Annotated in this window: 53 protein-coding genes, 7 tRNA genes and 1 pseudogene (2 of these 61 only partly in view); 19 read left to right on the top strand and 42 right to left on the bottom strand. The window is 71.1% G+C overall.

All coding sequences use genetic code 11. The features are described from left to right. The 6 genes from alaS to LZ604_RS22705 all read right to left on the bottom strand — a co-directional run. Positions 1-214, bottom strand: the 5' end (the start) of a protein-coding gene (gene alaS, locus LZ604_RS22730; RefSeq protein ID WP_234517276.1) for an alanine--tRNA ligase. The gene continues 2459 nt to the left of window position 1, outside the view; the window shows 214 of its 2673 coding nt (coding positions 1-214); it begins with the start codon at positions 212-214; its stop codon lies beyond the left edge, outside the window. Beyond that, a complete protein-coding gene (locus LZ604_RS22725; protein ID WP_234517275.1) occupies positions 214-561 on the bottom strand; it encodes a hypothetical protein in 348 nt (115 codons plus the stop codon). The genes alaS and LZ604_RS22725 overlap by 1 nt, the downstream gene beginning before the upstream one ends. Positions 562-568: 7 nt before the next feature. Beyond that, complete coding sequence (locus LZ604_RS22720) at positions 569-1036, bottom strand: DUF948 domain-containing protein (protein WP_234517274.1); 468 nt, start codon at positions 1034-1036, stop codon at positions 569-571. 188 nt (positions 1037-1224) lie between these two features. Next, the gene (rpsD, locus tag LZ604_RS22715; protein ID WP_234517273.1) at positions 1225-1839 is read right to left on the bottom strand and encodes a 30S ribosomal protein S4; all 615 of its coding nucleotides are present in this window, start codon (positions 1837-1839) and stop codon (positions 1225-1227) included. 346 nt (positions 1840-2185) lie between these two features. Continuing rightward, on the bottom strand, positions 2186-3541 hold the full coding sequence (locus LZ604_RS22710; RefSeq protein WP_234517272.1) for a replication-associated recombination protein A: 1356 nt from the start codon (positions 3539-3541) through the stop codon (positions 2186-2188). A 103-nt stretch (positions 3542-3644) separates the two neighbouring features. Next, positions 3645-4301, bottom strand: a complete 657-nt coding sequence (locus LZ604_RS22705; RefSeq protein WP_234517271.1) for a vitamin K epoxide reductase family protein — start codon at positions 4299-4301, stop codon at positions 3645-3647. A 141-nt stretch (positions 4302-4442) separates the two neighbouring features. Between LZ604_RS22705 and LZ604_RS22700 the strand changes: the two genes are divergently transcribed. The 4 genes from LZ604_RS22700 to LZ604_RS22685 are packed head-to-tail and all read left to right on the top strand — an operon-like array spanning position 4443 to position 7970. Next, the gene (locus LZ604_RS22700; RefSeq protein WP_234517270.1) at positions 4443-5306 is read left to right on the top strand and encodes an ABC transporter ATP-binding protein; all 864 of its coding nucleotides are present in this window, start codon (positions 4443-4445) and stop codon (positions 5304-5306) included. Further along, positions 5303-6148 carry an ABC transporter permease gene (locus LZ604_RS22695; protein ID WP_234517269.1) on the top strand — a complete coding sequence of 282 codons (846 nt, stop codon included), beginning with the start codon at positions 5303-5305 and terminating at the stop codon, positions 6146-6148. The genes LZ604_RS22700 and LZ604_RS22695 overlap by 4 nt, the downstream gene beginning before the upstream one ends. Then, positions 6145-7347, top strand: coding sequence for a sensor histidine kinase (locus LZ604_RS22690; RefSeq protein WP_234517268.1), 1203 nt, complete (start codon positions 6145-6147; stop codon positions 7345-7347). Before LZ604_RS22695 ends, LZ604_RS22690 begins: the two co-directional genes overlap by 4 nt. Continuing rightward, on the top strand, positions 7344-7970 hold the full coding sequence (locus LZ604_RS22685) for a response regulator (protein WP_234517267.1): 627 nt from the start codon (positions 7344-7346) through the stop codon (positions 7968-7970). The genes LZ604_RS22690 and LZ604_RS22685 overlap by 4 nt, the downstream gene beginning before the upstream one ends. Positions 7971-8025: 55 nt before the next feature. Here LZ604_RS22685 and hisS read toward each other — a convergent pair whose 3' ends face one another. Together hisS and LZ604_RS22675 are read right to left on the bottom strand one after the other, a co-directional pair. Further along, the gene (gene hisS / locus LZ604_RS22680; RefSeq protein WP_234517266.1) at positions 8026-9288 is read right to left on the bottom strand and encodes a histidine--tRNA ligase; all 1263 of its coding nucleotides are present in this window, start codon (positions 9286-9288) and stop codon (positions 8026-8028) included. Between the two features lie 10 nt (positions 9289-9298). Next, entirely contained in the window at positions 9299-10009 is a 711-nt protein-coding gene (locus LZ604_RS22675; protein WP_234517265.1) for an MBL fold metallo-hydrolase, read from the bottom strand. Between the two features lie 168 nt (positions 10010-10177). Here LZ604_RS22675 and LZ604_RS22670 point away from each other — a divergent pair, with 168 nt between their 5' ends. The 3 genes from LZ604_RS22670 (at position 10178) to LZ604_RS22660 (ending at position 13235) form a co-directional block, all read left to right on the top strand. Beyond that, positions 10178-11026, top strand: coding sequence for a peptidylprolyl isomerase (locus tag LZ604_RS22670; protein WP_234517264.1), 849 nt, complete (start codon positions 10178-10180; stop codon positions 11024-11026). Positions 11027-11181: 155 nt separating this feature from the next. After that, positions 11182-12411, top strand: coding sequence for a DUF349 domain-containing protein (locus LZ604_RS22665; protein WP_234517263.1), 1230 nt, complete (start codon positions 11182-11184; stop codon positions 12409-12411). 338 nt (positions 12412-12749) lie between these two features. Then, on the top strand, positions 12750-13235 hold the full coding sequence (locus LZ604_RS22660; protein ID WP_234517262.1) for a hypothetical protein: 486 nt from the start codon (positions 12750-12752) through the stop codon (positions 13233-13235). A gap of 332 nt (positions 13236-13567) precedes the next feature. Here the strand turns inward: LZ604_RS22660 and LZ604_RS22655 are convergent, their stop codons facing one another. From LZ604_RS22655 to pgsA, 15 genes and pseudogenes are all read right to left on the bottom strand, one after another. After that, a complete protein-coding gene (locus LZ604_RS22655) occupies positions 13568-16084 on the bottom strand; it encodes a RelA/SpoT family protein (protein ID WP_234517261.1) in 2517 nt (838 codons plus the stop codon). 237 nt (positions 16085-16321) lie between these two features. After that, a complete protein-coding gene (locus LZ604_RS22650) occupies positions 16322-16870 on the bottom strand; it encodes an adenine phosphoribosyltransferase (protein ID WP_234517260.1) in 549 nt (182 codons plus the stop codon). Then, positions 16867-17967: a protein translocase subunit SecF gene (gene secF / locus LZ604_RS22645; protein WP_234517259.1), complete on the bottom strand. Its 1101-nt coding sequence runs from the start codon at positions 17965-17967 to the stop codon at positions 16867-16869. Before secF ends, LZ604_RS22650 begins: the two co-directional genes overlap by 4 nt. Positions 17968-17970: 3 nt before the next feature. Then, positions 17971-19761 (bottom strand): protein translocase subunit SecD, encoded by a 1791-nt coding sequence (gene secD, locus LZ604_RS22640; RefSeq protein WP_234517258.1) that lies wholly within the window; start codon positions 19759-19761, stop codon positions 17971-17973. Between the two features lie 141 nt (positions 19762-19902). Next, positions 19903-20391 carry a preprotein translocase subunit YajC gene (gene yajC, locus LZ604_RS22635; protein ID WP_234517257.1) on the bottom strand — a complete coding sequence of 163 codons (489 nt, stop codon included), beginning with the start codon at positions 20389-20391 and terminating at the stop codon, positions 19903-19905. Positions 20392-20554: 163 nt separating this feature from the next. Further along, the gene (ruvB, locus tag LZ604_RS22630; RefSeq protein ID WP_234517256.1) at positions 20555-21661 is read right to left on the bottom strand and encodes a Holliday junction branch migration DNA helicase RuvB; all 1107 of its coding nucleotides are present in this window, start codon (positions 21659-21661) and stop codon (positions 20555-20557) included. A 37-nt stretch (positions 21662-21698) separates the two neighbouring features. Continuing rightward, positions 21699-22304 (bottom strand): Holliday junction branch migration protein RuvA, encoded by a 606-nt coding sequence (gene ruvA, locus LZ604_RS22625; protein WP_234517255.1) that lies wholly within the window; start codon positions 22302-22304, stop codon positions 21699-21701. Then, positions 22301-22831 (bottom strand): crossover junction endodeoxyribonuclease RuvC, encoded by a 531-nt coding sequence (gene ruvC / locus LZ604_RS22620; RefSeq protein ID WP_234517254.1) that lies wholly within the window; start codon positions 22829-22831, stop codon positions 22301-22303. Before ruvC ends, ruvA begins: the two co-directional genes overlap by 4 nt. A gap of 143 nt (positions 22832-22974) precedes the next feature. Beyond that, a complete protein-coding gene (locus LZ604_RS22615) occupies positions 22975-23727 on the bottom strand; it encodes a YebC/PmpR family DNA-binding transcriptional regulator (RefSeq protein ID WP_234517253.1) in 753 nt (250 codons plus the stop codon). Between the two features lie 75 nt (positions 23728-23802). Continuing rightward, positions 23803-24408, bottom strand: coding sequence for a pyridoxal 5'-phosphate synthase glutaminase subunit PdxT (gene pdxT, locus LZ604_RS22610; protein WP_234517252.1), 606 nt, complete (start codon positions 24406-24408; stop codon positions 23803-23805). Between the two features lie 13 nt (positions 24409-24421). Beyond that, positions 24422-25333: a pyridoxal 5'-phosphate synthase lyase subunit PdxS gene (gene pdxS / locus LZ604_RS22605; protein WP_234517251.1), complete on the bottom strand. Its 912-nt coding sequence runs from the start codon at positions 25331-25333 to the stop codon at positions 24422-24424. A gap of 133 nt (positions 25334-25466) precedes the next feature. After that, positions 25467-26012 (bottom strand): LemA family protein, encoded by a 546-nt coding sequence (locus tag LZ604_RS22600; RefSeq protein ID WP_234517250.1) that lies wholly within the window; start codon positions 26010-26012, stop codon positions 25467-25469. Between the two features lie 28 nt (positions 26013-26040). After that, positions 26041-27201 (bottom strand): glycosyltransferase family 4 protein, encoded by a 1161-nt coding sequence (locus LZ604_RS22595; protein WP_234517249.1) that lies wholly within the window; start codon positions 27199-27201, stop codon positions 26041-26043. Further along, the gene (locus LZ604_RS22590) at positions 27198-28121 is read right to left on the bottom strand and encodes a phosphatidylinositol mannoside acyltransferase (RefSeq protein ID WP_234517248.1); all 924 of its coding nucleotides are present in this window, start codon (positions 28119-28121) and stop codon (positions 27198-27200) included. Before LZ604_RS22590 ends, LZ604_RS22595 begins: the two co-directional genes overlap by 4 nt. A 28-nt stretch (positions 28122-28149) precedes the next feature. Beyond that, positions 28150-28891: pseudogene (gene pgsA / locus LZ604_RS22585) on the bottom strand (phosphatidylinositol phosphate synthase). A gap of 286 nt (positions 28892-29177) precedes the next feature. Here pgsA and LZ604_RS22580 point away from each other — a divergent pair. Both LZ604_RS22580 and LZ604_RS22575 read left to right on the top strand, forming a co-directional pair. Next, the gene (locus LZ604_RS22580) at positions 29178-31376 is read left to right on the top strand and encodes an elongation factor G-like protein EF-G2 (RefSeq protein WP_234517247.1); all 2199 of its coding nucleotides are present in this window, start codon (positions 29178-29180) and stop codon (positions 31374-31376) included. Between the two features lie 191 nt (positions 31377-31567). Next, entirely contained in the window at positions 31568-33226 is a 1659-nt protein-coding gene (locus LZ604_RS22575; RefSeq protein ID WP_234517246.1) for an AbeC-like domain-containing protein, read from the top strand. Positions 33227-33268: 42 nt separating this feature from the next. Here LZ604_RS22575 and LZ604_RS22570 read toward each other — a convergent pair whose 3' ends face one another. The 4 genes from LZ604_RS22570 to LZ604_RS22555 all read right to left on the bottom strand — a co-directional run bounded on the left by LZ604_RS22570 (position 33269) and on the right by LZ604_RS22555 (position 37800). Continuing rightward, positions 33269-33829 carry an HIT family protein gene (locus tag LZ604_RS22570; RefSeq protein ID WP_234517245.1) on the bottom strand — a complete coding sequence of 187 codons (561 nt, stop codon included), beginning with the start codon at positions 33827-33829 and terminating at the stop codon, positions 33269-33271. 76 nt (positions 33830-33905) lie between these two features. Then, on the bottom strand, positions 33906-35882 hold the full coding sequence (gene thrS / locus LZ604_RS22565) for a threonine--tRNA ligase (RefSeq protein ID WP_234517244.1): 1977 nt from the start codon (positions 35880-35882) through the stop codon (positions 33906-33908). Between the two features lie 128 nt (positions 35883-36010). Further along, entirely contained in the window at positions 36011-37237 is a 1227-nt protein-coding gene (locus tag LZ604_RS22560) for a hypothetical protein (RefSeq protein ID WP_234517243.1), read from the bottom strand. After that, positions 37234-37800 carry a DUF4365 domain-containing protein gene (locus tag LZ604_RS22555; RefSeq protein ID WP_234517242.1) on the bottom strand — a complete coding sequence of 189 codons (567 nt, stop codon included), beginning with the start codon at positions 37798-37800 and terminating at the stop codon, positions 37234-37236. The genes LZ604_RS22560 and LZ604_RS22555 overlap by 4 nt, the downstream gene beginning before the upstream one ends. A gap of 168 nt (positions 37801-37968) precedes the next feature. On the opposite strand from LZ604_RS22555, the gene LZ604_RS22550 reads away from it, so the two are divergent. Then, entirely contained in the window at positions 37969-38694 is a 726-nt protein-coding gene (locus LZ604_RS22550) for a 3'-5' exonuclease (protein ID WP_234517241.1), read from the top strand. A gap of 81 nt (positions 38695-38775) precedes the next feature. On the opposite strand, the gene LZ604_RS22545 is transcribed toward LZ604_RS22550, so the two are convergent. The 4 genes from LZ604_RS22545 to LZ604_RS22530 form a co-directional block, all read right to left on the bottom strand. Next, positions 38776-38847 (bottom strand) — tRNA-Val (locus tag LZ604_RS22545). Positions 38848-38886: 39 nt separating this feature from the next. Further along, the gene (locus LZ604_RS22540; RefSeq protein ID WP_234517240.1) at positions 38887-39333 is read right to left on the bottom strand and encodes an SRPBCC family protein; all 447 of its coding nucleotides are present in this window, start codon (positions 39331-39333) and stop codon (positions 38887-38889) included. Between the two features lie 511 nt (positions 39334-39844). Further along, positions 39845-39916 (bottom strand) — tRNA-Val (locus LZ604_RS22535). Positions 39917-39970: 54 nt separating this feature from the next. Next, the gene (locus LZ604_RS22530) at positions 39971-40405 is read right to left on the bottom strand and encodes a TIGR02611 family protein (protein ID WP_234517239.1); all 435 of its coding nucleotides are present in this window, start codon (positions 40403-40405) and stop codon (positions 39971-39973) included. 191 nt (positions 40406-40596) lie between these two features. Between LZ604_RS22530 and LZ604_RS22525 the strand changes: the two genes are divergently transcribed. Both LZ604_RS22525 and LZ604_RS22520 read left to right on the top strand, forming a co-directional pair. Continuing rightward, positions 40597-41010: an SsgA family sporulation/cell division regulator gene (locus tag LZ604_RS22525; protein ID WP_003959770.1), complete on the top strand. Its 414-nt coding sequence runs from the start codon at positions 40597-40599 to the stop codon at positions 41008-41010. A 294-nt stretch (positions 41011-41304) separates the two neighbouring features. Continuing rightward, positions 41305-41862, top strand: a complete 558-nt coding sequence (locus LZ604_RS22520; RefSeq protein ID WP_234517238.1) for a CGNR zinc finger domain-containing protein — start codon at positions 41305-41307, stop codon at positions 41860-41862. Between the two features lie 208 nt (positions 41863-42070). Here the strand turns inward: LZ604_RS22520 and LZ604_RS22515 are convergent, their stop codons facing one another. Next, positions 42071-42223: a hypothetical protein gene (locus tag LZ604_RS22515; protein ID WP_234517237.1), complete on the bottom strand. Its 153-nt coding sequence runs from the start codon at positions 42221-42223 to the stop codon at positions 42071-42073. Between the two features lie 224 nt (positions 42224-42447). Continuing rightward, positions 42448-42897 carry a hypothetical protein gene (locus LZ604_RS22510; protein WP_234517236.1) on the bottom strand — a complete coding sequence of 150 codons (450 nt, stop codon included), beginning with the start codon at positions 42895-42897 and terminating at the stop codon, positions 42448-42450. A 247-nt stretch (positions 42898-43144) separates the two neighbouring features. On the opposite strand from LZ604_RS22510, the gene LZ604_RS22505 reads away from it, so the two are divergent. Then, the gene (locus LZ604_RS22505; RefSeq protein WP_234517235.1) at positions 43145-43666 is read left to right on the top strand and encodes a DsbA family protein; all 522 of its coding nucleotides are present in this window, start codon (positions 43145-43147) and stop codon (positions 43664-43666) included. 19 nt (positions 43667-43685) lie between these two features. Here the strand turns inward: LZ604_RS22505 and LZ604_RS22500 are convergent, their stop codons facing one another. Genes LZ604_RS22500 through LZ604_RS22490 form a run of 3 tightly spaced genes read right to left on the bottom strand, consistent with a single transcriptional unit; the run spans position 43686 to position 46446 of the window. Continuing rightward, positions 43686-44510, bottom strand: a complete 825-nt coding sequence (locus LZ604_RS22500; RefSeq protein ID WP_234517234.1) for a GNAT family N-acetyltransferase — start codon at positions 44508-44510, stop codon at positions 43686-43688. Between the two features lie 54 nt (positions 44511-44564). Then, entirely contained in the window at positions 44565-45386 is an 822-nt protein-coding gene (locus tag LZ604_RS22495; protein ID WP_234517233.1) for an aminotransferase class IV, read from the bottom strand. 13 nt (positions 45387-45399) lie between these two features. After that, entirely contained in the window at positions 45400-46446 is a 1047-nt protein-coding gene (locus tag LZ604_RS22490) for a chorismate-binding protein (protein WP_234517232.1), read from the bottom strand. 177 nt (positions 46447-46623) lie between these two features. Here LZ604_RS22490 and LZ604_RS22485 point away from each other — a divergent pair. From LZ604_RS22485 to LZ604_RS22465, 5 genes are all read left to right on the top strand, one after another. Continuing rightward, positions 46624-46696, top strand: a tRNA-Gly gene (locus LZ604_RS22485). Between the two features lie 39 nt (positions 46697-46735). Continuing rightward, positions 46736-46809: transfer RNA gene (locus LZ604_RS22480), tRNA-Cys, on the top strand. Between the two features lies 1 nt (position 46810). Then, positions 46811-46882 (top strand) — tRNA-Val (locus tag LZ604_RS22475). A 29-nt stretch (positions 46883-46911) separates the two neighbouring features. Further along, a tRNA-Val gene (locus LZ604_RS22470) sits at positions 46912-46983 on the top strand. 43 nt (positions 46984-47026) lie between these two features. Beyond that, positions 47027-47098 (top strand) — tRNA-Val (locus LZ604_RS22465). 45 nt (positions 47099-47143) lie between these two features. On the opposite strand, the gene LZ604_RS22460 is transcribed toward LZ604_RS22465, so the two are convergent. The 3 genes from LZ604_RS22460 to LZ604_RS22450 form a co-directional block, all read right to left on the bottom strand. Continuing rightward, entirely contained in the window at positions 47144-47431 is a 288-nt protein-coding gene (locus LZ604_RS22460; protein ID WP_234517231.1) for a TFIIB-type zinc ribbon-containing protein, read from the bottom strand. Between the two features lie 89 nt (positions 47432-47520). Next, positions 47521-48684 carry a phosphotransferase family protein gene (locus LZ604_RS35780; RefSeq protein ID WP_267971675.1) on the bottom strand — a complete coding sequence of 388 codons (1164 nt, stop codon included), beginning with the start codon at positions 48682-48684 and terminating at the stop codon, positions 47521-47523. Between the two features lie 47 nt (positions 48685-48731). Continuing rightward, positions 48732-48938, bottom strand: a complete 207-nt coding sequence (locus tag LZ604_RS22450; RefSeq protein ID WP_234517230.1) for a hypothetical protein — start codon at positions 48936-48938, stop codon at positions 48732-48734. Positions 48939-49576: 638 nt separating this feature from the next. Between LZ604_RS22450 and LZ604_RS22445 the strand changes: the two genes are divergently transcribed. Beyond that, positions 49577-50887, top strand: coding sequence for a serine/threonine-protein kinase (locus LZ604_RS22445; RefSeq protein WP_234517287.1), 1311 nt, complete (start codon positions 49577-49579; stop codon positions 50885-50887). A 135-nt stretch (positions 50888-51022) separates the two neighbouring features. On the opposite strand, the gene LZ604_RS22440 is transcribed toward LZ604_RS22445, so the two are convergent. The 3 genes from LZ604_RS22440 to cobT form a co-directional block, all read right to left on the bottom strand. Then, positions 51023-51841 carry a TrmH family RNA methyltransferase gene (locus LZ604_RS22440; protein WP_234517229.1) on the bottom strand — a complete coding sequence of 273 codons (819 nt, stop codon included), beginning with the start codon at positions 51839-51841 and terminating at the stop codon, positions 51023-51025. Positions 51842-51939: 98 nt separating this feature from the next. After that, on the bottom strand, positions 51940-53172 hold the full coding sequence (gene cobA / locus LZ604_RS22435) for a uroporphyrinogen-III C-methyltransferase (protein ID WP_234517228.1): 1233 nt from the start codon (positions 53170-53172) through the stop codon (positions 51940-51942). A gap of 173 nt (positions 53173-53345) precedes the next feature. After that, on the bottom strand, positions 53346-56539 hold the 3' portion of the coding sequence (gene cobT, locus LZ604_RS22430) for a nicotinate-nucleotide--dimethylbenzimidazole phosphoribosyltransferase (RefSeq protein WP_234517227.1). The gene runs 466 nt beyond the window's last position; 3194 of the gene's 3660 nt are visible here — the last part of the coding sequence; its start codon lies beyond the right edge, outside the window; the stop codon is at positions 53346-53348.

The raw sequence follows: 56539 nt of genomic DNA, 5'->3' as shown, positions 1-56539 counted from the left end.
CGATGTCGGGGGTGCGCACGCACTTCTGCACGCTGGTGGCGCGCGGGAAGGGCGGCTTGACCTCGCCCAGGAAGTAGGGCTTGAAGGGCACCATGCCGGCGGGGACGAGGAGCAGAGTCGGGTCGTCCGCGATAAGCGACGCCGAAGGGACGACGGTGTGACCGCGCTCCTCGAAGAAGCTCAACCAGCGGCGGCGGATTTCAGCCGACTCCATCAGTGGTCCTCATTCCGGTTGTACGAGTACGTCGTGGTCTCGACGTGCTTCGGGCTGTTGCGGTTCTCGATGACGGCGTACCGCCGGGGTCCCGGGAGCTGGTCGACGGGTGCGTTCAGGCCGAGCGCGTCGCCGAGTTCCGCCTCCCGCTGGGCCATGCCGGCGCGGACGTCGAGCGCGAAGTCCCGTGCGCGGTCTTTGAGCCGGTGGCCCACGTCGATCGCCTTGTTCGCCGCCTGCGCGGCCAGGCTCTCGGGGGTCAGCTGCCTCAGCTTGCGGTTGACCTTGGTGGTGGCCCACACACCGGCGGCGACACCCGTGGTGAACCAGAACGTACGGCGGAACATCGCTCGGTCAGAGCCCCTCTTCCCGGTTGTTTCCCCGGTTGTTCCGCTTCCCCCGTCGCTGAGACGGGACGGTGCGGCCCACGATCACGGTACGCCGGGGCGCCTTGGCAGGCACGTTCTCGCGACGGCCGGCGATCGCCCGGCGCACGCCGTAGCCGAACGCCGCGACCTTGACCAGGGGCCCCCCGAAGGTGGAGGCGACGGTCGTCGACAGCGCCGAGGCGTTCGACGTGACCTCCTGGACGTCCGACGCGATCGCGTCGACCCGATCGATCTGGGTCTGCGCGGAGCGCACCGCCGCGGAGGCGTCGGACAGCAGCGGGACGGCCTGGTCGGTCACGTCCGCCACCAGCTTGGTGGTCGCCTTGAGCGTCTGGGCCAGCCTCGCCAGCGCGACGGCGAGGAAGGAGACCAGAATCGCCCAGAAGACAGCCACCAGGATCCCGGCCACCTCTCCACCGGACACCGTGTGCACCCGCTCCCTGGTACGTGCCTGAACATCGAAAACTCGTCCCCCGAGCCTATCGCGCCGGGGCGGCCGGTCCGTACCGGATTAGGAGGGCCGGGCGCACCGGGACATGCGTCGGCCCGCCGTCCCGACCGCCCGGAGGGGCGGGGGACGACGGGCCGATGCGCTGGGGTGCTACGTCCGCCGGAAAGGGATCAACGGGCGTAGTACTCGACGACGAGCTGCTCGTCGCAGATCACCGGGATCTCCTTGCGGTTCGGCTCACGGTCCAGGCGGAACGCCAGGGCCTTGAGGTTCACCTGGAGGTAGCGCGGGGTCTCGCCGTCGGGGGCGAAGCCACCCTCGCGGGCGATCTGGAAGAGCGACTTCTCACGGCTGCGCTCGCGGACCATCACGACGTCGTCGGGACGGACGCGGAACGACGGCTTGTCGACCTTCTGGCCGTTGACCTCGATGTGGCCGTGGACGACCATCTGGCGGGCCTGGTAGATCGTGCGGGCGATGCCCGAACGCAGGACCAGCGCGTCGAGACGGCGCTCCAGCTCGACGATCAGGGCCTCACCGGTCTTGCCCTGGACCTTGGACGCACGCTCGTAGGCGCGCACCAGCTGGCGCTCGGAGATGTCGTACTGAGCGCGCAGACGCTGCTTCTCCAGCAGACGGACCTTGTAGTCCGAGTTCTGCTTGCGGCCACGGCCGTGCTCGCCCGGCGGGTAGGGGCGGGCCTCGAAGTACTTGACGGCCTTCGGGGTCAGCGCGATGCCGAGGGCACGCGACTTCTTGACCTTGGGGCGGGACTGGTTCGCCATGAACCAAACACCTCGTGTTTCTGTATGGAATCGGCTTCACCAGGGTTAGGGGAGGTCGCATCCGCAGCCGGGGAATCCCTGCGGGTCCGCGTGGGACCTGCCGGGCAGCCGCTCCCCTGGTCTGGGCACATACGTGCAGCACGCGAGTGGCCCACCGACCTGTCACCGGGTGCACCGGGAGGTGGTGGGCTGCCCGCGACACCGTTCGACGGTGCGCGACGCTCCTGGATCCCCGTGCCGTCAGGCGACGGGGTTCCGGCTGGGTGTCCCGCTCTGGTGGTGCCGGCCTCTCATTCCTGAGGTGCCGGACACGGGACTCAGCACTTCGAGCAAGTCTACAGGGCGGCTACGGCTGCTTTCGACGCAAGTGCTTGCGGGTCCATTCCACCGCGTCCGCGTAACGCGCCTCCGCGCCGTGCCGGGTCGGGGTGTAGTACTCGCGGCCCTTGAGCGCGTCCGGGGCGTACTGCTGCGCGGCGATGCCCTCGGGCAGGTCGTGCGGATACACATATCCCTGGGCGTGGCCGAGTTTGGCTGCGCCCTTGTAGTGCCCGTCGCGCAGGTGCGGGGGCACGGGTCCGGCGAGGCCCGCCCGGACGTCGGCCATGGCCGCGCCGATCGCCGTGGTCGCCGAGTTGGACTTGGGGGCGAGCGCGAGGGCGATGGTGGCGTGGCTGAGGGTGAGGGCCGCCTCCGGGAAGCCGATCATGGCGACGGCCTGGGCGGCGGCCACGGCGATCGGCAGCGCGTTCGGATCGGCGAGGCCGATGTCCTCGCTCGCGGAGATCATGAGGCGGCGGGCGATGAAGCGGGGGTCCTCACCGGCTTCGATCATGCGGGCCAGGTAGTGCAGGGCCGCGTCGACGTCCGAGCCGCGGATCGACTTGATGAGGGCGCTCGCCACGTCGTAGTGCTGGTCGCCGTCGCGGTCGTACTTCACCGCGGCACGGTCCACCGTCTCCTCGAGTGTCGTGAGGCCGATCTCCGTCTCGCCCTTGTCGAGGGCGGCGCCGGCCGCCGCCTCCAGAGCGGTCAGGGCGCGGCGGGCGTCGCCGCCGGCGATCCGCAGCAGATGGGACTCGGTGTCCTCGGGCAGCGTGACGGCGCCGGCCAGGCCCCGCTCGTCGGCGAGGGCCCGGCGCAGCAGGCCGCGCACGTCGTCGTCGGTGAGCGGTTCGAGGGTGAGCAGCAGGGAGCGGGACAGCAGCGGGGAGATCACCGAGAAGTACGGGTTCTCCGTGGTCGCCGCGATCAGGGTGACCCAGCGGTTCTCGACGGCCGGCAGCAGGGAGTCCTGCTGGGCCTTGCTGAAGCGGTGGATCTCGTCCAGGAAGAGGACGGTCTCCTTGCCGAAGCCGCCGGTGGCGCGGCGGGCGCCGTCGATGACCGCACGGACCTCCTTCACGCCCGCGGTGATCGCCGACAGCTCCACGAAGCGCTTGTCGGTCGCCTTCGAGACCACGTACGCCAACGTCGTCTTGCCGGTGCCGGGCGGGCCCCAGAGGATCACCGAGGAGGGGCCGGCCGGCCCGCCGTTGCCCTCGCCGACCAGTCTGCGCAGCGGGGATCCCGGCTTGAGCAGGTGCTGCTGGCCCACCACCTCGTCGAGGGTGCGCGGGCGCATGCGGACCGCCAGGGGGCTTGCGGCCGGGTCCTTCTCCTGGCGTTCTTCTGCGGCGGCGGTGAACAGGTCGGGCTCCACGCTGAAACCCTATGCCACGCCACTGACAACGCCGCCGGGCCCGGCGCGGAAGCCGTGCGGCCCTCGGTCAGGCCCTCCGGGTCAGCCCCTCACGCCCGGCGGATCAGGCCCAGAGCTGGCTGCCCCAGCGGGTCAGGATGAGCATCGCGATGATGCCGACGTGCGTGACGGGGAGCACCCAGGTGAACTCGCCGAGGAAGTTCTTCACGGGGCGCGGCGCGGGCAGGAAGTCGTTGCGGACGTTGAACGAGGTCACGTACCAGAACATGGTGATCGTGGCGACCCAGGCCAGCGAGCACCACAGGCACAGCGCGTTGATCCGGTACAGCGACTGGAACTGCAGCCAGGTGCAGAAGGCCACACCGAAGAGCGTGCCGAAGTTGAAGGTCAGCCAGTACCAGCGGGGGAAGCGGACCCGGGTGAGCAGGCTCATGCCGACGCAGATGACGATGCCGTAGCAGACGAGGCCGAGCATCGGGTTGGGGAAACCGAACACCCCGGCCTGCTTGCTCTCCATGACACTGCCGCAGGAGACGATCGGGTTGAGGCTGCAGCTGGGGGTGAACGTCTTGCCGCTCACCTTGCCCTCGAGGATCTTGAACTTGTCGATCGTGATGACCCACGCGGCGAGCAGACCGGCCGCGCCGGTGATCACGAGCAGCAGGGCGAACGCACGACTGCCACCGACCGTCCGGGGCGCGTCCGTGCGTTCCGTCTCGATGGGTCCGGTGGAGACGTCCTTCACTGTCGTCTTCGTCATCACGCCGATTCCGATGCTCGGGGTTGGATCTGCGGGCTCAGGTCATTGTGCCGCACACGGGCCCGTGTCCACCGTTCGATGGACATGAGAAGGTACGCACGGTCGTCGCGGAACGTTCGGTTCAGGCCGAGGCTCGTGGCCATGACCACAGATGCGAACGGACTCGCGGTGGACGTGCGAGGGCTGCGCAAGCAGTACGGGGACGTCACCGCGGTCGACGGGATCGATCTCGAAATCCGCCGCGGCGAGGTGTTCGGCCTGCTCGGGCCCAACGGAGCGGGCAAGACCACCACCGTGGAGATCCTCCAGGGCAACCGTGACCGGGACGGCGGCGAGGTGTCCGTCCTCGGGGCGGACCCGGCGAGCGCCACACGCGCGTGGCGCTCGAAAGTAGGCATCGTCTGGCAGGACGAATCGGCGCCCGCGGAGTTGACGGTCCGCGAGACCGTGCGGCACTTCGCCCGCTACTACCCCCGGCCGCGCGATCCCGAGCAGGTCATCGGGCTGGTGGGCCTCGGGGCGAAGGCGGACAGCCGGATCAAGGGGCTTTCGGGTGGGCAGCGCCGCCGTCTCGACGTGGCGCTCGGCGTGATCGGCGACCCGGAGCTGCTGCTCCTGGACGAACCGACGACCGGATTCGACCCGGCGGCCCGGCGCCGGTTCTGGGAGCTGATCCGCACGCTCGCCGACGAGGGCACCACCATCCTGCTCACCACCCACTATCTGGAGGAGGCCGAGGAGCTGGCCGACCGGCTGGCGGTGGTGGCCAAGGGCCGGGTGGTGGCCGAGGGCACCGCGGCGGCGCTGCGGGACCGCTTCGGCAGCGAGGCGATCGTCGAGTGGACGGAGGCGGACGGAAGGCCTCGCCGGGAGCGCACGGGAACGCCGACGCGGACGGTCACCGAGCTGGCCGGGCGTTTCGACGAGATCCCGGGGCTGCGGATCAGCCGCCCCACCTTGGAGGACGTGTATCTGCGGCTGACCGGACAGGAGAACGCGCGATGACCACGACTGCCGTACGGGCCCGGACCGAGGCCACCGCCGGGCGGCTGCCCGGGGCATGGGTGCTCGGGCTGCACAGGGGCGCCCTGGAGATCAGGCAGTTCTTCCGGCAGCGCGATCAGGTGGTGTTCACCTTCGCCTTCCCGGTCGTGTTCCTGTTCCTGTTCGCGTCGATCTTCCACGACGCCGTGCGCGGCGCCGGCGTCACCGCCTCGCAGCTGTACGTGCCCGCGATGATGGCCTCGGGCATCATGTCGACGAGTTTCCAGTCCCTGGGGATCTCCATCGCGGTGGAACGCGACGAGAAGGTCCTGCGCCGGCTGCGCGGCACCCCCATGCCGCCGACGGCGTACTTCCTGGGGAAGATCTGGCTGGTCCTGTTCACCGGTGTCCTGGAGACGGCGATCCTGCTGCTCGCAGGGACCACCGTGTACGGCGTCGATCTGCCCTCGGACGCCGGGAGGTGGTTCGACTTCGGCTGGATCTTCGTGCTCGGGCTGACCGCGTGCGCGCTGCTCGGCATCGCGATCAGCTCCGTGCCCAGGTCCGCCAAGAGCGCCAGCTCGGTGGTCGTCCTGCCCTTCCTGGTGCTGCAGTTCGTCTCCGGGGTGTACATCTCCGTCAACAGCATCCCCGACTGGATGCTGAACCTCGGCGCCCTGTTCCCGTTGAAATGGCTGTGCCAGGGACTGCGGGGCGTGTTCCTGCCCGACTCGGCGAAGGTGCTGGAGCAGGCGGGAAGCTGGGAGTTCGGAAGGATCGCCCTGGTACTGGCGGCCTGGTGCGTCGGAGGATTGGCGCTGTGTCTGCTGACATTCCGCTGGAAGGACCGGCGCCAGGGATGAGCGGGCCCGGCACTGCGCGCGCCGCGCACGCCTGGGACCGTTCGATGCGGCTGTGGGACGGGTACTTCACGGTCGCCTGGGCGGCCACCCTGGCCGGCGTGCTCGACGCCGCGCACTCGGCGTGGCCCCTGCGCGCGGTGGCGGCCGGGCTGCTCGTGCCGCTGGTGCCCTGGTACGTGTCGGTGGGGCGCGCGCTGCTCAGGGAAGACCCGCCCGGGGAGCGCCGGGCGCTGTGCTACCTGGGCGGGGTTATGGCGTTGTTCCTGCCGTCGGCGGTCCTGGTCGGCGAGACACGGCTGATGTCGTTCGCGCTCATCCCGCAGTGCTTCATGGCCCTCCAGACTCGGCGGGCCTTCGCCGTCGTGGCGCTCATCAACCTGCTCCCCGTGGCGGGCTGGGCGCTGCTGTGGCGCCCGGCCGCCGAGGACTTCGTATTCAACGCCCTCTTCGCCCTGGTGACCCTCGTCTTCTCGGTGGTCATCGGCGGCTGGATCATCCGCATCATCGAACAGAGCGGGGAGCGGGCCGAGCTGATCGCACAGCTCGACGCCAGCCGGCACGAGATCTCCCGGCTCTCGGCCGCGCACGGTGCGCTCAGGGAACGCGAACGGCTCTCTCGCGAGATCCATGACACGCTCGCCCAGGGCTTCACCAGCCTGCTGATGCTCGTCCAGGCGGTGGAGGCCGAACTGGAGCACGACGTCCCCCGGGCCCGCCGGCATCTGGCCCTGATGGCGGAGACGGCCCGGCAGAACCTCGCCGAGGCGCGCGCCCTGGTGGCGGGGGGTGCGCCCGCCGACCTGGCCGGGGCGTCGCTTCCGGACGCCTTGCGGCGGCTGGCGGCACGCTACGACGCGCTGGTGGAGGTCACGGGCCCGGTGCGCACCCTGCCCGCCGCACCGGAGGTCGTCGCGCTGCGCTCGTGCCAGGAGGCACTGGCCAACGCACACAAGCACGCCGGGAGTTCGGTGTCCCTCAGCATCGCGCTCGTGTACGCCGACGATGCGCTGACCGTCACGGTGCGGGACGACGGCTGCGGCTTCGACCCGGCCGCGCCCGCCGCGGGCTACGGTCTGAACGGGCTGCGGGCGCGTGCCGCCGAGGTGGGCGGTGCGGCGCAGATCCGCAGCGCGCCGGGCGAGGGCACCACCGTCACCGTCCGGCTGCCCGTCCTGTCTGCTCTCGGGAGTGCCACGTGATCCGGATCGTCCTCGCCGACGACCACCCCGTCGTACGAGAGGGGCTGCGCGCGATGCTGAACGCGGAGCCCGACCTGGAGGTCGTCGCCGACGCGGCGAGCGGGCCGCGGGCCGAGGCCCTGGCTGCCGAGCTCCGGCCGGACATCGTGCTGATGGATCTGCGGATGCCGGGCGGCGGGGGCGTCGACTCCATCGCGCGGATGACGGAGGCGGGGCTGCCGTGCCGGGTTGTCGTCCTGACCACGTACGAGACGGACCGGGACATCCTGCGGGCGGTGGAGGCCGGGGCGGCGGGCTATCTGCTCAAGGACCTGCCGCGCGCCGAACTGGCCGACGCGGTACGGGCGGCGGCACGGAGCGAGACGGTGCTGGCCCCCTCGGTGGCGGCCCGCCTGGTCGACCGGCTCCGCACCAGGCCGGAGCGCCCGCGCCTGTCGGACCGGGAGACGGCGGTCCTGCGCCTGGTGGCCGAGGGCTGCACCAACGCCGAGATCGGGCGACGGTTGTTCATCGGGGAGTCGACGGTGAAGACCCATCTGTTGCGGATCTTCGCCAAGCTCGGGGTGGACGACAGAACGGCGGCGGTGACCAGCGCGATGCGGCACGGGCTGCTCGACCGATGACGACGGGGCCCCTGGCATCGTGTGCCAGGGGCCCTTGCGTGCCGGTCGTACCCGGTCAGCCCAGCCGGGACTCCAGCTCCGCCACGATCTCGTTCACGCCGACCGCCGTCTGCTCCCCGGACTCCATGTCCTTGAGCTGGACGACGCCCTCGGCGAGGTCGCGTTCGCCGGCGACGATCGTGTAGCGGGCGCCGCTGCGGTTGGCGTTCTTCATCGCGCCCTTCAGGCCCTTGCCGCCGTACGCGAAGTCCGCCGCGACACCGAGCTTGCGCAGTTCCATGATCTTGCCGAACAGGATCCGGCGGGCCTCCTCGCCCAGCGGCACCGCGAACACACTGGTGGACGCGGGCAGTTGGAGCTCGATGCCCTCGGCCTCCAGCGCGAGCACCGTGCGGTCGACGCCCAGCGCCCAGCCCACGGACGGCAGCGCGGGGCCGCCGATCATCTCCGAGAGGCCGTCGTAGCGTCCGCCGCCGCCCACCGCGGACTGGGAGCCCAGACCGTCGTGGACGAACTCGAAGGTGGTCCGGGTGTAGTAGTCCAGGCCGCGCACCAGCTTCGGGTCGTCCTCGAAGGACACGCCCGCCGCCGTGATCAGCTCGCGGACCTCCTCGTGGTAGGCCTTGCACGCGTCGCACAGGTAGTCGCGCAGCAGCGGGGCACCCGTCAGCTGCTTCTGGACCGACTCGCGCTTGTCGTCGAGCACCCGCAGCGGGTTGATGTCGACGCGCCGGCGCGTGTCCTCGTCCAGGTCCAGGTTGCGCAGGAAGTCCTGGAGCGCGGCGCGGTAGACCGGGCGGCACTCCTTGTCGCCCAGACTGTTGAGCAGGATGCGGAAGTCGCGCAGGCCGAGCGAGCGGTAGGCCTGGTCGGCCAGGATGATCAGCTCGGCGTCCAGGGCCGGGTCCTCGGCGCCGATCGCCTCGGCGCCCACCTGCGAGAAGTGGCGGTAGCGGCCCTTCTGCGGGCGCTCGTAGCGGTAGTACGAGCCCGAGTACCAGAGCTTGACCGGCAGGTTGCCGGTCTTGTGCAGGTTGGCCTCCAGGGCTGCGCGCAGCACGGAGGCCGTGCCCTCGGGACGCAGGGCGAGCCTGTCGCCGCCCTTGGTCTCGAAGGCGTACATCTCCTTCGTCACGATGTCCGTGGACTCGCCGACGCCGCGCGCGAACAGCTCCACGTTCTCGAAGCCGGGGGTCTCGACATAGCCGTAGCCGGAGTTGCGCAGCGGGGCCGCGATCGCCTCGCGCACCGCGAGGTACTTGGCGGAGTCCGGCGGGATCAGGTCGTACGTGCCCTTGGGGGCCTTGAAGGTGCTCACGGAGGTCTCGTCACATTCCTCGTCGGGGAGCGTCCACATCCGCTCCCAGGCCGGCGGCCACCTGCCGCAGATACGGGTTGGTGGCGCGCTCCCGGCCGATGGTCGTCTGGGGGCCGTGGCCGGACAGCACCACGGTCGAGTCCTCGAGCGGCAGGCACACGCGGGCCAGCGAGTCGAGCATCTCGGCCATGTCACCGCCGGGCAGGTCGGTGCGTCCGATGGAGCCGGCGAACAGCAGGTCGCCCGAGAAGAGGATCGGCGGGATGTCCGCCGCCTCGGGCATGCCGAAGGTCACCGACCCCTTGGTATGGCCGGGCGCGTGCGCGACGGACAGCTCCAGACCGGCCAGTTCGAGCCTCGCACCGTCGGTCAGCTCCTTGACGTCGCCGGGCTCGCCGACGGTCAGCTCACCCATCAGCGGCATCCCGATGGACCGTCCGAGCGCCTTCTCCGGGTCGCTCATCATGTACCGGTCCTCGGGGTGGATCCAGGCGGGCACGTCGTGTGCGCCGCAGACCGGGACGACCGAGGCCACGTGATCGATGTGGCCGTGGGTGAGGACGACGGCGACGGGCTTGAGCCGATGCTTCTCGAGTGCTTCCTCGACGCCTGCGGCGGCCTGGTGGCCGGGGTCGATGATCACGCACTCCTCACCGGCGGCGGGGGCGACGAGATAACAGTTCGTCCCCCAGGCCCCGGCGGGGAACCCGGCAATGAGCACGATCGTCCTTCGTTGTGTCGATACGGGTGGCCACAAGCTGTGGTCCAGAGCCTACCGGCGCTGCCGTTTCCTCAGCGAACCCATATACGGTACGGGGCTAAACGCAGCGGTCGGCACACAAGGACGCACGCGTACCGGTCGACACGACACGCATGAGGAGAGAACCCGGTGGTCAGCCAGGAGCAGCGGCGGCGTCAGCTCGCCCGGGAGAAGTTCTTGCGGCAGCAGCAGCGACGCACCCAGGCACGCCGCAAGTCCCGCGTGCGCACCTCCGTGACCGCGTCGGTACTGGGCGTGATGGTGATCGGCGGCGTCACGCTCTACACGACCGGAGTACTGAAGAACGGCGGCGACCACAAGAACACCGCCTCCGACACCACGCCCGGCGCCACGCCGTCCGGCAAGGCCCCGGACCCGTGCGCGAAGCCGGCGGCCGGCTCGGTGAAGAAGCTGAGCTGGAAGAAGGAGCCGTCGATGACGATCGACACGTCGGCGAAGTACACGATGAAGCTGGCCACGACGTGCGGCGACATCGACATCGACCTGAAGACGGCGGCGGCCCCGCACACGGTGAACTCGTTCAACTTCCTGGCGGGCGAGGGCTTCTTCGATCACACGAAGTGCCACCGCCTGGTCACGGGCGGGATCTACGTGCTCCAGTGCGGCGACCCGACGGGCACCGGCAGGGGCGGGCCCGGCTACACGATCCCCGACGAGAATCTGAAGGACAAGATCCTCAAGGGCAACGTGTACCCGGCGGGCACCGTGGCGATGGCCAACCAGTACAACCCGCAGACCCAGCAGGGGCGCAACAGCGGCAGCAGCCAGTTCTTCCTGGTCTACCAGGACAGCCCGTTGCCGCCGGACTACACGCCGTTCGGCACTGTCTCCGATGCGGGCATGAAGGTACTGAAGAAGATCGCCGCCGCCGGCGCCCAACCGGCGGACCCGGCCACGGAAAACACCGCGCCGAACGCGACCGTGGTGATCGACAAGGCGACGGTGACGAAGTCCTGACCCTGCCCTGATGTCCGAGACGGCCGGCTGCGGAATTTCGGTCGCGCTGGATGCGGACAGGCAACCCGCTGGTCGCCTATGTTGGCCGTGACGAAACTGTGGACGATGCCCGGGGGTGTTAGAGGCCCCCGCAGGCATCATGTGGAGGAGGCGCTGTGAGCAGCGACCCGTGGGGCCGCGTCGACGAGACGGGGACCGTGTACGTGCGTACGGCCGACGGCGAGCAGGTTGTCGGATCCTGGGCAGCAGGCTCCCCCGAGGAGGCGCTTGCCTACTTCGAGCGCAAGTACGAGGGCCTGGTTGTCGAGATCGGCCTCCTCGAGAAGCGAGTGCAGACCACCGACCTGTCGGCGAAGGACGCCCAGACCGCGATCGGTCACCTGCGCGAGCAGGTGGACGCGCACCACGCGGTCGGCGACCTGGACGCACTTCGGGCGCGGCTGGACAAGCTCGTGGAGACCGTGGAGGCGCGTCGCGAGGAGCGCAAGCAGCAGCGGGCCAAGCAGTCCGACGAGGCCCGCAAGGCCAAGGAGGACCTGGTCACGGAGGCCGAGCAGCTGGCCCAGTCCGACCAGTGGCGGGCCGCCGGTGAGCGGCTGCGGGCGCTGGTGGACACCTGGAAGGGGCTGCCTCGGCTCGACCGGAAGTCGGACGACGAGCTGTGGCACCGCTTCTCGCACGCCCGCTCGGCGTTCTCCAAGCGGCGCAAGGCGCACTTCGCGCAGCTGGACGCGCAGCGCGAGGAGGCCCGCAAGACCAAGGAGAGGCTGGTCGAGGAGGCCGAGGCGCTGTCGGGCTCGACGGAGTGGGGCCCGACGGCAGCGCGCTACCGCGAGCTGATGGCCGAGTGGAAGGCGGCGGGCCGCGCCCAGCGCGAGCACGAGGACGATCTGTGGAACCGCTTCCGCGGCGCTCAGGACGTGTTCTTCGCCGCTCGCAGCTCGGTCTTCGCCGAACGCGACGCCGAGCAGGCCGAGAACCTCAAGCTCAAGGAGGAGCTGGCCGAGGAGGCGGAGAAACTGCTGCCGATCACGGACCTGAGGGGGGCCCGCGGCGCCTTCCGCTCGATCAACGAGCGCTGGGAGGCCATCGGCCATGTGCCGCGGGACGCCCGGGCGCGGGTGGAGGGCCGGATGCACTCGGTCGAGCGGGCCATCCAGGAGGCCGAGGAGGCCGAGTGGCGCCGCACGAACCCGGAGGCACGCGCGCGTGCCGAGGGTCTGACCGGTCAGCTGCAGGCCGCCGTGGACAAGCTGAGGGGCCAGATCGAGCAGGCGCGCGGCCAGGGCAACAACGCCAAGGCCGACAAGCTCGAGCGCGAACTGGAGGGCCGTCAGGCGCTTCTGGACCAGGCTCTGAAGGGCCTGCAGGAGTTCGGCGGCTAGCAGTTCACTGAAAATGTTGTGGGTTCTGGCCCCGATCCGTCCGGATCGGGGCCAGTTTGCATGCATGCAGGGTGGCGCGCGACGCCCGAATTCGACCGGTCGGCAAAATGCTCATTCAAGATCGTGAGGCTCGTCACGGGGCCCATCCGTCGTGGTTTGCTGAATCGGTACATTCCGATAAATTTCCGCCGCGATGCCGGGCAATTTGAGCAGTAATTGAGGTATAGCGAGGTTGCCCGAGAAGCAACTCGACCTTTAGTGTCGGTGCAGCGGCTTTGACCAGGCCGCGCCGAACAGCATCGACCATCAGGTTCGGCTTGATAAAGGAATCGGGGAACATGCATATCCGCAGGGGTATAACTGCCGCCGCACTGGCCGCCGTGACCGCCACCGCTGGAGTCGCCCTCACGGCTCCGGCTGCATACGCCGCAAACACGACGTCCAGCCAGGTTTACAGGTTCTATCCCGGGGGTGGCTACAAGTCCACCCGCACCGGAGAAATCGACTTTGTCGTCACCACCGTACGCGATGGCAAGGGTAATCTTGTCAGCGCATCGGGAACCCTGTCCGGCCACAACAATGTGCAGGGTCAGGCTCTCGGAATCAACATGGCCTTCACCCAGCCCTATGCGAGCGGAAGTGCGGCCGGCTACACCCTGACGGGGAAGGTTGTACTGCAGGCCTGCCTGGCCAAGAAGCTTCCCGTCTGCGGCCCCAGCGGTACCATCACCTTTACTGATACGGTAGTCAAGTATGGACCGCAGACTCCCGCCCATGCCAACTCCAGCAACCCGGGGCTGTGGCCTATATTCAGCACTCCGTAAAGAGAACTGACCGGAGGAGAGTCAAACATGAAGCCTCTCTGGGCAAATTTCTCAGGCCTCATTCTGGGTATCCTGCTGGCTCTGGCCGGCGTGGGATATCTGTCAACGGAGCCGGGGAAATCCGGATGGATTATCGCCTTGGGGGCCCTACTCATCGGGTCCGGTCTTTTCTTGGCTGCCAAATATACGGTACGTCTTCGACGAACGCGCTGAAGCGCGCCACGGGAAAGCCGTTGCTCAATTAGGCAGCTGCACACGCACATCGCTCGGCTGGGGTTTCCCAGCCGAGCGATGTGCGTGTGTACCACCGTGCGGCCCTTGCCGGGACGTGGCTACGACCGGCTGCGTCCCGAGGTCACGCGGTACACGTCGTACACGCCCTCGACGCCCCGGACGGCCTTCAGCACATGGCCCAGGTGTTTGGGGTCACCCATCTCGAAGGTGAAGCGGGAGGTGGCGACCCGGTCGCGGGACGTCTGCACCGCGGCCGAGAGGATGTTGACGTGCTGGTCGGACAGCACCCGGGTCACATCGGACAGCAGCCGGGAGCGGTCCAGCGCCTCCACCTGGATCGCGACCAGGAACACAGACGACTGCGTCGGGGCCCATTCCACGTCGAGGATGCGTTCGGGCTCGCGCGACAGTGACTCGACGTTCACACAGTCGGTGCGGTGAACCGATACGCCGCTGCCGCGGGTGACGAAGCCGATGATGGGGTCGCCGGGGACCGGCGTACAACAGCGGGCCAGCTTGACCCAGACGTCCTCGACGCCCTTGACCACCACGCCCGGGTCCTGGCTGCGGCGCCGCTTGCGGCCACGGCTCCGGGTCGGCGGAACGGCCTCGTCGATCTCCTCGGTGGCGGCCTCCTCGCCGCCGAGCGCCTGCACCAGCTTCTGCACGACGTTCTGCGCCGCGACATGACCCTCGCCGATCGCCGCGTACAGCGAGGAGATGTCGGGGTAGCGCATCTCGTGGGCGAGGGTCACGAGCGAGTCGCCGGTCAGGATGCGCTGGATCGGCAGGTTCTGCTTGCGCATCGCCCGCGCGATGGCGTCCTTGCCCTGCTCGATCGCCTCGTCGCGCCGCTCCTTGGAGAACCACGCGCGGATCTTGTTGCGGGCACGCGGCGACTTCACGAAACCGAGCCAGTCGCGGGACGGACCCGCTCCCGGGGCCTTGGAGGTGAAGACCTCCACCAGGTCACCGTTGTCCAGGGTGGATTCCAGCGGGACCAGGCGGCCGTTGACCCGCGCGCCTATGGTCCGATGGCCGACCTCCGTGTGGACCGCGTACGCGAAGTCCACCGGGGTGGCCCCGGCCGGCAGCGCTATGACGTCGCCCTTCGGGGTGAAGACGAAGACCTCGTTGCGTGACAGGTCGAAACGCAGGGACTCGAGGAACTCGCTCGGATCCTCGGTCTCCTTCTGCCAGTCCAGCAACTGGCGCAGCCACGCCATGTCGTTGACGGCGTCCTTGTCCCTGGCCGTCGAACGAGGCGCGTCGGTACGGATCTTGGAGGCGCCCGCGACGGCCTCCTGCTTGTACTTCCAGTGCGCGGCGATGCCGTACTCGGCGCGGCGGTGCATGTCGAACGTGCGGATCTGCAGTTCGACGGGCTTGCCGTTGGGGCCGATCACCGTCGTGTGCAGCGACTGGTACATGTTGAACTTGGGCATCGCGATGTAGTCCTTGAACCGCCCCGGAACCGGGTTCCAGCGGGCGTGGACCGTGCCCAGTGCCGCATAGCAGTCACGAACCGTGTCGACGAGGACGCGGATGCCGACCAGGTCGTAGATCTCCGCGAAGTCGCGGCCGCGGACGATCATCTTCTGGTAGACGCTGTAGTAGTGCTTGGGGCGGCCGGTGACGGTCGCCTTGATGCGGGCGGCGCGCAGGTCGGCCTGGACCTCGTCGGTCACTATCGCCAGGTACTCGTCGCGCTTGGGCGCGCGTTCGGCGACCAGGCGGACGATCTCGTCGTACATCTTGGGGTAGAGGATCGCGAAGGCGAGGTCCTCCAGCTCCCACTTGATGGTGTTCATGCCCAGGCGGTGGGCGAGCGGCGCGTAGATCTCGAGGGTCTCGCGCGCCTTCTTCTCCTGCTTCTCGCGCTTGAGGTAGCGCATGGTGCGCATGTTGTGCAGACGGTCGGCCAGCTTGATCACCAGGACGCGGGGGTCCTTGGCCATGGCCACGACCATCTTGCGCACGGTCTCGGCCTGCGCCGCCTCGCCGAACTTGACCTTGTCCAGCTTGGTGACGCCGTCGACGAGCAGCGCGACGGTGTCGCCGAAGTCGCGGCGCAGCTGCTCCAGGCCGTACTCGGTGTCCTCGACGGTGTCGTGCAGCAGGCCCGCCATCAGGGTGGCCGGGTCCATGCCCAGCTCCGCGAGGATCGTGGTCACCGCGAGCGGGTGCGTGATGTAGGGGTCGCCGCTCTTGCGCTTCTGGCCCCGGTGCCAGCGCTCGGCCACCTGGTAGGCACGCTCGATCTGGCGGAGTGTGGAGTTCTCGATCTTCGGGTCGTTGCTGCGCACTATCCGCAGCAACGGCTCCAGGACCGGGTTGTACGGGTTGGCGCGCTGGACGCCGAGACGGGCGAGGCGGGCGCGCACCCGGTTGGAGGAACCGGAGCGGGCGGGCGGGGCCGGGGCGGGACGGACCGCGGGGGTGCGCTCGGGGGCCGGCTTGGGGCGCGGCCGCTCGGCGGCCGGCTCGACGGGCGCCGACTGGGCATGCTCCACCGGCCCGTGCGGGGCGTCCTTCGCGCTGCGCGCGGGCTGGGCCGCGGCCTTCGACGACGGGTCGGGCTTGGCGGCGGTCAGGTGCTGGGCCTCGTCTGGCAAGAGGGCTCCTCGTGCGCGATCCGGGTCCCCCGGTCAGGTTCCGGAGACCCCATGGTAGCGATCCCGGGCTCCGGGCTCGCCCTCAGGCCGCTGGACGGCCCGTTACCAGGGGAACGCACGAGGCGGGCGCCGGATTCCTCCGGGCCCGCCTCGCGGTGTACGGCGGCCTTCCGCGGCCTTGCGCCGGGGTGTCCCGCACTGGTCTCAGAGCTGTCGCAGAGCTGTCCGCGCCCTTTCTCAGACCTGAAGGAGCGCCTCCAGGGGAGCACCGGCGAGGGCCGGCTCCAGACGGGCACGGCCGCCCAGGAAGCCCAGCTCCATGAGCACGGACACCCCGGCGACCTCCGCGCCCGCCCGGCGGATCAGCCGGAGCGAGGCTTCGGCGGTGCCTCCGGTGGCGAGGACGTCGTCGACGACCATCACACGGTCGGCCGCGGAGAGGTCCTCGGCGTGCACCTCGATCTCGGCGGAGCCGTACTCCAGGTCGTAGGCCTGGCGGAGGGTGGCTCCGGGCAGCTTGCCCGCCTTGCGGACGGGGATGAAGCCGACGCCCGCACGGACGGCGACCGGGGCGCCGAGGATGAACCCGCGGGCCTCCAGCCCGACGATCTTCGTCGCGCCGTGCCGTACGACGAGCTCCGCCAGTGCGTCGGTGAGCGCGGTGAAGGCCCCCGGATCCGCGAGGAGCGGGGTGATGTCCTTGAACATCACGCCCGGCTCCGGGTGGTCCGGCACATCGCGGATGCGGCTGAGCAGCAGCGCCTTTATGTCGGTTGTGTCGGTCATCGACGCTTTCCTGAGGGTCGGCCGCGACCGCGGCCACGGGACGCGGGCTGGTTGCGCTGGCCGACGACCGCGGGCGTGGCGTCCTCGGGCTCGTCGGTCGTCCGCGTCTCGGCCAGGTCCTCCTGGGTGGCGGCCTGGGCGCGCTTGGCGAGGACCCGCTTCCTGAGGGCCTTCATCTGCGGCTCGCGCTCCTTGAGGTCGGCGACGAGCGGCGTGGCGATGAAGATCGACGAGTACGCACCGGCCGCGAGACCGACGAACAGCGACAGCGAAATGTCGTTGAGCGTGCCCGCGCCGAGGAAGCCGCCGCCGATGAACAGCAGGCCCGCCACCGGCAGCAGCGCCACCACGGTGGTGTTGATGGAGCGGACGAGAGTGCCGTTGATCGAGCGGTTGGCGATGTCGCTGTAGGTCCAGCGGGTCTGCTTGGTGATGTCCTTCGTCTGCTCCTTGAGGCTGTCGAAGACGACGACCGTGTCGTAGAGCGAGTAACCCAGGATCGTCAGCAGACCGATCACCGTACCGGGCGTCACCTCGAAGCCGACGAGGGCGTAGATGCCGGTCGTGATGGTGATGTCGTGGATCAGCGCGACCAGGGCCGCGAGCGCCATGCGCCACTCGAAGGCGATGGCCAGATAGATCACCACGAGCACCATGAAGATCGCCAGACCCTGCCAGGCCTTGCTGGCGATCTGCTCGCCCCAGCTGGGGCCGACCAGGTCGGCGTTGATCTGCTCGGAGCCGACGTTCAGGTCCTTGGCCAGCGTGTCCTTGATCTGGTCGGACTTGCCGGTGTCGATACCCGCGACCTGGATGCGCAGGCCGCCCGTGCCGAGCTTCTGCACGACGGCGGCGTGCCCGGAGGCGTCCTGGGCGTACGTCTCGGCCTGGGCCACCGAGACGCTGGTCTTCGGGGTGGTGAAGATCGCTCCGCCCTGGAACTCGATGCCCATGTTCAGGCCACGCACCGTCAGGCCCAGGATGGCCGCGATGGTGATCAGGATCGAGATGCCGTACCAGATCTTGCGGTTGCCGACGAAGTCGTAACCGACCTCGCCTCGGTGGAGCCGGGCGCCGAGGTTGCCGAGCTTCGACATCTCTCACGCCTCCTTCGGGTCGACGGGGGCGGAGGGACGACGGGTGCGCCGCAGGGGCGGCTTGGCGCCGAGACGCTTGGGGTCGAGGCCGGACCAGCTGTGTCCGCTCGCGAAGAACGTGCGGCGGGCGAGGATCGTCATCAGCGGCTTGGTGAAGAGGAAGACGACGACCACATCGAGGACCGTGGTCAGGCCGAGCGTGAACGCGAAGCCCTGCACCTTGCCGACGGTGACGATGAACAGCACCGCGGCGGCCAGGAACGACACGAAGTCGGAGACCAGGATGGTGCGCCGGGCGCGCGGCCAGGCCCGCTCGACGGCGGGCCGCAGCGAGCGGCCCTCGCGGATCTCGTCCCGGATGCGTTCGAAGAACACGATGAAGGAGTCCGCGGTGATGCCGATCGCGACGATGGCACCGCACACGGCGGGCAGGTTCAGCGCGAAGTGGATCGTGGGGCCGAGCAGCGCCATGATCACGTACGTGAGGGTCGCGGACACCAGCAGGGACGCGACGGCCACGAGCGACAGACCGCGGTAGTACGCGACCAGGTAGATCACGACCAGGGCCAGGCCGATGGCACCGGCGATGAGACCGGCCTGCAGCTGCTCGCCGCCGAGCGCCGCGGTCACGGTGGTCACGCTCGACTCCTTGAAGGTGAGCGGGAGCGCGCCGTAGGACAGCATGTTGGACAGGCTCTGGGCCTCGGTCTGGGTGAAGCTGCCGGAGATCTCCGCGTTGCCACCGGTGATCGCCGTCCGGACGTACGGGTGGGAGACGACCTCGTCGTCGAGGACGATCGCGAACTCGTTCTGCGGGGAGTTGTTCTTGGACAGCCGGCTGGTGACGTCGGCGAACTTCTTCGAGCCGCTGGAGTCGAAGGTCATCTGGACCTGCCAGCCGGCGGCGCCCTGGGTGTCGAAGACGGCCTGGGCCTTCTTGACCTCCGTGCCGTCGACCGCTACCGGGCCGAGGATGAACTTGTTCCAGACGTTGCCGTCCTTGCCGCAGGCGACGGTGGTCTCGCCGGGCTTGGCACCCTTGCCCGCGGTGGCGCGCTGCTCGGGCTTGCTGCAGTCGAGGGCGGCGTACTGGGCCTGGATCTTGCCCGCGTCGCCGGACCCGCCGCTCGCGGACGGCGAGGGGCTGGCGGAAGCCTTGGCGGACGCGGAACCGGTCGCGGAGGGGGTGGCGGAGCCGGTCGCCGACGGCGTGGGGGACCCGGCCTTCAGCGCGTCGGTGACGGGGCGGCCCTGCGTGGTGGCGGAGGCCGTCGGGGTCGCGGTGGAGCCGGACGTCTGCTTGCCCGTGCCGCCCGCCTTGGCGCTGCTCGACGCGCTCGGCTTGGCGCTGCCGCCGGCGCTCGGGTTGGCCGGGGTGGCGGCGCCGGACTCCTCGCGCTGCAGGACCGGACGGAAGTAGAGCTTCGCGGTGGTGCCGACCTGCTCCCGGGCCTCCTTGGAGTTCATGCCCCGGGGGATGTTGACGATGATGTTGCGATCACCCTGGGTCTGGACCTCCGCCTCGGAGACGCCCAGCCCGTTGACACGGCGGTTCATGATGTCGACCGCGGTGTCCATGTTCGTCTTGTTGATCGCGTTGGGCTGGCCGGGTTCGTTGATCGCCGTCAGCGTGATGCTGGTGCCGCCGGCGAGGTCGATGCCGAGACGCGGAGTGGGGTGTCCGGAGGCGAACATTCCCCCGGTGAGCGCCGCGATGGCGATCAGGATGAGGACCAGCGAGCGCCCTGGCTTGCTCTGGGCGCTCGCGCTCCGGCCCTTCTTCGGTGCTGCCACCTTCTCGTACTCCCTCTCGGGCCGCCCGGCGCCTGATCGGCACGCGGACGGCCATGACATGGTGTCGGGACTCCGTGCGGGAACGACACGTCCCGGGACGCATACGGCACGAGCGCTGCCCGCCGTGCGCCCAGGGCGTGACTACTTCGCGTCGGACTCGCCGTCGGTCTTCTTCGACTCTGCTTCGTCGGCCTTTGCGGCGGGCGTCTCATCGGCCACGGCGTCCGCGTCCTTCTTGCCGAGGTCGACGGCCTTGTCGGCGGAGGCGTCGGCGGCGGGCTCGTCCGTCTCGGCGAGGGAGGAGGCGTCGTCCGGCACAACGGCGGCGTCGACCTTCAGGTCGTGCTCGATGCCGTGGACGATGCGGTTGTACTCGTCGTCGGTGAGGACGGCGCCGATCGCGTTCTTGGCGAAGAGCAGCTCCACCCCCGGGCCGGCGTCAAGGAGGACCGTGTCCTCGTTGACCTCCTTGACCGTCGCGTACATGCCCCCGATGGTGCGGACGCCGGAGCCGGGCTGCATCTGGTTCCGCATGGAAACGGCCTGCTGCTGCTTCTTCTTGGCCGAGCGCGTCATCAGAAACATGGCCGCGATGAGCACGATGAACGGGAGAAGGGTCAAGGTATTCACGGGACGGAATTTCCTTCGCACGACCGCTCGATCGGCGGCCTGGTGGATGAGAGTGGTCGGCACCGCCCGCAAAGGCGGCATCGGCGGAGTCTAAGCGAGTCCGCACGCATGGAACAACGCCCAGCATGGCACCGGGGTTCCTGCCCGTGCGAGTACCGCGCCGTCACGCCCCGAACAGGTCCTGTTGTCCGTTCCCCCCGGTCGTCCCCCCGGTCCTCGCCCCGGTCGGTCCCCCACTCGCGCCGTGCGGAGCGGTGAGCCCGAGGTGCGCCCAGGCGGCCGGCGTGGCCACGCGCCCGCGCGGGGTGCGGGCGAGCAGGCCCTCCCGGACCAGGAAAGGCTCGGCGACCTCTTCCACGGTCTCACGTTCCTCCCCCACCGCGACCGCCAGCGTGGACAGCCCCACGGGACCGCCGCCGAACAGCTTGAGCAAAGCCTCCAGGACGGCACGGTCGAGGCGGTCCAGGCCCCGCGCGTCCACCTCGTACACGCTGAGCGCAGCCGCCGCGATCTCACGCGTGATCACTCCGTCGGCCTTGACCTGCGCATAGTCCCGCACGCGGCGCAGCAGCCGGTTGGCGATGCGGGGCGTGCCGCGGGAGCGCCCGGCGATCTCCGCCGCACCGTCGGGGTGGATCTCCACGTCGAGCAGGCTCGCCGAGCGGTGGACGACGCGCTCCAGCTCGGCGGGTTCGTAGAACTCCATGTGCGCGGTGAAGCCGAAGCGGTCGCGCAGCGGGGGCGGCAGCAGGCCCGCCCTGGTCGTGGCGCCGACCAGGGTGAACGGCGGCAGTTCGAGGGGGATGGCGGTGGCGCCGGGGCCCTTGCCGACGATCACGTCGACCCGGAAGTCCTCCATCGCCATGTAGAGCATCTCCTCGGCGGGCCGGGACATGCGGTGGATCTCGTCGAGGAAGAGGACCTCGCCCTCCTGGAGAGAGGACAGGATCGCGGCGAGGTCGCCCGCGTGCTGGATGGCGGGGCCGCTGGTGATGCGGATGGGGGCGCCCATCTCGGCCGCGATGATCATCGACAGGGTGGTCTTGCCGAGTCCGGGGGCGCCGGACAGAAGCACATGGTCGGCGGTGGCACCCCGGGCGCGTGCCGCGCGCAGCACGAGGTCGAGCTGCTCGCGGACCTTCTCCTGGCCGATGAACTCGTCCAGGTCCTTGGGGCGCAGAGCGGCCTCGACGGCCTGGTCCTCACGGTCCGCGACAGAGCCCACCAGCCGCTCGGGGGCGGGGGTGTCGGCGTTGTCGTCCCAGTTCATGGAGTGTGCCTCGGTGTCTCGTGGGGGCGCGGCCGGTTCAGCGGGCGCGGTTCAGGGTCTGCAGGGCCGCCCTGAGGAGCACGCCGACCTGGGGGGCGCCCTGAGCGGCTTCGGCCTGCGGGGCGACCGCGGCCACGGCTTCGTCCGCCTCCCGGCTCGCGTACCCGAGGCCGATCAGGGCGGCGTGCAGCTGGTCGCGCCAGCCGGCGGTGACGGGTGCGCCGACCACGGGTGCGCCGGTCGGCTCGCCGAGGCGGTCCTTCAGCTCCAGCAGCAGCTTCTGGGCACCCTTCTTGCCGATGCCGGGCACGGCCGTGAGGGCCTTCTCGTCGCCGGTCGCCACGGCGCGGCGCAGGGCGTCCGGGGAGTGGACGGCGAGCATCGACTGGGCCAGGCGCGGGCCGACCCCGCTCGCGGTCTGGAGCAGCTCGAAGACCTGGCGCTCGTCGTCGTCCGCGAAGCCGTACAGCGTCAGCGAGTCCTCCCGGACGACCAGGGAGGTGGCGAGCTTGGTGTCCCGGCCGACCCGGAGCCCGGAGAGGGTGTTCGGTGTGCACTGGACGGCGAGGCCGATGCCGCCCACCTCGACCACGGCGGAGTCCGGGGCGAGGGCGGCGACCGGGCCGCTGACGAAGGCGATCATGCGGTACGGCCTTTCGAGGCGTGCAGGGCGACGGCCTGCTGGAGTCGGTTCTGGGCGGGGGCGCGCCAGATGTGGCAGATGGCGAGCGCGAGGGCGTCCGCGGCGTCGGCGGGCTTGGGGGGCGCGTCGAGCCGGAGCAGCCGGGTGACCATGGCTCCCACCTGCGCCTTGTCGGCTCGTCCGGTGCCTGTGACGGCGGCCTTGACCTCGCTCGGGGTGTGCAGGGCGACGGGGATGCCGCGGCGGGCGGCGCAGAGCATGGCGACGGCGCTGGCCTGGGCGGTGCCCATGACCGTACGCACGTTGTGCTGGCTGAAGACCCGCTCGACGGCGACGACTTCCGGCCGGTGCGTGTCGAGCCACTGCTCGATGCCCTGTTCGACGGCGACGAGGCGGTGGCCCAGGTCGGCGTCCACGGGCGTGCGGACGACACCGACGGCGAGCATCGTCAGCGGCCGGCCGGGCACGCCCTCGACGACACCGACGCCGCACCGGGTCAGTCCCGGGTCCACCCCCAGTACGCGCACCCCCGTGCCTCCCTTCGCTCTCTCCCGGCCACCGCTGGGCGGTACCCCCGGTTCGTGCAGGCTATCGGGTGCCACTGACAACGGACGGCAAAGCGACGGGCCGACGGGTGGTGTCCCGTCGGCCCGCTCGGTTCTGGGCGGCTCTAGGCGCCGACCTTCTCCATGATCTCGTCGCTGACGTCGAAGTTGGCGAAGACGTTCTGCACGTCGTCGCTGTCCTCCAGCGCGTCGATCAGCTTGAAGATCTTCTTGGCGCCCTCTTCGTCGAGCTGGACCTGCATGGTCGGCACGAAGTCGGCCTCGGCGGAGTCGTAGTCGATCCCGGCCTCCTGGAGGGCGCTGCGGACCGCGACCAGGTCGGTGGCCTCGCTGATCACCTCGAAGGACTCACCGAGGTCGTTGACCTCCTCGGCGCCCGCGTCGAGCACGGCACCCAGGACGTCGTCCTCGGTCAGCTCGCCCTTGGGGACGATCACGACGCCCTTGCGGTTGAACAGGTACGAGACGGAGCCGGGGTCGGCCATGGAGCCGCCGTTGCGGGTCATGGCGACACGGACGTCCGAGGCGGCGCGGTTGCGGTTGTCGGTGAGGCACTCGATGAGCACCGCGACACCGTTCGGACCGTAGCCCTCGTACATGATCGTCTCGTAGTCGGCGCCACCGGCCTCCAGGCCGGCGCCGCGCTTGACCGCCGAGTCGATGTTCTTGTTCGGGACCGACTGCTTCTTCGCCTTCTGGATGGCGTCGTACAGCGTCGGGTTGCCGTCGGGGTCGGCACCGCCCGTCCGGGCCGCGACCTCGATGTTCTTGATCAGCTTCGCGAAGAGCTTGCCGCGCTTGGCGTCGATCACGGCCTTCTTGTGCTTCGTCGTGGCCCATTTAGAGTGGCCGGACATCTGCCTGTCTCCTTCGCGTAACCCGTCCTGTACGAACTCCCCCGGGCGTGAACGGCTGGGGGACCCCCAGAGATCCTACAAGGACTCCGGTGTCCGATCGGCGCGCACCATGTCCACGAACAGGGAGTGCACGCGGTGGTCGCCGGTCAGTTCCGGATGGAACGAGGTGGCGAGCGCGTTGCCCTGGCGGACCGCGACGATATGGCCGTCGTGCTCGGCGAGCACCTCGGCCCCGGCACCCACGGACTCGACCCAGGGGGCGCGGATGAAGACGCCCTCCACAGGATCGCCCGTGACGCCCCGCACGTCGACCGCTGCCTCGAACGACTCGTTCTGCCGGCCGAAGGCGTTGCGGCGCACGATCATGTCGATGCCGCCGATGGTCTCCTGACCCGAGCGCGGGTCGAGGATCTTGTCGGCGAGCATGATCATGCCGGCGCAGGTGCCGTAGACGGGCATACCGTCGCGCACGCGCGCACGGAGGGGCTCCATCACTCCGAAGAGGACGGCCAGCTTGGAGATGGTGGTGGACTCTCCACCGGGGATGACGAGGCCGTCGACCCCGGCGAGCTCTTCGGGGCGCCGCACCGGCCTGGCCACGGCGTCGGCCGCGGCCAGGGCGATGAGGTGCTCCCGTACGTCGCCCTGGAGGGCCAGGACGCCTATGACGGGGGTGTTCATGTGTACCGGTGCCTTACCAGCCGCGGTTCGCGTAGCGCTCGGTCTCGGGGAGGGTGTCGCAGTTGATGCCGACCATGGCCTCGCCGAGGTTGCGGGACGCATCGGCGATGATCTTCGGGTCGTCGTAGAAGGTGGTGGCCTTCACGATGGCGGCGGCGCGCTTGGCCGGGTCGCCGGACTTGAAGATGCCGGATCCGACGAACACGCCCTCGGCGCCGAGCTGGCGCATCAGCGCGGCGTCGGCGGGGGTGGCGACACCGCCGGCGGAGAACAGCACGACCGGGAGCTTGCCCAGCTCGGCGACCTCCTTGACCAGCTCGTACGGGGCGCGCAGCTCCTTGGCGGCGGCGTACAGCTCGTGGTTGTCGAAGCCGCGCAGGCGGGCGATCTCGTTCTTGATCTGGCGCAGGTGGCGGACCGCCTCGACGACGTTGCCGGTGCCGGCCTCGCCCTTGGAGCGGATCATCGCGGCGCCCTCGGCGATACGGCGCAGGGCCTCACCCAGGTTGGTGGCGCCGCAGACGAACGGCGTGGTGAAGGCCCACTTGTCGGAGTGGTTGACCTCGTCGGCCGGGGTGAGGACCTCGGACTCGTCGATGTAGTCGACGCCGAGGGACTGGAGCACCTGCGCCTCGACGAAGTGGCCGATCCGGGACTTGGCCATGACCGGGATGGACACGGCGTCGATGATGCCCTCGATCATGTCCGGGTCGGACATGCGGGCGACGCCACCGTCCTTGCGGATGTCGGCCGGGACCCGCTCGAGGGCCATGACTGCGACAGCCCCCGCGTCCTCGGCGATCTTCGCCTGCTCCGGCGTGACGACGTCCATGATCACCCCGCCCTTGAGCTGCTCGGCCATGCCTCGCTTGACGCGGGCGGTGCCGGTCTCGGGGGTCTGGGGGGTGGAGAGCGTGCTGGACACGGGTTCGACCTCACTCGGAAAAGGGTGATTTCTGCTGGACCGAGTGAACGTGGGGTGAACAGGCCACGGCAAGGGCCAATGGGGAGGCGGTGGATCGTTTTGGGGTGGGAAGGGCCCGTACCGCCCCCGTCCGTCACACCGCCGACCGGTCCGTCAGCGCCGCCGGGGGCTCGTCGTCCATCTCGAAGGCCATCGGGAACGGGGCGTGGCCGGCGAGCCGGAGCCAGCGCACCTTGCGGTGGCGGCGCAGCGCCCGGGCCGCACGCACGGCGTCGTTGTGGAACCTCCGGGCCATCGGCACCCGGCGCACGGCCTCGGTCAGCTCCCGGGCCGCCGTCTCGCCACCGGGTGCCTCGCGCACCGCCTCCAGCTGCTGCATCTCGCCGAAGACGGCCCGCAGCGCCTGGCTCAGCTCGCTCTCGGCGACCTCCCGCTGTTCCTCCTCCGCCTGCCGGGCAGCGTGCGCGGCCTCGTACAGAACGATCGACGCGGCCGGATCGAGCACGCCCGAGGTCGCCAGCTCCTGAGCGACGGAGGCCCGGCGCAGCAGCTGCGCGTCGAGTGCGGCGCGCGCGGCGTCGATACGGGAGTGCAGCCGGTCGAGACGGCCCGCGGTCCAGCTCAGATAGAGGCCGATCGCGACGAGGGCGACGAGGATCCAGACGAGGGTTGCGGTCACGGGCGGCAAGGCTACCGGGCCGTCGGCGTCAGTCCCGGGCCAGGCCGAGGCGCGCTCGCAGGCCCGTCCGTTCGTCCGTGGCCACCGCCGCCGCGCCGTCCGTCACCGTCTCGTAGACCGAGAGGATGTCCGCACCGACCGTCGACCAGTCGAAGCGCCGTACGTGGGCGCTGCCGCGGGCCCGCAGTTCCGCGCGGCGCCCGGGGTCCGCCAGCAGGCGCAGAGCCGCGTCGGCGAGCGCGTCGGCGTCCTCGTTGGCGAACAGTTCTCCGGCCGCCCCCTGGTCGAGGACCTGGGCGAAGGCGTCCAGGTCGGAGGCGAGCACGGGCGCGCCCGCCGACATGGCCTCGACCAGGACGATCCCGAAGCTCTCGCCCCCGGTGTTGGGCGCCACGTACAGATCGACGCTCCGCAGGAAACGCGCCTTGTCCTCGTCGCTGATCATGCCGAGGAACTCCACGCGCGGGCGCAGCTCGGCGGGGAGCGTCTCCACCGCCTCCTCCTCGTCGCCCCGTCCGGCGACCAGCAGCCGGGTCTCCGGGCGGGTGGCCAGGATCTTCGGCAGGGCCTTCATGAGGACCGGCAGGCCCTTGCGGGGCTCGTCGATGCGCCCTATGAAGCCGATCGTCTCCCCCTGCCATTCGGCCTTGGGCTCGGCCTTCGCGAAGAAGTCGACGTCCACGCCGTTCGGGATCACCACGGCGTCGCCGCCGAGGTGTTCCACGAGTGTGCGCCGCGCGTACTCGCTCACCGCGATCCGCGCACTGATCTTCTCCAGGGCGGCCTGCAGGATCGAGTAGGCGGCGATCATCGCCCGGGAGCGCGGATTGGAGGTGTGGAAGGTCGCCACGATCGGCCCCTGCGCCGCCCAGCAGGCCAGCAGGCCCAGCGACGGCGAGGCCGGCTCGTGGATGTGGATCACGTCGAACCCGCCGTCGTGCAGCCAGCGCCGCACCCGGGCCGCGCTGAGGAAGCCGAAGTTCAGGCGGGCCACCGAGCCGTTGTACGGCACCGGCACCGCGCGGCCGGCGGAGACGACGTACGGCGGCAGCGGAGTGTCGTCGTCGGCGGGGGCGAGGACGGAGACCTCGTGCCCCAGGCGGAGGAAGTACTCGGCCAGATCGCGGATGTGGAACTGGACGCCGCCCGGCACGTCCCAGGAGTACGGGCAGACGATGCCGATCCTCACGGCGCCCCCTTCTGAGGGTCCTTGCCGGAATCCAGGTCGGCGAGCCACAGACGCTGCAGCATGTGCCAGTCCTCCGGATGCTCGGCGATCCCCGTGGCGAAGGCGTCGGCCAGCGCCTGTGTCATGACAGACGTCTTCTCGGCCCGGGTGCCTGACTCGGGTACCTCGATCGGGGGATGTACGCGTCCCCGCATGACGGGCGAGTCGTCGTACCAGAGGGTCACCGGCATCAGCAGCGCACCGGTCTGCTGGGCGAGCAGCGCGGGTCCCGCGGGCATCCGCGCCGTCTCCCCGAAGAAGGTGACCTCGACGCCGGAGGCCGACAGGTCACGGTCGGCGACCAGGCAGACCAGCCCGCCGTCGCGCAGCCGCCTGGCCAGGGTGCCGAACGCGGAGCCGCCGCTGTGCGGCAGCACCTCCATCCCGAGGCCCTCACGGTAGGCGACGAAGCGGTCGTAGAGCGTCTCGGGCTTGAGCCGCTCGGCCACCGTCGTGAACGGCGTCCGCAGCTTGGTGGTGACCCAGGCGCCGGCCAGGTCCCAGTTGGCCAGATGGGGAAGCGCGAGGACGACGCCCTTGCCCGCGTCCAGTCCGTCGGTGAGGAAGTGCAGATCCTTGGGGTCGAAGCCGTCCTTGATGCGCTCCTCGCTCCAGGCCGGGAGCCGGAAGGACTCCATCCAGTAGCGCAGATAGGAGCGCATGCCCGCCCGGGAAAGCTGGGCCAGCCGCTCGGGGCTCGCGCCGGGCACCACGCGCGCGTAGTTGCTCTCGAGCCGTTGCACGCCCTTGCCGCGCTGTTTCCACGCCAGGTCGGCGATGGTCCGGCCCAGCCGCCTGGCGACGGGCTCGGGCAGGGTCCTGACCGTGCCCCAGCCCAGTCCGTAGAGCCCGTCGGTGAGCCGCTCCCGGATGCCGGTCACGTCGCCGCCCCGCTCTCTCGACCGTCCCTCACTTCGCCTTCTCGCTTCCCTGCGAGGTGTTCCCGCCCCGGTCGGCGGCCACCACCGCGTCCGCCTCGGCGGATTCCCGGCGGACCGTGACCACACGCTGGATCAGCGTGATCAGGCTGCCGACGGCGACGATCCACAGAGCGATCGGCAGCAGCACCTGGATGCCGGGCACACCGAACTTGTGCAGACCGGCGAAGCCGGCCGCGACCAGCGAGATCACCAGCCGCTCGGCCCGCTCGACGAGCCCGTTCACGGCGACGGGCAGACCGATCGACTCCCCGCGGGCCTTGGTGTAGGACACGACCTGGCCGCTGGCCAGGCAGAAGATCGAGACCGCGCACAGGACGTTGTCGTTGCCGCTGCCCGCGTACCACAGGGCGAAGCCGCCGAAGATCGCGCCGTCGGCGACCCGGTCCAGGGTGGAGTCCAGGAAGGCGCCCCAGCGGCTGGAGCGGCCGAGCTGGCGGGCCATGTTGCCGTCGACGAGGTCCGAGAACACGAACAGGGTGATGACGACCGTGCCCCAGAAGAACTCCCCCCTGGGGTAGAAGACCAGCGCGCCCGCGATCACCCCGGCGGTGCCGATGAGCGTGACCGTGTCGGGGCTGACGCCCCTGCGGATCAGAAACGCGGCGAACGGTGTGAGGACACGCGTGAAGAATGCACGCGCGTACTTGTTCAGCATGGCCTTCCCGACGGTCGGTGAGCCGTGTGGCCCTGCTGGCCACCGGCTGGCCCATCGTAGCCACGCGTGTGCACGCGCGACGGGCGGGCACCCGCGACCTCCGTGTCACGTGCCGGTGCCGCCGGGTGCACGTGGCGGTGGCGGCGGGCGGGGCGTGCGCGGGCGCGGGGATCACGCCCGGCGGATCACGGCTGGGAGGCGGGATCGCGTCCTTCGTATGGACGCACCGTGACGGGAGTGCAAAGCTCGAAGACACCGCGGGCGTCACCGGAGCCGCCTACCGCACGCGGGTCCGCACGTCCGCGCCCACAGTGACCTCACCGCGCACGGGAGGCAAGGCCATGGGCGACAAGGCGAACGCACACCCCGGAGCCGCCGGCAGGGCTACAGCGGCCGACCACCCCGCGTCCGTACGGAATGTGGTGCTGGTCGGCCACAGCGGATCGGGCAAGACGACTCTGGTGGAGGCTCTCGCGCTGACCGCGGGAGCGGTGAACCGGGCGGGCCGCGTGGAGGACGGCGGCACCGTCTCGGACTACGACGACATCGAGCACCGGCAGCAGCGTTCGGTGCAGCTCTCGCTGGTCCCCGTCGAATGGGACGGGATCAAGATCAATCTGCTGGACACCCCCGGATACGCCGACTTCGTCGGGGAGTTGCGGGCCGGTCTGCGCGCGGCGGACGCGGCCCTCTTCGTCGTCTCGGCCGCGGACGGGGTGGACGGCTCCACCCGCATGGTCTGGGACGAGTGCGCGGCCGTCGGTATGCCGCGCGCCCTCGTGATCACACACCTGGAGGCCGCCCGGGCCGACTTCGAGGAGATGACCCGGGTGTGCGCGCAGGAGTTCGGCGCGGACGACCCCGACGCCGTACTGCCCCTGTATCTGCCGCTGCACGGCCCGCAGGGCCCCGACGGGCACGCGCCCGTGACCGGGCTGGTCGGACTGCTGTCGCAGAAGCTGTTCGACTACTCCTCGGGCGAGCGCAAGGAGTCCGAACCGGGGTCCGAGCAGCTGCCGAGGATCGAGGAGGCCCGCAACCGGCTCATCGAGGGGATCATCTCGGAGAGCGAGGACGAGACCCTGATGGACCGCTATGTGGGCGGCGAGGACGTCGACGTCGCCACGCTGGTGCAGGACCTGGAGCGCGCGGTGGCGCGCGGGGTCTTCTTCCCCGTGCTGGCCGCCGCGCCCGCCGCCGAGGGCGCCCGCCAGGGAATCGGCACCGTCGAGCTGCTGGAGCTGATCACGGGCGGCTTCCCGACCCCGCTGGAGCGGGAGGCGGCCGCGGTCACCACTCCGGACGGCAAGCCCCGGGAGCTCGCGCTCTGCGACCCGTCGGGGCCCTTGGTGGCGGAGGTCGTCAAGACGTCCTCCGACCCGTATGTGGGCCGTATCTCGCTGGTCCGCGTCTTCTCGGGCACCCTGCGCCCCGACGAGACGGTCCATGTCTCCGGGCACGGTCTGTCCGACCGCGGCCACGAGGACCACGACGTCGACGAACGTGTCGGCGCCCTCTCCGTGCCGTTCGGCAAACAGCAGCGCCCGCTGGCGCAGTGCATCGCGGGCGACCTGGCATGCGTGGCCAAACTGAACCGCGCGGAGACCGGGGACACGCTCTCGGCCAAGGACGACCCGCTGCTCATGGCGCCCTGGGAGATGCCGGACCCGCTGCTGCCGCTCGCCATCCAGGCGCACAGCAAGGCGGACGAGGACAAGCTCAGCCAGGGGCTCTCCCGGCTGGTCGCCGAGGATCCCACCATGCGGCTCGAACAGAACCAGGACACCCATCAGGTGGTGCTGTGGTGCCTGGGCGAGGCGCATGCGGACGTCGCGCTGGAGCGGCTGCGCAGCCGCTACGGGGTCCAGGTCGACGTGGTGCCGCACATGGTCTCCCTCCGGGAGACCTTCGCGGGCAGGTCCGGCGGGCGCGGGCGGCACGTCAAGCAGTCCGGCGGACACGGTCAGTACGCGATCTGCGAGATCGAGGTCGAACCGCTGCCCGGCGGCTCCGGCATCGAGTTCGTCGACAAGGTGGTCGGCGGGGCCGTGCCCCGGCAGTTCATCCCGTCCGTCGAGAAGGGCGTCCGCGCCCAGGCCGCCAAGGGCGTGGCCACCGGCAACCCGCTGGTGGACGTCCGGATCACGCTCCTCGACGGCAAGGCGCACTCCGTGGACTCCTCGGACGCCGCCTTCCAGACGGCGGGCGCGCTCGCCCTGCGCGAGGCGGCGGCCGACGCGACCATCCACCTCCTGGAACCGGTCGCCGAGGTCTCGGTGCTGGTCGGCGACGACTACGTCGGCGCCGTGATGAGCGACCTGTCCACGCGCCGCGGCCGGGTCCTGGGCACCGAACAGACGAGCGCCGGCCGGACTCTGGTGCGGGCCGAGGTGCCGGAGATCGAGATCGGCCGGTACGCGGTCGACCTCCGCTCCCTCTCGCACGGCACGGCCCGGTTCAGCCGGTCCTACGCGCGGCACGAGCCCATGCCGCCGCAGCTCGCACAGAAGATCCGCGAGCAGGCGCAGCAGAACGCGTAGGCGGGCCCGGCGTCTTCGCTCCCCCCGGCGGGCGGCTTCCGGCCGTCCGCCGACGAATGTCGGCGGCGCCGGATACGCTGATGACCTGATCAAGTTGACACGCGATCACCATGATGACCTGTTCAACAGGTGTGCGGGGCAGGGAAGTCGGGAAGGCCGCAGGAGCGGGTTCGGCGGCAAGGGGGCGGGCAGTGACGGACGGATTCGATTTCAGTCCCGGGGCACAGGTGCCTCTCTCGGGCTCTGCGGGCCAGACGGCGGCGACCTACGCCCTGGCCTCGGCGGCCTACCGGGACGCGAAGGTCGAGACGATCCTCGACGCCGACAACGAATGGCATCAGTCGACCGTCAGCCCTCCCCGCCCCTGGGCGAAGCTCTTCCGGCCGAACCTCGGCGAGGCCTTCTCGCTCGCCGTGCGCGACCGCATGCTGGGTGCCGAACGCAAGCCGCTCATCCAGTCCTTCGGCACCGAGCCGCAGGTGGTCGTCGAGCACTGCATGGCCGCCCACCGCATCCGGCGGGAGCGCGACAACTGGCTATCGGCCGTGACCGTGCTGTGCGGGGTGCTGTTCCTGCCCGGGCTGCTGGTGTGGCTGCTGGTCTTCACGATCCGGGCCGGCATCGTCAAGCGGGACGCCAAGCGCGGATCCGCCCTCGGCACCGTGCTGCTGGCGGCGGTGGGCGTCCTCGCCGTGATCTTCGTGATCCGGATGCCGTTCACGGGCTTCTGGGGGTGGTACGGGCGCGCGGCGATCGTCCTGCCCGTGATCGGCTGGTACTGGGCGAAGCAGATCTGCGAGCGGACGGCGAAGGACCTGCGCGAGCGCTGGGAGAGCCTGCTGGCCGGCGGGGGGCTCGGCGCCAAGATCCCCGAGGCGGTGCCCGGCAGCCCCGGGGAGACCTCCGCCGAGCGGCTGCGCCAGGCTCTCGCCCGGCTGAGCGCCGAACAGCAGTCCAACTCCGTCTTCTACGCCGGTCCCAAGGGCATCCTCGGCATGGGCACGCGCTGGGGCAGCTGGCAGCTCGCCGAGGACCTGGTGCCGGCCGACCCGGACAAGGAGATCCACCCGTTCCGCAGCTGGGACGTGATCAAGGTCATCCACGACCAGCTGCGCATGCTGGAGCGCGGCCCGCTCAACACCGGCGGCTTCCCGACCCCTTCGATCAGGCACTGGATCGTCAGCCCGATCGGGGAGAAGGCCGTGGAGGTGTCCCGCCCCGAGAACACGGACGTGGACGCGTACCAGTTCAAGCAGCACGCGATACAGGAGATCTGCAACAAGCAGCAGTTCGGCGGAGGTGAGCGGCACTATCTCGGGGTCCAGTGGACCCTGTGGGACGGCCAGCTGATCCTCACCATGCTGATCACGGTGACCGTGCTGCACGAGACGCTGCGCATCGAGGTCACCGGGCACGCCCTGGGGCCGGTGAACGCGCTGTTCACGACCAAGCCGGCGGCGCCGACCAAGAAGGTGCAGAAGCAGGTCAGGTTCTGGGAGACCCGCGAGGTGAAGCTCCCGCTGGTCGACACGGACGAGGTGGTGCGGCTGGCGGTCCGCGCCCCGCTCAGCTGGTATCCGCCGCTGCTGAACTGGCTCGGCGGGTCGCTCACCCTGCCCGAGCCGTTCGGTCTGCGTCACGCCTGGGCGGACCAGCCCTGGCGGCATCGCTTCATGGCGGACGACGCGCTGCGGGCGGCGACGCCGGTGCTGCGGGTGGTGCACGCGGCGGCGATCCGGGTGCTGGAGGAGAACGGCGTGGACACGGAGAAGTTCGGGACGCGCTCGGCGTTCCTCAGCACGCAGGTGCAGGATCCGACGCCGCGGAAGGCGGACGTCTACGACGCGTAGGGTCTGCGGCGGCCGGGCCGGACGGGCCGGTTCCCCCGGCCCTCACGCAGTCGGCCAGGCCTCCGCGAGCATCGTGCGGGTGTCGGCCAGCAGCTGCGGCAGCACCTTCGTGTGACCGATCACCGGCATGAAGTTGGTGTCGCCGCCCCAGCGCGGCACGACGTGCTGGTGCAGGTGGGCGGCGATGCCCGCGCCGGCGACCGTGCCCTGGTTCATGCCGATGTTGAAGCCGTGGGCCCCGGAGGCCTGGCGCAGGGCGGTCATCGCCTGCTTGGTCAGCTCGGCCAGCTCCGCGGTCTCCGGCGCCGTCAGGTCGGTGTAGTCGGCGACGTGGCGGTAGGGCACGACCATCAGGTGGCCGCCGTTGTACGGGTACAGGTTGAGGACCGCGTACACCTGCTCGCCGCGCTTGACGATCAGCCCGTCCTCGTCGGACTTGGCCGGAAGGGTGCAGAACGGGCAGCCGTCGTCGGCCCCCGGACCGGTCGGCTTGTTCTCGCCCTGGATGTAGGCCATCCGGTGGGGCGTCCACAGGCGCTGGAACGCGTCCTGCGTCCCCACTCCGATCTGCTGCTCCGGCTCACTCGTCATGCAGTGCAGCATATGGCTTCGGTCGTGCTCGGCGTGACGGGAGGGCCCCGGGGAAACCGGTCCCCGGGGCCCTCCCGTCACCTGCGGATCAGACCTGTGCCCGCTCCTCGACGACCTTCACGATCTTCGCGATGGCCTCGTCGAACGGGATGGCGTTCTCCTGGGAGCCGTCCCGGTAGCGGAAGGACACCGAGCCGTTCGACATGTCCTCGTCGCCCACGATGACCATGAAGGGCACCTTCTGCTTCTGGGCGTTGCGGATCTTCTTCTGCATGCGGTCCGAGGAGGAGTCCACCTCGACGCGCAGGCCCTTCTTCCGGGCGGCCTCGGCGAACTTCTCCAGATACTCGACGTGCGCGTCACCGATCGGGATGCCGATGGCCTGGACCGGGGCCAGCCAGGCCGGGAAGGCGCCGGCGTAGTGCTCGAGGAGCACTGCGAAGAACCGCTCGATGGAGCCGAAGAGGGCGCGGTGGATCATGACCGGGCGCTGCTTGGAGCCGTCGGCGGCCGTGTACTCCAGGTCGAAGCGCTCCGGCAGGTTGAAGTCCAGCTGGACCGTCGACATCTGCCAGGTGCGGCCGATGGCGTCCTTCGCCTGGACGGAGATCTTCGGGCCGTAGAAGGCGGCGCCGCCCGGGTCCGGGACCAGCGGCAGGCCCTGCTTCTCGGCGACCTGGCGCAGGGTCTCGGTGGCCTCTTCCCAGGCCTCGTCGGAGCCGACGTACTTCTCCGGGTCCTTGGTGGACAGCTCCAGATAGAAGTCGGTCAGGCCGTAGTCGCGCAGCAGGTTCAGCACGAAGGTGAGCGTCTTGTCGAGCTCGTCGGCCATCTGCTCGCGCGTGCAGTAGATGTGCGCGTCGTCCTGGGTGAAGCCGCGGGCACGGGTCAGGCCGTGCACGACGCCGGACTTCTCGTACCGGTACACGGTGCCGAACTCGAAGAAGCGCAGCGGCAGTTCACGGTACGAGCGGCCGCGCGCGTCGAAGATCAGGTTGTGCATCGGGCAGTTCATGGGCTTGAGGTAGTAGTCCACGCCCTCGTCGAGCTGCATGGGCGGGTACATGCCGTCGGCGTACCAGTCCAGGTGGCCCGAGGTCTCGAAGAGCTTCCCCTTCGTCGCGTGCGGGGTGTAGACGAACTCGTAGCCCTCTTCCTCGTGGCGGCGCCGCGAGTAGTCCTCCATCACACGGCGGACGATGCCGCCCTTGGGGTGGAAGACGGCGAGGCCGGAGCCGATCTGCTCCGGGACGGAGAACAGGTCCAGCTCGCTGCCCAGCTTGCGGTGGTCGCGCTTCTCGGCCTCGGCGAGGAAGTCCAGGTGCGCCTTCAGCTCGTCCTTGGACGGCCAGGCGGTGCCGTAGATGCGCTGGAGCATCGGGTTCTTCTCGCTGCCGCGCCAGTAGGCGGCCGCGTTGCGCATGAGCTTGAACGCCGGGATGAGGCGGGTGGAGGGCAGGTGCGGACCGCGGCAGAGGTCCTTCCAGCACAGCTCGCCGGTCTTGGCGTCCAGGTTGTCGTAGATCGTCAGCTCGCCGGCGCCGACCTCGACGTCCGCGCCGTCCTCGCTGGACGCCGAGCCCTTGAGACCGATCAGCTCCAGCTTGTACGGCTCGTTCGCCAGCTCCTCGCGGGCGGCCTCGTCGGTGACGACACGGCGGGAGAAACGCTGGCCGCGCTTCTGGATCTCCTGCATCTTCTTCTCGATGGCCTTGAGATCCTCCGGCGTGAACGGCCTCGCGACGTCGAAGTCGTAGTAGAAGCCGTCCTTGACCGGCGGGCCGATGCCCAGCTTGGCCTCGGGGAAGATCTCCTGCACGGCCTGCGCCATGACGTGCGCGGTGGAGTGGCGCAGGATGTTGAGACCGTCCTCGGAGGAGATCTCGACGCCCTCGACGGTCTCGCCGTCCTTCACGGGGTACGCGAGGTCCTTCAGTTCGCCGCCCACCCGCGCGGCGATGATCGAGCGCTCGCCGGCGAAGAGGTCGGCGGCCGTAGTGCCCGTCGTCACCACGCGCTCTTCCCGCTCGGAATCGCGTTGGATGATCACACGGACGTCTGACACCGGTCTCTCCTGACTGCTGGTGGATGCGGCGCCATACTGGAGCGCGCGCATGACTGGGATCGTACCGACCCGCACCCGTCCTCCGCGAAACGGTTCTCGTCAGGTGCCCGGTCCCCGTCGCACCTCTCTCAGGCCCCGTCGCACGGCTCGTCGAAGAAGTCCGCGTCCTTCGCGTTCTCCTGCAGCGACTTCATCAGCCGGTCCCGCTCGGCCTCGTCGACCTGCACCGGTGCCACCTCGCAGGCGTCGACCAGGCGCCGGAAGCCGCCGCGGCTCTCCAGCCGCCCCTGCACCCGCACCGGCAGTCCGGCGAGATGGGCGTGGCCCGCCGTCCGGTACGCCTCCTCGTCCAGGGTCATCCGTACGTGCGGCACCTCGGCCCCGGCGATGACCCGTAGCCGCACCGCGCCCTCGCCACGCGGTCCGGACCGGCGCAGGCGGACCACGGCGCCGGTGATCCGCACCGGGACGGACGGCTCCTCGCGCAGATAGCGGGCCCCGGCCTCGCGCAGCACGGGCAGGTCGCCCGGTGAGAACTCGACCGGCTCGGCGGGCGGGGCACCGCCCTCGGGCACACCGGCGGCGGGTGCCCACTCGACGGCGATGCGGGCGCCCTCACAGCCGCGCACGAGGGCGACCAGGGCCTCGGTCAGCTCATGGCTCACTCCCGCCTCGACGGCGGCGTCGAAGGCCTCCATGCCCCCGGTGGCGCGCTGGTAGTCGACGGCCTCGCGGGCCGCGTACAGCGCCTGGTGCAGACGTACGGCGAGCGGCCGGCCGGTGGCTACGGGCACGAATGCGGTGAGCCGGCGGCCGCCGGGGGCGGCGCCGACCAGCACGTTGTCCAGGCACTCGGTGGCGGCCCTGCGGTGCCGGGCGCCGTAGTAGCCCGCCCGCGCGCGGGTGGCGAGCGCTCCGGCCAGCAGCATCCGGCGGGCGGCGGAGCGCAGCTCGTCCTCCACGGTCCAGGGCGCGGCGCCCAGGGGCCCGGTGGGCACGTCCCGCCACCAGTGGATCTCGTCGCTGGGCATGGACAGCCCGACCAGGACGTCACGGGCGGAGGGCGAGCCGCTGCGGGAGAGGGCGAGGAGGGCCTCGCCGAGCAGGTCGTCGCTGTCGGGGAAGGCCCGGCTCTCCGGTACCAGCAGGCTCGTACCGCTGCCGCCCGGACCCGGCGGGGTCCACCGGCCGTAGCGTCCGGGGGCTCCGCCGCGGCGCTGCCAGCCGTGCCGGTGCAGGAGGGCGCTGAGTACGGCGGGGTCGACCTGGTCGGGTGCGGGCGGCTGGTTCCACAGCGGCTCCGCCGGGTGCGGCCGGACGGCACGGGTGGGCTCGTCGAGGGGACGGTGGGTCACGGTCTGCCTCCCGTTCCGACCCGGGTCATGATCTCGCACAGGGCGCGGTCGTCGAAGATGCGCGAGGTGGGGATGCGCACGGTGGTGCGGTGCCGGCCTGTGATCGCGTGTCCGGCGAGGTTGATCCAGTAGCAGCAGTGCCGCAGGTCGAGGCGGTCGTGGCCGGCCCGCAGCCACTGCTCCTGGGACCGGGGCACGATCATCACGACGAGGATCTTGTGCACGGAGACGGGGGTTCGGGCGAGCTTCGCCAGGTGCTCGTTGTCGAGCGTGAAGGAGAAGAAGCGGCCCGGGGGGTTCGGCGGGATCTGATAGGTGCACTTGAGCTGCACCTTGATGGTGACCTCGTCGTCGACGGTGTGGCCGGGGGCGCTGTGGCTGACGTGCCAGTCGATGCCGTTGTCCGGGAAGGGCTGGGACAGCGAGCAGCCGGCCGCGGCGGCGACCGCGTGCAGATATCCCACCTGCAGAGTCTCCATGCAGGCGGTGGTGGCGAGTGTGCCGCGAAGGGGGCCCGTGCGTTCGGGCAGCAGCCCGCCCCGCTCGGGCTGCGCTATCGCCATGACCAACAGCCCTCCCCGTCGGACCGGTCCGCGTGACGAGCCCCTGAACTGCAAAGACCCGTACCGGTGTTGTGTCCTTCCGGCGTACGGCGCAAACAGCCCGGGTATCACCAAACGGGCAGAAGACGGTGCGTCAGCTGCCGAAGGTGAACGAGGAGTTGGGTTCATATGACGTGCTGGTACGAGGGCCCCCTGGCCGCGTTCGACACGGAGACAACGGGCGTGGACGTCGAGACCGACCGGATCGTGTCGGCCGCCGTCGTCGTCCAGGACGCACCGGGCATCCGGCCGAGGGTCAGCCGATGGCTGGTGAACCCGGGCGTGCCGGTGCCCGCGGAGGCGACGGCGGTGCACGGGCTGACGGAGGAACATCTGCAGCACAACGGCCGCTGGCCGTCGCCGGTGATGGAGGAGATAGCCAGGGAGCTAGGCGAACAGGCCCAGCTGGGACGGCCGCTGGTGGTGATGAACGCGCCGTTCGATCTGACGCTCCTGGACCGGGAGTTGCGCCGCCACCGCGCCTCCACGCTCGACCGCTGGTTCGCGTCGCAGCCGCTGTGCGTGCTCGACCCGCGGGTCCTGGACAAGCACCTGGACCGCTATCGCAAGGGCCGCCGCACTCTCACCGATCTGTGCTCGCACTACGGGGTCGTCCTGGAGGGGGCGCACGACGCGGCGGCGGACGCGTTGGCCGCGCTGGAGGTCGTACGGGCACTGGGCCGCCGTTACGCGGCCCGCCTGGAGAGGCTGACGCCGGTCGAGCTGCACACCTTGCAGACGGGGTGGCACGCGGCGCAGGCGCGGGGCCTCCAGGCGTGGTTCGCGCGCAGCGGTGTGGAGGAGGTGGTGGACCAGGCGTGGCCGCTGCGGCCGGAGCTGCCCGCGGCCGCCTGACCTGGGCACACGGGGGGGGTGGACTCCCTCCCCCGCATACGAAAGAACCGGTCCGTCTGCGACGGACCGGCCTTCTCCGGGTGGGCGATACTGGGTTCGAACCAGTGGCCTCTTCGGTGTGAACGAAGCGCTCTCCCACTGAGCTAATCGCCCGGGAACGCAGTGAACAATACAGGTCCGGGCGGGGTTCCTTCAAACCGCTTCGAGGTGCGCGCGCAGTCCCCGCCGTCCCGCGCGCATCATCAGCCGGTGGTTCGCGCGGAAGACCGGCCGCCCCACCACGGCGAATCGCCTGAGCAACGGCTTGGTCGCCTCGACCTCCTGGTCGTAGCGGGCGAGGGTGCCGGACGCGGCCGCGGTGAGCGTCCAGCGGGCCCAGCCGTCGAGGTCGCCGGACAGCACGGCCTCCAGGACCCCCGCCGCAGGGTCGCGCCGCACCTCCCGGGCGGTGCACGTGACGTCGTACGGCAGCAGCGAGCGGACCCGGACGACGGCGGTGGTGTCGTCGAGCCGGATCACCTCCCGGACCTGGCGCCACCACCTCGGGTACTCCTCGGCGCGCTCGAGCACCGCGAAAACGGCGGCGGGCGGCGCGGGCAGCGTCCACAGGCTGCAAAAGCGGTAGTGGGTCAGGTCCATGGGCTGAGTCTGCCCCGGGACGCCACCGGTGTCTGAGTACGCGTACTCATGTCCTGTGACGTGCAGCGGACCACACTTGCGGTGCGAGCGCCGCCGCCCGTGCGGCGGCGCTCCCCGGCCGGCCGCGTACGCGGCCCGGTCGACGCCCTCCCGGAACGCATCCGGCCCGGAATTCCCGGCAGCCACGGGAGAGTTCCGGAATAAGTGCGGGTTTCCGCCGGCCGACCGCATCCGAGAGTTCTCCCAAAGGGCGCCCTAATGCGGGAACTTCACCTTCTTCACGATCGCCGGGTGCCTCTTTTCGAAAAGCCCGCCGGACCGGTTGATCGCTTCGGGTACTCATCGGCGCCGCCAGGAGATGCCGGCCGCCTTCACCATCGGGCGTGAACCGATTCAAGCAAGGGCTTTCCGGCACGGCACAAGGTGATCCGCAAGGGCAGCGAGCCCGTACATACGACGAAAGGTGGCGGTTACCCGCGTTGTCCGCGTGTACCCGCCACCCTCGGTGATGTGGGCGATACTGGGATCGAACCAGTGACCTCTTCGGTGTGAACGAAGCGCTCTCCCGCTGAGCTAATCGCCCGGGCGCAGGAAGAACATTACCCCATGTCAGGGGCTGCCTCCGACCATGGACGGATCACTCCGCGATCTTCCACGGCATCACGAGGCCGAACTTCCACACATAGGCCCCGGCCAGGACCGCGGCGATCGCCACGCCCACCGAGGTCAGGGCGATGTTCCGGCGGCGGACCCTGGGGTCGAGCGCCCGCTGGGCCGCCTCGGTGACCTTCCGCTTCGTCCAGCGGAGCACCAGCTGGGCCCAGACGAACTCCGTGGCCCAGAGCGCCATGCCCGCGAAGATCACCAACCAGCCCGGTCCGGGCAGCGGAAGCATGATCACGCCCGCCCCGACGACCGCGAGGCCGGCCACGAAAGCGCCCACCTGCCAGCTGAGATGCAGGGCCCGCCGCGCTCTGATGAATTCCGGGGCCCGAGAACCGAGAGCCCGCGCGGACTTCGGTTCACCCCCGGGCACGACGGCTTCGCCCCGCTCGTCACTCCCCGTATTCATGCGGCCCAACCCTACCCGAGAGAAACCAGTCACCGGAATGGGCGTACCGCCCGAACGATGTCTCGGCCGGATGAGCTACGTAAAGACAGGCAAAACGCTCAGAGGGGTTTACAACGGCACCGTAGGTGGCATGTCGATTTCGCCGACGTGCGAATCCCCGAGCGCACACTGAGCGAAAGGCCCTGGCGCTTATGAACACCACGGTCAGCTGCGAGCTGCACCTGCGCCTCGTTGTGTCGAGCGAGTCCTCACTGCCTGTACCCGCAGGACTGCGGTATGACACGGCCGATCCCTACGCCGTGCACGCCACCTTCCATACCGGAGCCGAGGAGACCGTCGAGTGGGTGTTCGCCCGCGACCTCCTCGCGGAGGGCCTGCACCGGCCCACTGGAACCGGCGACGTCCGCGTCTGGCCGTCCCGCAGTCACGGTCAGGGCGTCGTGTGTATCGCCCTGAGCTCCCCGGAGGGCGAGGCCCTGCTCGAGGCCCCGGCGCGGGCACTGGAGTCGTTCCTGAAGCGGACGGACGCGGCCGTGCCGCCAGGCACGGAACACCGCCATTTCGACCTCGACACCGAGCTCTCCCACATCCTGGCGGAGAGCTAGCGCACGACCCGTAGCCGCCCGGCGCCGTCCACTCGGGGAGACGGCTCGGGCCGGGACAACCGCATACGGCACACCCAGGCGCCGTCACCGCGAGCCCTCGCGGAGACGGCGCCCGGGCGTATGCGCGCACCGTGACCGTGTGACCGCGCGAGGTGCCACGGGCGCCTCCTCGAACGCCACGGGAGTCGACCGATGCCACGGCCCGGTGCGTGGCGGCCCCACAGCGGCCGGGAGCCGCTAGGCTCGGCCAGCATCGGCGGGCGTCCGCCCGACCCCCAGGCCAGGGAGCGACACGTGCTGATCACCCATGACACCCGGTGCGCGCTCGACCTCGTGGTGGATCTGGTGAACACCACACCCGAGGGCGATGAGACGGACGGGCTTCCCGATGTCGCGACCCTCGGCCGTTTCGCCAAGGAGCACGCCCTGAGCGATGTCGGTGTGCTGTCGGAGTTCGATCTCGCGGCGGTGCGCAGGATTCGAGGGCGGCTCGCCATGATCTTCTCCGCGTCCGACTCCCGGACCGCGGCCGGACTGATCAACGAACTGGTGGCGGCCGCCGGCACCACGCCCCAGCTGACGGATCACGACGGCTACGACTGGCATGTGCACTACTTCGCACCCGGCGCCTCCGTCGCCGACCACATCGCCGCGGACTGCGGGATGGCGCTGGCGTTCTTCGTGGTGGCCGGGGAACAGGAGCGACTGCGCCACTGCGAGGCACCCGACTGCCGGCGCGCGTTCGTCGATCTGTCCCGCAACCGCTCCCGCCGCTACTGCGACAGCCGCACCTGCGGCAACCGTCTGCATGTGGCCGCCTACCGTGCGCGCCGCAAGGAAGCGGCGGGCTGAGCGGCCTCGGGCCGCGCGTTCGCGGCCGGAGCACATCGGCTGGAAAAGGCCGCCGCGCCGCCGTGGCCGTCCCGGAGGAGACGGACGTAACCCCGGAATCCGCTACTTTCCGTGACCGCGGGCCGGGCTCGACAGAGACCTTTGGACGCGTCCGGCGGCGGGGCCGACGGAGCCCTCGGCGGGTGGCGCCAGGGGCTCCGTATACGGCTCAGAGCATCAGCAGGTCGTGCAGTGATGCCATGAGCAGCAGGCAGCCGATCACCGCAAGGAAGATCATCAGCGGTGGCTGGGAAAGCGCGAAGAGACAACCCCGGCGCTCCTCGGGAGGAACACCGGTGCCGCTCTGGGTTCTGTCCAGCATCTCGCGGCGATGATGACGCAGCCCGCCGCCGCTCCGCGATCAACACGCCCGGGATGTCCGGGAGTTCGCCAATATCCACGACACCGGGACCGAAGTTGATCTCGGAATGGTCTCTCGTGATCGTCGTGCGCGCCGACCGGCCACTGTGTCGTTTCAGTCCGGCATATGCCGTTCGCCGTATGCCGTCATAGGCCCTGCTTCGGACGCCCTGCAGACGCCGTGCTTCAGATGCCGTGCTTCTTGAGGATGGCCTCGATGTCGCTGAAGTCGTCCCCGGCGTCGGCCGGCCGGGTCGTGCGGGGACTGCCCGCGGGCCGGGTGCCGGGGCGGGACCCGGCGCCCAGTGCCGGCTCGGAGGACGAGGGAGCGACCGCCTCGCGCCGCGTGGACCGGGCCGTCCCGCGTTCCTTGCGTCCACCGCCCCGGCGCTCCACGGCGCGGGTCGTCAGGAACAGGAGCCAGGCGACGCCGAGGACGGCGAAGCCCGCCCAGGCCATGGGGCTGAAGGCCGTGTGGGCCAGCCAGCCGACGACGCCGGTCATGACCAGCCCGACGGGCACGAGCGCATACGCGGCGAGGCGGGCGGCCGCGAGGAAACGCTTGCGGTAGGCCGTGACCGCAGCGACACCCAGGCCGGCCGCGGAGACGGCGGAACAGACTGTCTCGGCGATCATCCGGTCCTCCAGGCACAGCTCGCTCGGGCGGGGTCGGTCCGTCCCTTCCATCCTGCACCGCCCCACACCCCCGGTGCCACGGTCCGACCGGACTTCAGGGACATCTCCGGGTCGGCTCCTCCTCAAGGTCCGCACACACCTCCACCCCTGACCGCACCGGCCCCGGTCCTTTCTCCACCCCTGGCCGCGGAGGCCTGCGCAAGGACACGTTTGGGCCGTCGTCCCCGAGGCTGGGAGACTGGTGACCATGAGCGACTCCTCCCCCGTATCCGCCACCGCGCCCGTCCTCGACGTCTGGTGCGAACTCCAGTGCCCCGACTGCCGCAGCGCCCTCGACGATCTCCACGCGCTGCGCGACCGCTACGGCGACCGGCTGGAGCTGCGGCTGCGGCACTTCCCACTGGAGAAGCACCGGCACGCCTTCGCCGCCGCGCAGGCCGCCGAGGAGGCGCTGGAACAGGGGCAGGGGTGGCCCTACGTCGAGGCGGTGCTCGGCCGGGTCGAGGAGCTGGACCGCAAGGGCGAGGCGTTCCTGGTCGATGTGGCACGCGAACTGGGTCTGGACGCCGAGGAGTTCGACACCGCGCTGATCGACGGCCGGCACATCCTCGTCGTCGACGCCGACCAGGCCGAGGGCAAGGCGATCGGCGTCACCGGCACCCCGACGTACGTCGTCGGCGGCGAGCGCCTCGACGGCGGCAAGAGCCAGGAGGGGCTGCGCCGGCGCATCGAGGAGATCGTGGACCGGCTGCTGGCCGAGGAGGCGTGAGCCCCGGGCCGGCCGAGCCTCAGACCAGCTCCTTGTACAGGTGGTACATGGTCGTCTCGTAACCCAGTGCCTCGTAGAGCCGTTCGGCCGGGGTGTTGTCCGCGAAGACGCTGAGTCCGATGCGGTCCCTGCCGCCGTCGGCCGCCTGCACCTCCGCCAGCGCCATCAGCGTGCGGCCGTGGCCGCGGCGCCGCTGCTCCGGATGGACCTCGACGCCGAGCACGAACGCGGTCTCGGGCCACAGCCCGAGCCACAGAGTGCCGACCGGGTCCCCTTCCTGCTCCAGAACGCTGATGACCGTGTTCTCGGTCGCCAGGCCGTCCGGCAGGAACTGGGCGCAGTTCCGGTCCGCCTTGGCATAGGCCTGGTTCTCCGGCACGCCCCGCGCGATCAGATCGCGTGCGAAACCGTCCCGGTCGCGCGCGACCCACGGTCCGAACTCCGCCTCGGTCATGGGCCGCGGGACGCTGCCGGCCGGAAGCCGGGGCGGGCCGGAGCCCAGGCTCTTGGCCATGTTCCGGCTGCGCGGGAGGTACCCGAGCGCCGTCACGAGCCGGAGGGCCGCCCCGGCGTCCCCGGGCACCGACACCACGATCTGCTCGCAGCCCCAGCCGCGCACCACCTCCTCGGCGGCGAGCACGGCCACGGTGCCCCGGCCTCTCCCGCGATCCGGTTCCTCGATGCGCAGGTCGTCCAGGCGCGCCACGGTGGGGCCGTACTCGGGGTGCGTGGACAGCCGCAGCGCGCCCACCGGACGGCCGTTCACACACACCCGGTAGCGCCGTGAGCGCGTTCCGTCCGGCTGCTGTCGAAGCGGCTCTTCCGGCCGCAGGGTCGTCGTCATCAGGGGTGTTCTACCCGCTGCCGGGGCCGCGGGTCAGCCGAATATCCCCGGCGGTCAGGGATCGAGGTCGTCCCCGGCCCGTTCGGTGAAGATCCGCATGGCCTTGGCGGTCACCGGTCCCGGAGCCCCCGGCAGTTCGCGGCCGTCCGCCCGGTGCACGGCCTGGATGTCCCGCAGGGTGGAGGTGAGGAAGATCTCATCCGCGTGCTCCAGCACGTCCAGCGGCAGGTCGGTCTCCCTGGCTCCGGTCCACTGGATGGCGAGCGCCCGGGTGATGCCCGCGAGGCAGCCGGAGGCCAGCGGCGGGGTGTGGATCTCGCCGTCGAGGACCACGAAGACGTTCGAGCCGGTGCCCTCGCAGAGCTGTCCGACGGTGTTGGCGAACAGCGCCTCGGACGCGCCCTGTTCGGAGGCCCGGGCGAGGGCGACGACGTTCTCGGCGTACGAGGTGGTCTTGAGGCCGGCCAGCGCGCCGCGCTCGTTGCGGGTCCACGGCACGGTGATCACGGCGGTGGAGTCGGGACGCCGGGTGGTCTCGCCGAGGGCGACCACGAGGGTCGGGCCCTGATCGCCACGGTCGGAGCCGAGCGGGCCGTGGCCGCCGGTGTAGGTGATGCGCAGGCGGCCGAGCGGCATCGGGTTGGCCTCCAGTACGGCGGCGCAGGCGCGGCGGACCTCGTCGAGATCGGGGTCGGGCAGGCCCAGGCCACGCGCGGAGCGGGTGAGCCGGTCGAGGTGGCGGGTCAGGGCGAACGGCCGGCCGTCGTCGGCTTTGACGGTCTCGAAGATGCCGTCGCCGACGGTCAGTCCGTGGTCGAAGACGGATACGCGGGCGGAGTCGATGTCCTGGAGCCCGCCGTCGAGCCAGAGCTTCACTGGTCTTTGCCTCTCATGCCGCCCCCGTGTCCTGGTACTCCCCCGACGCTACCGCGAGCAGCCGTGCGGCCTTCAGCTCGGTCTCGTGCCATTCCCCCTCGGGGTCGGAGCCCCAGGTGATGCCCGCGCCCGCGCCGAAGCGCAGGAGGGGGGCGCTCGCGGCGGTCCGGTCGATCCAGAAGGTGCGGATGCCGACGGCCAGCTCACCCACGCCGCGGTCCGCGTCGACCCAGCCGATGCCTCCGCAGTAGGGGCCGCGGGGCGCGGTCTCCAGGGCGTCGATGATCCGCAGCGCACTTGACTTGGGGGCGCCGGTGATCGACCCGGCCGGGAACGTGGCGGCGAGCAGCTCCGGCCAGCCGGCGTCCTCCCGCAGCTCGCCGCGGACGGTGGACACGAGGTGGACCAGACCGGGGTGCTTCTCGACGGCACACAGATCGGGAACGGTCACGCTTCCCGTGATGCAGACACGCCCGAGGTCGTTGCGCATCAGGTCCACGATCATCACGTTCTCGGCGTAGTCCTTTTCCAGGAGCTCCGCCTCGGTCCGCGCGGTGCCCTTGATCGGGCCGGTCGCGACGGAGCGGCCGTCGCGGCGCAGAAACAGTTCGGGGGACGCCGTGGCCGTCTCCACACCGTGCTCCGGCAGGCGAATCGTTCCTGCGTACGGTGCCGGGTTGCCGCGCGCCAGCACGGAGGTCAGGGCGTCCACATCGGCGTCGGGCGCGACCGGCGCCGAGAGCACCCGGCAGAGGTTCACCTGGTAGACCTCGCCCGTCGCGATGTGCTCGCGTATCCGGCGGACGCCGGCCGTGTACATGGCGCGGTCGAGTGAGGACGTCCAGTCACCGACCGCCGGGCCCCGCCACGCTCCGGGCCGGGGCGCGGGCACCGGCACCTCTCGTACGTCCGCGAAGCGGGCGCAGGTCAGACGCCCCTCGTAGTCCGCGCAGACGGCCCAGAAACCGGTGGAGTCCAGGGCCGCGGGATCGCTGGTGACATCGAGGAGACCGGTGGCGACGCGGTCACCGAAACGCGCGAGAGCAGGGAGGTCGGACACACAGCCGAGTCTATGGCGGGTGTCCCGGAGGTGGCCCGCGCGTGGCCCCGAGGAGCCCCGGCCGTGTCCGTGACCAGGCGCAGCGCAGCACGCTGCGCAAACGCGTTTTTGTACTGGCCCGGGAATCCGCTAGAGTTCAACACGTCGCCGGGACGCGGAAGCGGTCCGAAACGACAGGCGGACGTAGCTCAGTTGGTAGAGCGCAACCTTGCCAAGGTTGAGGTCGCGAGTTCGAGCCTCGTCGTCCGCTCGTAGGAACCAGGGGATCTTCCCGAGCCCCTGCACTCCTGGTGGAGTGGCCGAGAGGCGAGGCAACGGCCTGCAAAGCCGTCTACACGGGTTCAAATCCCGTCTCCACCTCCAAGGACGATTAGCTCAGCGGGAGAGCGCTTCCCTGACACGGAAGAGGTCACTGGTTCAATCCCAGTATCGTCCACTGGACCCCTGGCAACGGGTGTCCGACCGGCGCGATTAGCTCAGCGGGAGAGCGCTTCCCTGACACGGAAGAGGTCACTGGTTCAATCCCAGTATCGCGCACGCAGCACCTCTGGCCGTCTCCTCGGAGCGGTCATGGTCCCGAGGACGATTAGCTCAGCGGGAGAGCGCTTCCCTGACACGGAAGAGGTCACTGGTTCAATCCCAGTATCGTCCACACACCGAAGCCCCCGGCCCTGCGGCCGGGGGCTTCTTCGTGGCCTCAGCTGGAGAACAGCATGTGGCCGAAGCTCTTGTGGCGGTGGTGGCCGTAGTGACCGTGGCCCCCGTGGTGGCTGCCGTGCGGGGCGCCCCAGGCGGGAGCTGCGGGGTAGGCCTGCGGGGCGGCCGGGGGCGGCGGGGCGGGCTGCGCCCACTGGGACTCCAGCCGCGTCAGCGACTCCAGCTCCCCGTAGTCGAGGAAGATGCCGCGGCAGCCGCTGCACTGCTCGATCTGGACGCCGTTGCGGTTGTACGTGTGCATCGGCGCATGACACTTCGGACACTGCATGGGCTGCTCAACTCCTCGCACTTCGGTGGTGCTTCGCCAGGTAGGGACTCGGCACGGGGCCGATCGGTTGCAGCCTACTGGGCGGACTTTCACGGCGACCCCGGGGGAATCCGTCCCATTCGGGCACAGGCGTCGACGACCGCCTGTTCCACCTCGTCCAAGGGGCGTGCCCCGGCGGTGGACTTGGCGATGGCCAGGGCCGCGGTCTGCACGGTGAGGGCACGGGCCGGGACGTCCAGGGCCGGCCAGGGATCGCCGGTGGAGGGGACGGCCGGACCGCCCTCCTCCCGGTACGCGGCCAGGAAGCGGGACCACTCGTCGGGCGGGAGCAGACCGCAGGCGTACCAGGCGGCCGGGCGGGCCAGGTCCCAGGCCGGGTCGCCCACCCCGAGGTCGTCGACGTCGATGAGTAGCCACCGGCCGGTGTCCGAGGGGCGGCGGACCAGCTGGCCCAGGTGCAGGTCCCCGTGGCACAGGGTCCGGGCGGGCGGCGCGGGAGTCTCGCCCGTGCCCACCCGGGGAGAGCGGCCCAGGCGCGCAGGACCGGCTCCGCGGCGGGGTGGGAGCCGGCGGCGCGCAGCCTGCGGACGGCGCGGGCGGCCTTGGCGGGGCCGCGCATGGGGGGCAGTCCGGCGGGGGCGGGGGCCCGGTGCAGCCGGGCGAGCAGAGCGGCGGCCGCCTCCCAGGGAGCGGCCTCCGGGGCGTCGGGGTCCACCGGGGAGCCGTACGGCCAGAAGGTGACGAGGCGGTCGTGCAGGGTGACGGGGGCCGGGTGCAGGGGCGCGAGGAGGATGCCCGGGAGCCGGGAGGCGACGGCTAGGCGGAGGGCGAGGCCGGCGGGGTCGGTGCCGGGGGCATGGGCCTTGGCGACGGTGTCGCCGTGGCGCACGACGGCGGCGGCGTCGCCGCGTTCGGCCAGGACCGTGCCCGGGGTGGCGCAGCGGCAGTCCCCGCCGACCGGATGCGCGGCGGCAGCCGCCTTCGCGGTCAGCGCGGGCAGGAGTACGTTCACGGGTCCTCTGGGTGTGCGGGTGGCTGTGCCGGGAGCGTACGGGCAAGGGCGCGGCCTGGATGAGGGGGCTTGACGCACCAGGTGCCCGGTGCCCCGGCCGGACGGTAGGGGATGCGCCTCCCCGCGCTCGACGAGCCGGGAATCCGGTATCGCGGGGCCGGCAAGAACAACGCCCGCGCAGCTCCCCAGCTGCGCGGGCGTCTGTGCCGTCCGCCGCACCCCCGTCCCCACGGGGTTTCATGGGTGGATGTCCCCGCCCGGACCGCTCTTCCGGGCCAGGGGCGCCGCTCAGCGCCCCAGCATCACGCCCACGGACGACGCTTGTGTGACCACTGCCTCCCAGCCGCCGAAGACGTACACGAGCAGGGCCGCCAGGGGGAGGACCATCGCGGTCGCCACCAGCGGGTGGCGGCGGCCCGGGCGGCGGGTGCCGAACGCGTCGTACGCCCTGCGTTCCCGCGTGCGGATCAGTGTCCGCGGTGCCGTGTGGGCCATGGTCCCTCTCCTGACCGTGGTTCCGTTGTCGTTGGCAGCGGCGGGTGTCTGACCTCGGGGGACGAGTGCTCCACCCGCCGCTTGACCTCAAATCTAGGCTCCGGCAGGGCTCGGGTCGTCATGCCCTCGTACCGATTGCCGGGCCTCCCGGAGGATGAGCGAGGACCTGCGGCGTACTCCCCTGGGTGGAGAAGCGGGCTCCGGTCTCAGGGGTTTCCCGGAGGGGACGTCCGCTGTACCCCTTTCTGCTCCCCCCCGTCCGCTCCGCCCCATCCGTGCGCCCGGCATCCCCCTCGGGGCGCTCACCGGGTGACTTCGCTCACTCCGTCCCTCCGCCGCCCGCCGTGCTCTCCCCCCGGCGGCCGGTCCTGCTCGTCACCGCCTCATGGGTGCGCCTCCCGCGCCCGGCGTTCACGGCCGTCTCGATGTGATCACCCTTCACGGGTTCAACCCCCTTGCTCCGACGGGTGGTTGGGATCATGGTCGGTGCACGGCTCCCCTGTTCGCCCCTGTCCTGACCCTTCTTCAATTTTCCCGCACCGCACCGACAATCGATCGGGGCGAGAGGGCGCGGCCTCTGCGCGGACATGGCCGTGGAAACGTAAGCTGTGGCTCGTCAGACGGACCGGGCAGCGGGGATGGACATGGCGATGATGCGCCTCAGGCGTGAGGACCCGCGTGTCGTCGGCTCGTTCAGACTTCACCGACGGCTCGGCGCGGGCGGGATGGGCGTCGTCTACCTGGGCTCCGACAAGCGGGGCCAGCGGGTCGCACTGAAGGTGATCAGGCCGGATCTGGCGGAGGATCAGGAGTTCCGGTCGCGGTTCGCGCGTGAGGTCTCGGCGGCACGGCGGATTCGTGGTGGGTGTACGGCGCGGCTCGTGGCCGCCGACCTCGAGGCGGACCGTCCATGGTTCGCCACGCAGTACGTGCCCGGCCCCTCCCTGCACGACAAGGTCGCCGAGGAGGGTCCCCTGACGGCCGCGGACGTGGCCGCCGTGGGCGCCGCACTGTCCGAGGGTCTGGTGGCGGTGCACGAGGCCGGGGTCGTCCACCGCGATCTCAAGCCGTCCAACATCCTGCTGTCCCCCAAGGGGCCGCGGATCATCGACTTCGGCATCGCCTGGGCGACGGGCGCATCGACGCTCACCCACGTCGGCACGGCCGTGGGGTCGCCCGGCTTCCTGGCACCCGAGCAGGTGCGCGGGGCCGCCGTGACCCCGGCCACGGACGTGTTCTCGCTGGGCGCCACGCTGGCGTACGCGGCCACCGGCGACTCCCCCTTCGGGCACGGCAGTTCCGAGGTGATGCTCTACCGCGTGGTGCACGAGGAGCCCCAGCTGCACGGGGTGCCGGACGCGCTCGCCCCGCTCGTCCGCGCCTGTCTGGCGAAGGACCCCGAGGAACGGCCCAGCACCCTTCAACTCTCCCTGCGGCTCAAGGAGATCGCGGCGCGGGAGGCGCAGGGGATCGCGGACGTGAGACCGCCCGCTCAGCGCGGCGAGCCGGACCGGCCGACGGGGCGGCTCGCGGAACAGTACGCCGAGCAGCGCACCGTGCGGCGCCCGCAGGGCCCCGGCACTCCCCCGCCCCGCAGCAACGGCTCCCGGGGCGGGGCGCGCCCGACTCCCGCGCAGCGCAACACGACCCGCTCGGGCGGCCGGCCCGCACCCCGCAGCGGGGCCGGGCGGCAGGCGCCCCGGACCACCGGGGCCGGCCGCCGCCCGGCCAACCCGCGGCTGCTGCGCCAGCGGCTGTTCGTGTTCGTGGTGGTGACACTACTGGTGGCGATGGGCATCGCGGCCGCCCAGGGCTGCCAGGGCCCGGCACGCGGGCTGGGCGACGGGCGCGTGCACCAGCACGTACGACCGCAACGGCCGTACGCTCCGCGGCCCGGGCCCGTGATGGCCGTCCCGTACCCCCGGAGCGAGCTGACCCGGGCAGGCTGAGCGATCCTCCGCACCGGCCTAGGGGCGCGATCCTCCGCACCGGCCTACGGGCGCGGTCCCTCCGCACGGCCCACGGCGCGGTCCCTCCGCACCGGCCTTCCGGCGTCCAACCGGCGGTGCGACCCCTCCTCGGACCTAGGCCCCGGGGCGTCCGGTGGCCACCGCGTAGAAGGCCACCGCGGCCGCCGCGCCCACGTTGAGGGAGTCCACTCCGTGGGCCATGGGGATGCGGACCCATTCGTCGGCGGCGACCAGCGCCTGCGTGGACAGGCCGTCGCCCTCCGCGCCGAGCATCAGTGCGACTCGCTCCATCCTGTGCGGTGCCGTCTCGTCGAGCGACTTCGCCTTCTCGTCGGGCGTGAGAGCGAGCAGGGCGAAGCCGGCCCCGCGGACCGAGTCCAGGTCCCTCGGCCAGGTGTCGAGGCGCGCGTACGGCACCGAGAAGACCGCGCCCATGGAGACCTTCACGCTGCGGCGGTAGAGCGGGTCGGCGCAGTCGGGCGACAGCAGGACCGCGTCCATGCCGAGAGCGGCGGCCGAGCGGAATATCGCGCCGATGTTGGTGTGGTCGTTCACCGACTCCATGATCACCACCCGGCGGGCGGTGGCGAGCAGCTCGTCCGCCGTCGGCAGCGGCTTGCGCTGCATGGAGGCGAGGGCACCGCGGTGCACGTGATAGCCGGTGACCCGCTCGGCGAGTTCCGGGGTGACCGCGTACACCGGGGCCGGGAGTTCGTCGATGACGTCCCGCATCACGTCGACCCACTTCGCGGACAGCAGCATGGAGCGCATCTCGTAACCCGCCGCCTTGGCCCGTCTGATGACCTTCTCGCCCTCGGCGATGAACAGGCCCTCGGCGGGTTCGCGCTTGCGGCGCAGCTCCACGTCGGTCAGGCCCGTGTAGTCACGCAGACGCGGGTCGGCGGGGTCCTCGACGGTGATGAGATCGGCCACAGGGTGATACTGCCTTGTCCTGGGGGCGGTGCCAACGGCTGGAACGGGCCGGGTTACCGCAGGTTACGAACGGCTGGAACAGGTGGATCCGGTTCGGGTCACGCGCCGGGACGCGGGCCCGCCTGCACGACCCGGCCGATGACGATCACCGCCGGTGGCCGCACATCCTCGGCGCGCACGGTCTCGGCGACCGTGGCGAGGGTGGCGTCGACCCGGCGCTGGGCGGCCGTGGTGCCCTCCTGGACCAGGGCGACGGGCGTGTCGGGTGCCTTGCCGTGGGCCACGAGGGTCTCGGCGATCTTCCCTATCTTGTCGACGCCCATGAGGATCACCAGTGTGCCGGTGAGCTTCGCCAGCGACGGCCAGTCGACCAGCGAGCGCTCGTCGTCAGGGGCGACATGACCGCTGACCACGGTGAACTCGTGTGCGACACCACGGTGTGTGACGGGGATGCCGGCCGCGCCCGGCACCGAGATCGAGCTGGAGATGCCCGGGACCACCGTGCACGCGATGCCCGCCTCGGCGAGTGCCTGGACCTCCTCCATGCCGCGGCCGAAGACGAAGGGATCACCGCCCTTGAGCCGGACGACCGACTTGCCCTGCTTGGCGTGCTCGATCAGCGCGTTGTTGATGGCCTCCTGCGCCATGTAGCGGCCGTAGGGGATCTTCGCCGCGTCGATCACCTCGACGTGCGGCGGAAGTTCGGCGAGCAGGTCGCGGGGTCCGAGCCGGTCCGCGATGACCACGTCGGCCTCGGCGAGCAGACGCCGGCCGCGGACCGTGATGAGGTCCGGGTCGCCGGGGCCGCCGCCGACCAGTGCGACACCGGGGGTGCGGCTGCGGTGGTGGGGGGCGACGAGCGTGCCGTCGCGCAGCCCCTCGACGACGGCGTCGCGGATGGCGGCGGTGTGCCGCGGGTCGCGGCCCTTGGCCTCGGTCGTGAGCACCGCGACCGTGACGCCTTCGCTGTGGCCGGTCGCCGGCGTCCAGGCGGTGGCCGCGTCGGCGTCGTCGGAGCGGACGCACCACACGCGCCGGCGTTCCGCCTCGGCGGAGGCGGCGGCGTTGGCCTCGGGGTCGCTGCCGGCGATGAGGGCGTACCAGGCGTCCGCCAGGTCCCCGTCCCGGTAGGGGCGCCTGAGCCAAGTGATCTCGCCCGCGTCCGCCATGGCCTCCACCGACGGGGTGGCCTCGGGGGACACGAGACGGACGTCCGCGCCGGCCGCGATCAGCGCCGGGAGACGGCGCTGGGCGACCTGACCGCCGCCGAGTACGACCACACGGCGGCCGGAGAGGCGAAGCCCTACGGGGTACGGGGGGTGTTCGGCCATGAGGTACGGCTCCTCGTCCAGGCGGTGCGGAAGGGGCCTCTACGGCGTCGGAGCGGCCCTGACGTGGGAATTTTACGTACGGCGCAGCGGAGCACCGCCCTCGGTCCGGTTCGTGGACATGACCACGGCACCCTGAGGAGGCCCGGGCCGGCGTCCCGGGCCTCACCGTATGGCTACTTCTCGGTCACCCCGGCCGAGTCGAAGGTCGCCACCTCGTGCATCGCCCGGGCCGCGCTCTGCACGAGCGGCAGCGCGAGGAGCGCGCCGGTGCCTTCGCCGAGGCGCAGGTCCAGGTCGACCAGGGGGCGCAGGCCGAGCTTGTTGAGGGCGGCGACATGGCCGGGCTCCGCGCTGCGGTGGCCGGCGATGCAGGCCGCGAGGACCTCGGGGGCGATCGCGCGGGCCACCAGGGCGGCCGCGCCCGCGCTGACCCCGTCGAGGATCACCGGGGTGCGCAGGGAGGCGCCGCCGAGCAGCAGACCCACCAGCGCCGCGTGTTCGAGGCCGCCGAATGCCGCGAGAACGCCGATCGGGTCGGCCGGGTCCGGCTGGTGGAGTTCGATCGCCCGGCGCACGACCTCCGTCTTGCGGGCCAGCGTCTCGTCGTTGATGCCGGTGCCGCGGCCCGTCACCTCGGACGGGTCGGTGTCGGTGAAGACCGCGATCAGGGCGGCGGAGGCCGTCGTGTTCGCGATACCCATCTCGCCGGTGAGCAGCGCCTTGTTGCCGGCGGCCACCAGGTCGCGGGCCGTCTCGATGCCGACCTCGATCGCCTGCTTGACCTCTTCACGGGTGAGCGCCGGGCCGGTCGTCATGTCCGCCGTGCCCGGGCGGACCTTGCGCGGCAGCAGGCCCGGGGTCGCCGGCAGGTCGGCGGCCACGCCCACGTCGACGACACAGACCTCGGCGCCCACCTGGTTGGCGAACGCGTTGCAGACCGCGCCCCCGCCGAGGAAGTTGGCGACCATCTGCCCGGTCACTTCCTGGGGCCACGGGGTCACCCCCTGGGCGTGCACGCCGTGGTCGCCGGCGAAGATCGCGACGGCCGCGGGCTCCGGGACCGGCGGCGGGCACTGCCGGGACAGGCCGGACAGCTGTGCGGAGATGATCTCCAGCATGCCGAGCGCGCCCGCGGGCTTGGTCATGCGCTTCTGACGCTCCCAGGCCTCGCCGAGTGCCTTGGCGTCCAGCGGGCGGATGCCCGCCACGGTCTCGGCGAGCAGGTCGTGCGGATCCTCACCGGGCAGCGCGCGACGGCCGTACGTCTCCTCGTGCACGACCCAGGACAGCGGGCGGCGCTTGGACCAGCCCGCCTGCATCAGCTCGGGCTCCTCCGGGAACTCGTCGACGTAGCCCACGCAGAGGTAGGCCACGACCTCCAGGTGCTCGGGCAGGCCGAGGGCGCGGACCATCTCGCGCTCGTCGAAGAAGCTGACCCAGCCGACGCCGAGGCCCTCGGCGCGGGCCGCGAGCCACAGGTTCTCGACGGCGAGCGCGGAGGAGTACGGGGCCATCTGCGGCTGGGTGTGCCGGCCCAGGGTGTGGCGGCCGCCCCGGGTGGGGTCGGCGGTGACCACGATGTTCACCGGAGTGTCGAGGATGGCCTCGATCTTCAGTTCCTTGAACTGCTTCGCCCGGCCCTTGGGCAGCGACTTGGCGTACGCCTCCCGCTGACGCTGGGCCAGTTCGTGCATGGTGCGGCGGGTCTCGGCGGAACGGATCACGACGAAGTCCCACGGCTGGGAGTGGCCCACGGAGGGCGCCGTGTGGGCGGCCTCCAGGACCCGCAGCAGCACCTCATGGGGGATCGGGTCGCTGCGGAAGCCGTTGCGGATGTCGCGGCGCTCGCGCATCACGCGCAGCACCGCCTCACGCTCGGCGTCGTCGTATCCGGGTGCCGCCGGGCCGGTGGACTCTCGTACGTCTTCCACTGCGGCCGTGCTCTCTTCCTGGTCGGCGGCCCGGGTGTCCAGGTCCTCCGCCTGCTGTGCGACTACGGACTCCGGTTGCGCGAGACGCGGCTCCGGAGTGGATGCCTCGCCCTCTCGGGGCGCGGGAACGGTGACGACGGGCTGCTCCGTCGCCGCTGCGGCGGCCGCGGGCTGTTGCTGCTCGGCGTCGGCGGGAACGGGCTCCTCGGGGGTCTTCCGGTCCTCGGGGGGCAGCGGCGGCACGCTCAGGGCGTGCGGCGGGGTGGGGGCGAGGTACGGACCGGCCGGCACGGTGCCCTCGACGGGCACGAAACGGCCGAGCGAGTGGTCCGCCCCGGACTCCGCCGCGACGGCGGTCGGCTCAGCATGCACGGAGCGCTCGCCGGGGGCCTGCTCGGCGGGCGCGGCCGGCGCCGCGACCTCGGCGGCGACAGCGGCCGGCACGGCCTCGCCGGGCTCGGCGACCGCAGGCTGCGCCTCCTCCACGGCGGGTTCCGGAAGCGGGGCCGCGGCCTCCGGGGCCGCACCGTCGGTGGCGTCCACGGCGGGGGTGCCCGGATCCGCCTCGGCCGGCTGGTGGTCCGGCGCGGCGGGCACCGCCTGGCCCGGGTCCTGCGAGTGCGGGGCCTGTACGGGCACACCGGGCTCGGGGGCCTGTGCGGGCGGCACGACGAGGCCGGTGGCGGGGGTGGCGTGGGTGTCGGTCGCCTGCTCAGGTACCCCAGCGTGGGCGCCCTCGTCCGCGGGCTGCGGTGCGTTCGGCACGGCGGTGAAGGAGGCGGTGTGCGGCAGCGGGGCGTCGGAAGCCGCGTCAGGGGCCTGAGGGACCTCGCCGGCGGGTGATGCCTCCGGAACCGTCACGCCGTCGGCCGTCCCGGGGGTGGCCGGGAGCGGTGCGTCCTGCGGGGCGGGCGCGGCCCCGGCGGACGGGCCGTCCGGGAGGACGGGTGCCCCTTCGGGTGTGGGTACGAACCGGGCGGCGTCCGGGACATGCGGTGCCGCGGGCTGGGCCGTCGGCGGGCCCACGGTGTCCTGCGGCAGGCCCTGGGCACCCTGCGGAGCACCCGGAGCGTCCTGCGGAAGACCCGGAGCGTCCTGCGGAACACCCGGAATGTCCTGCGCCAGGCCCGCGAGGTGCTGCGAGGCCGAGTCGGCCGGAGCCGCGGGCGCCTGGGTGCCGGGGGTGTGGAAGGCCTCGGGACCGGCCGCGGCCGGCTGCACCTCGAACTGCCCCGAGCCCTCCGGGTCCCGGTGCACGGGCCGAGGGGCGAACGGGGCGGGCTCCGGTGCGAACGGCGCGGGTTCCGCGACCGTCGCCGGCTCGGGCGCCGCCGCGGGAACGACCGTTTCTGCGGCGCTCCCCTCGAGACCTCCCGGGCCCGGGGTCCCGGCCTGCGGCGGGGCGCCCCATGGCACCGCGCCCTGCGGGGAGTTGT

Source organism: Streptomyces glomeratus (assembly GCF_021462825.1).
Lineage (GTDB): Bacteria > Actinomycetota > Actinomycetes > Streptomycetales > Streptomycetaceae > Streptomyces > Streptomyces glomeratus.
Note: the sequence above shows the minus strand (reverse complement) of the source record. Positions and strands in the feature narration are given on the sequence as shown.

Coding starts and splice junctions, on each gene's coding strand:
- cobA (WP_234517228.1), bottom strand. CDS start 53,172: ATGGCCGAACACCCCCCGTACCCCGTAGGGCTTCGCCTCTCCGGCCGC.
- rpsD (WP_234517273.1), bottom strand. CDS start 1,839: ATGGCGAACCAGTCCCGCCCCAAGGTCAAGAAGTCGCGTGCCCTCGGC.
- LZ604_RS22615 (WP_234517253.1), bottom strand. CDS start 23,727: ATGTCCGGCCACTCTAAATGGGCCACGACGAAGCACAAGAAGGCCGTG.
- LZ604_RS22650 (WP_234517260.1), bottom strand. CDS start 16,870: ATGACCGACACAACCGACATAAAGGCGCTGCTGCTCAGCCGCATCCGC.
- LZ604_RS22695 (WP_234517269.1), top strand. CDS start 5,303: ATGACCACGACTGCCGTACGGGCCCGGACCGAGGCCACCGCCGGGCGG.
- LZ604_RS22725 (WP_234517275.1), bottom strand. CDS start 561: ATGTTCCGCCGTACGTTCTGGTTCACCACGGGTGTCGCCGCCGGTGTG.
- LZ604_RS22660 (WP_234517262.1), top strand. CDS start 12,750: ATGCATATCCGCAGGGGTATAACTGCCGCCGCACTGGCCGCCGTGACC.
- LZ604_RS22505 (WP_234517235.1), top strand. CDS start 43,145: ATGAGCGACTCCTCCCCCGTATCCGCCACCGCGCCCGTCCTCGACGTC.
- ruvA (WP_234517255.1), bottom strand. CDS start 22,304: ATGATCGCCTTCGTCAGCGGCCCGGTCGCCGCCCTCGCCCCGGACTCC.
- secF (WP_234517259.1), bottom strand. CDS start 17,967: ATGTCGAAGCTCGGCAACCTCGGCGCCCGGCTCCACCGAGGCGAGGTC.
- LZ604_RS22700 (WP_234517270.1), top strand. CDS start 4,443: ATGACCACAGATGCGAACGGACTCGCGGTGGACGTGCGAGGGCTGCGC.
- ruvB (WP_234517256.1), bottom strand. CDS start 21,661: ATGAACTGGGACGACAACGCCGACACCCCCGCCCCCGAGCGGCTGGTG.
- LZ604_RS22525 (WP_003959770.1), top strand. CDS start 40,597: ATGAACACCACGGTCAGCTGCGAGCTGCACCTGCGCCTCGTTGTGTCG.
- LZ604_RS22500 (WP_234517234.1), bottom strand. CDS start 44,510: ATGACGACGACCCTGCGGCCGGAAGAGCCGCTTCGACAGCAGCCGGAC.
- LZ604_RS22555 (WP_234517242.1), bottom strand. CDS start 37,800: ATGGCGATAGCGCAGCCCGAGCGGGGCGGGCTGCTGCCCGAACGCACG.
- LZ604_RS22445 (WP_234517287.1), top strand. CDS start 49,577: ATGGACATGGCGATGATGCGCCTCAGGCGTGAGGACCCGCGTGTCGTC.
- LZ604_RS35780 (WP_267971675.1), bottom strand. CDS start 48,684: ATGAAACCCCGTGGGGACGGGGGTGCGGCGGACGGCACAGACGCCCGC.
- LZ604_RS22460 (WP_234517231.1), bottom strand. CDS start 47,431: ATGCAGTGTCCGAAGTGTCATGCGCCGATGCACACGTACAACCGCAAC.
- LZ604_RS22450 (WP_234517230.1), bottom strand. CDS start 48,938: ATGGCCCACACGGCACCGCGGACACTGATCCGCACGCGGGAACGCAGG.
- LZ604_RS22690 (WP_234517268.1), top strand. CDS start 6,145: ATGAGCGGGCCCGGCACTGCGCGCGCCGCGCACGCCTGGGACCGTTCG.
- LZ604_RS22515 (WP_234517237.1), bottom strand. CDS start 42,223: ATGCTGGACAGAACCCAGAGCGGCACCGGTGTTCCTCCCGAGGAGCGC.
- LZ604_RS22510 (WP_234517236.1), bottom strand. CDS start 42,897: ATGATCGCCGAGACAGTCTGTTCCGCCGTCTCCGCGGCCGGCCTGGGT.
- LZ604_RS22540 (WP_234517240.1), bottom strand. CDS start 39,333: ATGGACCTGACCCACTACCGCTTTTGCAGCCTGTGGACGCTGCCCGCG.
- LZ604_RS22550 (WP_234517241.1), top strand. CDS start 37,969: ATGACGTGCTGGTACGAGGGCCCCCTGGCCGCGTTCGACACGGAGACA.
- LZ604_RS22580 (WP_234517247.1), top strand. CDS start 29,178: ATGGGCGACAAGGCGAACGCACACCCCGGAGCCGCCGGCAGGGCTACA.
- LZ604_RS22705 (WP_234517271.1), bottom strand. CDS start 4,301: ATGACGAAGACGACAGTGAAGGACGTCTCCACCGGACCCATCGAGACG.
- pdxT (WP_234517252.1), bottom strand. CDS start 24,408: ATGAACACCCCCGTCATAGGCGTCCTGGCCCTCCAGGGCGACGTACGG.
- LZ604_RS22570 (WP_234517245.1), bottom strand. CDS start 33,829: ATGCTGCACTGCATGACGAGTGAGCCGGAGCAGCAGATCGGAGTGGGG.
- LZ604_RS22530 (WP_234517239.1), bottom strand. CDS start 40,405: ATGAATACGGGGAGTGACGAGCGGGGCGAAGCCGTCGTGCCCGGGGGT.